Genomic DNA, 57,671 nt, shown 5'->3' on the forward strand with positions numbered 1-57,671 from the left:
GAGTGTCAGCCAATCCAGTTTTCGCTGACCCACCGCTATCGGGAGCAAGCCCCCTCCCACTTTTAGCTGGTGTTCACTTCGGTCTACACGCTGCCCTCGACAGCGCATAGCGTCCCCACGCGGCGATGCGTTCTAAAGCCCGACATCAATCCAGTGTGGGAGGGGGGTTGCTCCCGATGACGGTGTGCCAGCCAATCCAAATTTCGCTGACCCACCGCTATGGGGAGCAAGCCCCCTTCCACTTTTAGAATGGTGTTCTCGGTTTACATGCTGCCCTCGACATCCTCCAGGCTGAACGTCTCGGTGTGGTCGTCGTAGGAGAAAATCTCTGCATAGCGTCCCCACGCAACCACGGTTTCCAGGGTTTTTTCCACGAACGCTTCGGTCATCGAATCTTCCAGCTCTTGCTCGAAGCGCACCCGAGGGGCGCGGTGCCCGCTGCGTTCAAGCAATACCTGATGAATGCGCGCGGCCAGCGGTACGTGCTGGATCAAATGTTCGGCGAACAGGGTCTTGCGTTCCTGGGTGCCGTAGTCGGCGAACAGCTTGCCGGCGTCGGTGAGGGTGATGTCGGCGCCCTTGAGTTCGGCAAAGCCCAGGTGCTCCAGCATCTCCGCGACCGGGAACAGGTCGTCGACTTCCAACAGGCCCCGTTCGGCCACGTTGGGCAGGCCGGCGTGGCCGTTGTAGGGCTCGGCGGCCAGGGTTTCGATCAGGCCGGCCATGAGGTTGGTGGACACTTCCGGCAGCAGGCTGCTCATCTTCAGTTCGGGCTTGCCGACGCTCGCATCGGCGCTGCGTCGGTCGGTCATCAGGGCATAGATGTCGTCGACCATTTGCCGGAAAGTCGGGTCCAGCCGGTTACGCGGGTGCGCAAACGGCACCTTGATCTCGGCGACCACGCGCCCGGGGTTGGACGACAGCACCAGGATGCGGTCGCACATCAGCACCGCTTCCTCGATGTTGTGGGTCACGATCAGGATCGACTTGATCGGCAGTTGCTTGCCGCTCCACAAATCCAGCAAGTCGGTGCGCAGGGTTTCGGCGGTGAGCACATCGAGGGCCGAGAACGGTTCGTCCATCAGCAACAGGGTCGGGTTGACCACCAGGCCACGCGCAAAACCTACGCGTTGGCGCATGCCGCCGGACAATTCACGGGGGTAAGCGTTTTCGAAACCGTCCAGGCCGATCAGGTCGATGGCGGCCAAGGCGCGCTTGCGGGCTTCCTTGCGCTCGACTTGCAGGGCTTGCAGGCCGGCTTCCACGTTTTCCAGGACAGTCAGCCAGGGAAACAGCGCAAACGTCTGGAATACCATGGCGACGCCTTCGGCCGGGCCGGTCAGCGGTTTGCCGTGGTATTTCACGTCCCCCGACGACGGTTGGATCAGGCCGGCAATAATGCGCAGCAGCGTCGATTTACCTGAGCCGGAGCGGCCGAGCATGCCCACGATCTCGCCTTCGTGCAGGCTCAGGTCTACGCCGCTGAGCACTTGCAGCTCTTCCTTGCCTTTGCCGAAGACCCGGTTCACGTTCTTCAGCGAGTAAATTTCTGGGGTGTCGGCAGTGTGTTCGGTATAGGTATTCATCACAGCGAATCCCATTAATTCAGACGAAGTTTGTTTTCGGCAATGGCGTACATCGGTCGCCAGACCGCGCGGTTGAACGCCACCACGAAGATCGACATCACCACCACGCCCAGGGCGATCTTGGGGAAGTCCCCGGCGGCTGTGGTTTGTGCAATATAGGCACCCAGCCCGTGGGCGACCACATTGTCCTGGCCCCAGGACACGTACTCGGACACGATGCTGGCGTTCCAGGCACCGCCCGAGGCGGTAATCGCGCCGGTGACGTAGTACGGGAAAATCCCCGGCAGCATCACCTTGCGCCACCACAGCCAGCCGCGAATGCGGAAGTTGGCGGCGGCTTCCTTGAAGTCATTGGGGAAGGCGCTGGCGCCGGCAATCACGTTGAACAGGATGTACCACTGGGTGCCCAACACGATCAGCGGGCTCAGCCAGATGTCCGGGTTGAGATGGAAATGCAGGATCACGATCACGAACACCGGGAACAGCAGGTTCGCCGGAAACGCCGCAAGGAACTGTGCCAGCGGTTGGATTTTCTCCGCCAGGCTCGGACGCAGGCCGATCATCACGCCCAGGGGCACCCAGATCAACGAGGCAATCAGGATCAGCCCGGCCACCCGCAGCAAGGTAATCAGGCCCAGCACCACCACGTGGCCGACTTCGGCGAGGGTCACTTCGGTGCCGACGTACTGCACGATGTGGTACAGCGCATACGCGGCCATCAGCGCGATCAGTGTGCCCCAGGCCCAGTCGATGAGCTTCGACGCGGCAGGCGTCTCGGTCGGCAATGCCTTGAATGCACTCCCCGCCAGGCTGAAACGCTTGTTGCCCAGGCGGCTGAAGGTACGGGTGATCGGGCGCAGTATGCGTTGCACGACGCGGGTGCGCTGGATCAGGTTCAGCACCCAGGATTGCGGCGCGCTGCCTTGGGAGGCGGTGGTTTCCATGCGGAATTTGTCGGCCCAGGCTACCAGCGGGCGGAACAGGAACTGGTCGTAGATCAGGATCACCGCGATCATCGCCAGGATCACATAACCCACGGCGTGCAGGTCTTTCTGGGCGATGGCCAGGGCCAGGTATGAACCTACGCCCGGCAGGGTGATGGTTTTGTCGCCGACGGTGATGGCTTCGGAAGCCACCACGAAAAACCAGCCGCCGGACATGCTCATCATCATGTTCCACACCAGCCCCGGCATGGCGAAAGGAACGTCGAGCTTCCAGAATTTCTGCCAGCCGGAGAGGCGCAGGCTGGTGGACACTTCCACCAGGTCATGGGGCAACATGCGCAGCGACTGATAGAAGCTAAACGTCATGTTCCAGGCCTGGCTGGTGAAGATCGCAAAGATGGCGGCGAACTCCGCGCCGAGCACGCGCCCGGGAAACAGCAACAGGAAGAACGTCACGGTAAACGAGATGTAACCGAGTACTGGCACCGATTGCAGAATATCGAGCACCGGCACCAGCAGTTTCTCGGCGCGCCGGCTTTTGGCGGCCAGGGTGCCGTACAGCAGGGTGAAAATCAGCGCGGCCACCATCGCCGCGAGCATGCGCAGTGTGGTGCGCATCGCGTATTCCGGCAGGTTGGCCGGGTCCAGGGAGATGACTTCGCTTTGCAGGGTTGCGATGGGAGCCCAGGTCTCCCGGGCGGTGATGGAGAAAAACAGCAGAAAACCGATCACCAACGGCAGGGCGACCAGGTCCCAGCGGTTGGGCAGCAGGCGCAGAGAGGACGCCGGAATGTAATGACGGAACACTTTGTTCATATGCAGTTGCTCATAGGCAGACGTTCCTGCAGCGTTCAGGTTCAGAAGGGCGTGGTGGGTTTGAGCTTAGCTTCTCTACAAGCACCCACGGAGAAGGCTGGGGGCTCTCTCTCCATGAGTCAGGACGGCGCACCTGGGGAAGATGCGCTGCTGGGGGAATTGTACGTTTCTGAATGTTACAAACGCGTAAATTTGCTGTCAGTTTCCTGTACGAACTATCAGTTGGGCCTTATTCAAACCGCAGGATGACCCGGCGGTTGTGCTTGCTCTTCTTCTCGATTTTCTCGCAGAACACCTTGCCGATTTCCTCGGTGTTGATCACATGGGTGCCGCCGCAGGGCTGGATGTCGATGCCGGCAATCTCGATGACCCGCACCGAACCCTGGATCACTGGGGGGGCTACCGCCTGGGTGCGGGTGATCTGAAGCAAGGTCGAGTATTCCGAGGCGGGCATCGACAGGGTTTTCACCGGGTGGGCTGCCTCGATCAGCGCGTTGAGGTCGCGGGTGAGGCTGTCTTTGTCGAGGGTCATTTCCGGCAGGTCGAAATCCAGGCGGCCTTTGTCGGCGCTGATACTGCAGCCGGTCACGGGCGCATCGATGAGCGAGCACAACAGATGCAGGCAGGTGTGCATCTTCATGTGCTGGTAGCGCCGTTCCCAATCGAGGCTGGCGTCTACCTGCACGCTGGCAGTCAATTGCTCGGGGCAGTGCTCCACCTGGTGCCAGATAATCGAGCGCAGCACCGGGTCGCGCACGGTGCCCACCACGTCGACCCGCGTGCCGTCGGCCAGGGTGAGGTGCCCAGTGTCGCCCGGCTGCCCGCCGCCTGTGGGGTAGAACAGCGTGTGCTCCAGGGCGATGCCCTGTTCGCTGACGGCAATCACCCGGGCGCTGAAGGCGTTCTGGTAGGGCGCGCTGTCGAACAGCGCCAGGGTTTCCATGGTGTGTACAGACATGTTCATCCTCCAACGATCAATGGGCTGGCTTGCAACAGGTGACGCACCATTGCGCTCAAGCCAGGGGGGGAGAGCAGGGTGATTTCAAATTCCGACCCGCAGATTTTCAGGTTCAGTGGCAGGCGCGGCAGTTGTTCGCCGATGTCGGTGCGGCGCAGGCGAAATTGCAGGTGGTGGCGCTCTTTTACCGTGGGCTCCAGCATCACGCCCCGCAACGGATGAAAGTCGGCATCCAGCACCGTCACGTTGTGGCTGGCGTTGACCTCGCCGACCACGTGCAGGCGTTCATCCAGCGCGAAGGCGCCGAGATAGTGGGTGTGGTCCGTTTCGACGTTTTTTTGCAGTTGCACCTGGTTGACCACCCTGACCCGGGTGCCTGCGGGAACGTCCTGGGTGATCACGCACGAGGGGCTGATAAACACGTTGTCGCCGATCAAGACATAGCCCAGCACCCGGGCGCCGGAGCCGACTTCGACGTTGTTGCCCAGGCGTGGGTGGCGTTTGCCATCCGGGTTGTTGGCGATACCCCGAGCGCCCAGCGTGACGCCGCAAAGGATGTAGCAGTCATTGCCGATCTCGCAGGTTTCGCCGATCACCGTGCCGTAGCCGTGGTCCAGCACAAAGCGCCGACCGATACGCGCCGCCGGATGAATCTCGGCACCGGAGAGGATCTTGCCCTGGTTGCTGAGCTTGAGGGCTATGCGCGAAAACACGCCGTTGGGGTTGTCGGGGAAGTGCCATACCAAATGCGCGAGCCGGTAGAACAGCACCGCCTTGAACGAGGCATAGGACTCCAGGATCAACTCGCCGCGCCCACGCGAAGCCGGGTCGCGATAGGCGTAGGCGATCAGGTCTTCGGCAACCGATTGGGCGGCATTCTGGATCAAGGGTGCCAGATGCGGTTCCAGTTGCTTCATCTGCGCAGGCGTCAGGGTCTTGATGAGATGGGTGAGCAACTCATCGTGCAACTGTTGCATGTCGATAAAGCCCCCCATGGAGGTCCCCCCGCATTCTGGTTGGTTGGGTAACCGGTTATTCGAAACTGGGCAGGTAGCTGTCAGCATTGTCGTAGACCATGGTCAACACCACCGTTTCGGGTGGTAATTCAGGAGCGAGTTGGGCGATGGCGACCATGTTGGCGGCCGACGACAAACCCAGGCTGATGGCATCGGTGCGCATGATGCGTTTGATCATGTCGACGCAGGCCTGGTGCGACACCTTGAGCATGCCGTCCAGTACCTCCAGGTTGAGAATGCTCGGGATCAGCCCGATCGACAGGCCCTGGATACCGTGCGGCGCGTGGCGGTCCTTGAGCAGGTCGCATTCTTCAGGTTCCACCCCCATGACACGGATATGCGGCCAGGCCGCCTTGAGGGTTTCGCCGATACCGGTGATATGGCCGCCGGTGCCGATGCCGCTGACGAAGTAATCCACGCGCTGTTCACCGAAGGCGCGGAGGATTTCCGGCGCGGTGGTGTCGCGGTGGGTTTGCGGGTTGGCGCCGTTGCGTTGCTGGTTGAGCATCACGTAGCTGGGATTCTCCAGCTGCAGCTCCATGCATTTTTCGCCGTGGGAGTTGTTACCCAGGCGGCTGTCCGACAGCACCACCTTGGCCCCGTACAAGCGCAGCAGCTTTTGCTTTTCGGGGCTGTAGTTGTCGGGGATCACCAGCACGACTTTGTAGCCCAGCACATTGCCGGCCATCACCAGGCCAATGCCGGTATTGCCGCCGCTGGGCTCGATGATGGTTTGCCCGGAGTCGCGGATCAGCACGCCCCGGCGTTCGGCGTCGAGGATCATGCCCAGGGCGATGCGCGCCTTGTGGCTGCCGCCCGGGTTGAGGGATTCGAGCTTGGCGTAGACCTCGATGCCGAGGTCTTCGGAAAACTGCGCCAGGCGCACGATTGGCGTCTGGCCGATGACGTCGAGAATGGAGTTATGCAACATCAGTCGATCCCCGGATCAATACAACGGCATGTCGGGTTCGACGTCGCGCACCCAGTGTTTCATACCGCCCTGCAGGACCTTGGTATTGGCAAAACCTGCCGCCAGCAAGGTGCTTGCCGCTTGCTCGGCACGGGTGCCGGCGTAGCAGATCAGGTAGTGGGTGTTGTCGCGGCTGAGGCTGTCGAGCTGCCCATCCAGTTCGGCCAGGGGGATGTGCACCACGCCCGGCAGTTTGCACACCTCCAGTTCACTGGCATCGCGCACATCCAGCAGGACGTCGGCGCTGCGGTGGTGGTCGAGCACTTGTTTGAGTACGCGTGGCTTGATGTAGCGTTCTTCGGCCAGGGAGGGGCGGCTCGGCATGGCGTCGGCGCAGACGGCCGGCGCGACGCTTTCGCTGTAGCGCAGGTCCGAACAGCAGGGGCAGTCGGCGCGACGTTTGAAGCGGATTTCGCTGAACTTCATCGCCAGCGCGTCGAAGCGCATCAAGCGGCCGGACAAGGGCTCACCGATACCGATCAACAACTTGATCGCCTCGGTGGCCTGGATCATCCCCACCACCCCCGGCAATACGCCGATCACACCGCCGGCGCTGCAATTGGGCGCCAGCTCTGCGGGAGGGGCCGAGGGAAACAGGCAGCGGTAGCACGGCCCGCCTTGATAGTTGAGCACGCTGATTTGACCGTCGAAACGGTAGATGGCGCCGTACACCAGGGGTTTGCCCAACTGCACGCAGGCATCGTTGACCAGGTAGCGCGTGTCGAAATTGTCGGTGCCGTCGATCACCAGGTCGTAGGCGCCCACCAACTCGAGGGCGTTGTCGGCATTCAGGGCAGTGTCGTGGGCGTTGACCTGGATGTGGCGGTTGAGGTCCAGCAAGCGTTGCCTGGCGGACTCGACCTTGGGCATGCCCAGCGTGCTGTTGCCGTGGACGATCTGGCGTTGCAGGTTGCTGCTTTCCACCACATCGAAGTCGACCAGCCCCAGGGTACCGACGCCGGCCGCCGCCAGGTACAGGCTGATGGGCGAGCCCAGGCCGCCGGTGCCGATGATCAGCACCTTGGCGTTTTTCAACTTCAGCTGGCCCTCGCGGCCGACGCCGGGCAGGGTGATGTGGCGCACGTAGCGCTGCACTTCCTCGTTGCTCAGGGCATCGATATCCATGCCGCCGGAGGTGGCCAACAGCACTTCGATCCTGGCCTGTTCCGGCAGGGGCTCATCGGCACCGATCAGTTCTTCTTCGGCGGTGAACAGGAAGTGCTCCTTGAGCTGGTTGTTTTTTTCATGAAACAGATGCGCGCGTAACTGCGGGTAGTGGCTGCAAAGGTTTTCAATGACTTCGCGCAATGTCGATCCGGCGCCCTCAAGGGTCGATTCCGGCAGCTTGGCCACGCGAACCAGAATGTCGGGGAAAGAGACAGCGTTCATGGACAACTCCGTGTGCAGGTCGTTGAAAGGGTTAAGGGCGAAATGCTTGCCATCCCAGGCAAACAGCTTTGATCCCAGGGCCTGGCCCTGGCGAACGTCCACCACCAGATAACTGACGGGGTAGATCGGCTCGCCCAGGAACAGCGCCTTGTCCTGGTCTTCGTCACTGAAATAGGCGCCCACATCCGGGTGGGAGTGGTAGATCACCACCACCGGGTTATCACTGCGAAACGCCTTGTTCATCAGCAGGGTGTCGGCTACGGAAAAGGTGTAGCCGTTGGCCGCGCTGCGTGGGTACATCTCTGGGTTCTTGCGGTGCAGCTCGTTCTGGATATTGCTGCCCAGGTACACACTGCCGTCGGCGAAGACAAAACCACAGCATTCTTCGGGGTAGCTGCGGCTGGCGTGGGCGTAGATCTGTTCCAGGGCGGTTGGGCGCAGGACGTCCATGTTTCTCTCGCGTGGCTGATATTGAGGGGCCGGGGGGACGTTCAAGGTTTCTTGGCCAGGAGTTTTTCAATCGGCAACTTGGTGATTGCAAAGCCGGCCAGCAGGATGGCCGAGTACAGCATCAGGTCCCGGGAAATCGCCACGCCCTCGTACCACGCGCCGATGATCACCGCGAACACCGGAAAGATAATGAACACGAACGATAGGATGATCGGGCTCAAACGCTTGAGCAGCATGAAGTACACGATGAACCCGCCCACCGACGCGACCAGCCCCAGGTAGAACAGGGCTCCCCAGGAACGCAGGGTGATCTGGTCAAACGTGGGCGTCTCAAACCACAGGCCGGCGACGAACAGCATCAGCCCGGCGATGCCGATGGGCAGGGTGTTGTAGGTGATCACGCTGATGGCACTGCCTTTTTGCTTGGTGATGACATAGCACAGCGCATGCATGATCGCCGCGCTCAGGATCGCCAGCACGCCGAGGAATTCAGCGTGGTCCAGGTGCAGGCCCTGGCTCTTGATGATCATGTACAGGCTGGCGAAGCCGATGCCGATGCCGACCACCTGGGAGAAGTAGATGCGCTCACGCAGGAACAGCCCGGAGAAAATCAGGATAAACACCGGCATGCAGCTGAACAGCAGAGCGGTGAGGCCGGACGAGACGTGCATCTCGCCATAGTTGAGCAAGTAATAAGGAACGCTGAAATAGGACAGGGTCACAAACACGAAGAACCAGCGGCTCTCCCGGGGAAACAGGATCGGCTCGCGACGTACCAGCGCAAAGCACAGGAACAACGGGAAGGCGATCAGAAAGCGCAGGCCGGCGGAGGTCAGCGGTGGCACGCTTTCCACGGCGATCTTGATGCCCAGCCACGTGGTGCCCCAGCTCAGGCACACGATCAGGAACATCACACTGGTGATCAACCCGGCCAGCCACTGTTTTTGAGTTTTGGTCTTGGCGGTGTTTTCGAGAACGGCGGACATTGGCATCGTTTATTGCTTCCCTGAGCCGGAATTGAACTCTATATTGAGCTTGTAATGAGTTGTAAAATTCGGCGATTGAACCCGTAAAAGCACACTATTAGGGCGAAAGATGGCTGTCAAAACAAATATTGACATGGTGTCAATTATGCGTGAGGGGTTGTCCAACGGGCAGGGCGTGAAGTACAAGCGCCTGTCCGATGTCATGGAACGGGGCATCCTCGAAGGCTTGATTGAACCGGGAAGAAAACTGCCGCCCCATCGGGTGCTTTCCGACAACCTGGGTGTGACGATCGGCACCATCAGCCGGGCCTACGGCGAACTGGAACGCCTGGGGTTGGTTGTGGCGCGGGTCGGTGACGGCACTTTCGTGCGCAAGCGTGGGATGGAGCGCCAGCGCGATGAAGGTTTTCGCAACTTCAGCGAGGAGCCGCGCCAGTACTTCGACATGAGCCGCAACATGCACATCCCCGGGCAGGAGACGGTGTTCCTGGCCCAGAGCTTCCAAACCCTGTCGACCAACGCCAAGTTCCTCCAGGACATCAGTGCCTACACGCCGGACGCCGGCCTGCCACGCTATCGCGAGGCCGGCGCGCAATGGCTGGTGCAGCGCGATTTCCACCCGATTCCCGAGCAGGTCATTTGCGTCAATGGCGGCCAGCATGGCTTGCTGTGCTCGATGATGGCGCTGTTACGGGCCGGCGATACAGTGGTCACCGAACAGCTGACTTATCCGGGGCTCATTACCGCCGCGCGCATGCTGGGCATCCGCCTCATCGGCCTGGAAATGGACGAGGAGGGGGTGCTGCCGAGCGCGCTGGACGAAGTCTGTCGTAATCACCGGGTTTCGGCGCTGTACTGCACGCCGACCATCCAGAACCCCACCACTGCGGTGCTCTCGGTGGCGCGTCGAGAAGCGTTGGCCAAAGTGTGCCGTGAACACAATCTGCTGATTCTTGAAGATGAAGCCCACGGTGTGCTGGTGGAAGACCGGCCGCCGCCCCTCAGCTATTTCGCCCCTGAGCGTACGATTCTGATCAGCAGCCTGAGCAAGGCTGTGTCTGCCGGGCTGCGTGTGGGTTATGTGCATGCGCCGCCGGCCCTGGTCAGCCGTATCTCGGCGGCGCTGCGTTCTACCTGCTGGATGGCCACGCCGGTGACCCTGGAACTGGCCACCCAGTGGATTGAAAACGGCACGGCGGAATACCTGCTGCGCCAGCAGATCAATGAGATCAGCCGCCGCAAGGCGCTGGTGCAAGGTTTGTTGGCTGGCCTGCAATATCGCACCCACCCCAACAGCCCACACTTCTGGATCGAGGTGCCGGAGCCGTGGCGTGCATCGGAAATCGAAGCGGAGCTCAAGCAGAACAACTACCTGATCGCCACGGCCGAGGCATTTGCGGTGGGGCAAACCGCAGTGCCGCAGTTCATTCGGGCGAGCATCTGCAATACGTCAGGGGATGATCAGTTGTTGCGAGAGGGGTTTGACGCGTTGGCCACCGCATTGGGCCAGGGCGGCGGTCGTTTTCACCTGTAGGCATTGATTGTAGTGAGCGGGCTTGCACCGCGCTGGGTGGCGAAGCCGCCCCAACAAGGACGCCGCGGTATTTCAGGAAAACCGCGGCGCCTGGTTTTGGGGCGGCTTCGCCGCCCAGCGCGGGGCAAGCCCGCTCACTACAAGCATCAGCGGGGTTATTTGAAGCGGCGTTCTACGCCTTTTTCTACCAGAATCTTTGCCGAGATCTCTTCCACTGAGAAATGTGTGGAATTGATGTGCGCAATGTTCTCCCGACGGAACAGATTTTCCACTTCGCGCACTTCGAACTCACACTGGGCATAGCTGGAGTAGCGGCTGTTAGGCTTGCGCTCGTTACGAATGGCGGTGAGACGGTCCGGGTCGATGGTCAGGCCGAACAGCTTGTGCGAGTGCGCACGCAAGGCTGCCGGGAGCGTCAGGTGTTCCATGTCGTCCTCGGTCAGCGGGTAGTTGGCGGCGCGGATACCGAATTGCATGGCCATGTACAGACAGGTAGGCGTTTTGCCGCAGCGCGACACGCCCACCAGGATCAGGTCGGCCTTGTCGTAGTAGTGAGTGCGGGCGCCGTCGTCGTTGTCGAGGGCGAAGTTCACCGCCTCGATACGCTCCATATAGTTGGAGTTGTGCCCAATGGAATGGGATTTGCCCACGGAGTATGAGGAATGTTCACTCAGCTCTTGTTCCAGAGGGGCCAGGAAGGTCGAGAAAATATCGATCATGAAACCATTCGAAGTCGCCAGGATCTCACGAATATCCTGATTCACGATGGTGTCGAAAATGATCGGACGGAAACCGTCTTTTTCAGCCGCCAGATTGATTTGTTGTACCATGGCCCGCGCTTTATCCACGCTGTCGATATAGGGCCGCGTGAATTTGGCGAAGGTAACGTTTTCGAACTGCGCGAGCAGGCTCTGACCCAATGTCTCGGCGGTGATGCCCGTGCCGTCGGAAATAAAGAAAGCAGATCGTTTCATTTGAGCCCTGGGCCTTAAGCTGATGGCGAATCTTGGATATGATAGGCGCGATTTTGCTGTCCCGCAGTGGGCCGCATTCTCACTTATTTTCCAGGTCCAGGCCACAAGCGCAGGCGTTTGCTCCTCTATGAGCCGCCAGCGTCCTGAGCTTTTCCAACACAGTTAGTGGAGAGATCACCTTGGTAGAGTACGTAGTTTCCCTCGATAAGCTCGGCGTCCATGATGTAGAGCACGTGGGGGGCAAGAACGCATCCCTCGGCGAGATGATCAGTAATCTTGCAGGCGCTGGTGTGTCGGTGCCCGGTGGTTTCGCCACCACGGCCCAGGCTTACCGCGATTTCCTCGAACTGAGCGGCCTCAACGCTCAGATCCACGCCGCGCTGGATGCCCTGGACGTTGATGACGTCAATGCGCTGGCCAAGACCGGTGCCCAGATCCGCCAGTGGATCATGGAAGCCGAGTTCCCCGAGAAACTTAACGAAGAAATTCGTGCCGCCTTCGCCGCCCTGTCGGCCGGCAACCCGGACATGGCGGTCGCCGTGCGTTCCTCGGCTACCGCCGAAGACTTGCCCGACGCCTCGTTCGCCGGCCAGCAGGAAACCTTCCTGAATATCCGTGGCGTGGAAAACGTCATTCGGGCCGCCAAGGAAGTGTTTGCTTCATTGTTCAACGATCGCGCGATTTCCTACCGCGTACACCAGGGTTTCGACCACAAATTGGTGGCCTTGTCTGCCGGCGTGCAGCGCATGGTGCGTTCTGAAACCGGTACCGCCGGCGTGATGTTCACCCTGGACACCGAATCGGGCTTCCGTGACGTGGTGTTCATCACCGGCGCCTACGGCCTGGGTGAAACCGTCGTACAGGGTGCGGTCAACCCGGACGAGTTCTACGTACACAAGGGTACCCTCGAAGCAGGCCGCCCGGCCATCCTGCGCCGTAACCTGGGCAGCAAGGCCATCAAGATGATCTACGGCGACGAGGCCAAGGCCGGTCGTTCGGTGAAAACCGTTGAAGTCGACAAGGCCGAGCGTGCGCGCTTCTGCCTGACCGACCAGGAGGTCAGCGAACTGGCCAAGCAAGCGATGATCATCGAAAAGCACTACAAGTGCCCGATGGACATCGAATGGGCCAAGGACGGTGACGATGGCAAGCTGTACATCGTGCAAGCCCGTCCGGAAACCGTGAAAAGCCGCACGTCGGCCAATGTCATGGAGCGCTACCTGCTCAAGGAAACCGGCACTGTGCTGGTTGAAGGCCGTGCGATTGGCCAGCGCATCGGCGCAGGCAAGGTACGGATCATCAAGGACGTGTCCGAAATGGACAAAGTCCAGCCAGGCGACGTGTTGGTTTCCGACATGACCGACCCGGACTGGGAACCGGTCATGAAGCGCGCCAGCGCCATCGTGACCAACCGTGGCGGGCGTACCTGCCACGCGGCGATCATCGCCCGTGAACTGGGGATCCCTGCTGTGGTGGGTTGCGGCAACGCCACCCAGTTGCTCAAGGACGGCCAGGGCGTGACCGTGTCCTGCGCCGAAGGCGACACCGGCTTTATCTTTGAAGGCGAGCTGGGCTTCGACATCAAGCAAAACTCCATCGACGCCATGCCCGACCTGCCGTTCAAGATCATGATGAACGTCGGCAACCCCGATCGCGCCTTCGATTTTGCACAGCTGCCGAACGCCGGCGTGGGCCTGGCCCGCCTGGAGTTCATCATCAACCGCATGATCGGCGTGCACCCCAAGGCGCTGCTGAACTACGACGGCCTGCCGTTGGAGATCAAGGAAAGCGTCGACAAGCGCATCGCCGGCTACAACGATCCGGTGGGCTTCTACGTCGAGAAGCTGGTGGAAGGCATCAGCACCCTGGCGGCGGCGTTCTACCCGAAAAAGGTCATCGTGCGCCTGTCGGACTTCAAGTCCAACGAATATGCCAACCTGATCGGCGGCAAGCTCTACGAGCCGGAAGAAGAAAACCCGATGCTGGGCTTCCGTGGCGCCTCGCGTTACATCAGCGAAACCTTCCGTGACTGTTTCGAACTCGAATGCCGTGCCCTCAAGCGCGTGCGCAACGAGATGGGCCTGACCAACGTCGAGATCATGGTGCCGTTCGTGCGCACCCTGGGCGAGGCGAGCCAGGTCGTCGACCTGCTGGCTGAAAACGGTCTGTCCCGTGGCGAAAACGGCCTGCGCGTGATCATGATGTGCGAGCTGCCGTCCAACGCCATCCTGGCCGAAGAGTTCCTGGAGTTCTTCGATGGGTTCTCCATCGGCTCCAACGACCTGACCCAGCTGACACTGGGCCTGGACCGTGACTCCGGGATCATCGCCCACCTGTTCGATGAGCGTAACCCGGCGGTCAAGAAGCTGCTGGCCAACGCTATCCAGGCCTGCAACAAGGCCGGCAAGTACATCGGTATCTGCGGCCAGGGGCCTTCCGACCACCCGGACCTGGCCAAGTGGCTGATGGAACAGGGCATCGAAAGTGTCTCGCTGAACCCCGACTCCGTACTGGAAACCTGGTTCTTCCTGGCTGAAGGCCAAGCGTCCGCCTAAGGTCGACACGTCAAAAGTGCCGGTCACTCGTTGCGGGTGACCGGCATTCTTATCTGTACAGGGCGGGAATCCTTGCGGACGCCGCCCTTTTTTGTGCAAGAGCATTATGCAAAGCAGCAGCAACCTGTTTCCCGTCGCCCTGATCAGCGCTGAACGTCGCGGCGACCTGAGTGAAGATGTGTATCGCCTCAAGCCCGGCAACAGCCCGGACGGAACTGTCGAGCTGGCCGTGACCCGCTTGGGCCTGGCTGATGTCCCGGAAAACCGGGGCACGCCGATTATTTTGCTGCACGGCAGTTTTTCCAATCGGCGCTTCTGGTACTCGCCCAAAGGTATCGGCCTGGGTGCCTATCTGGCACGCCAGGGGTTTGATGTATGGATCCCGGAAATGCGTGGCCATGGCCTGTCCAAGCGCAATCACGACTACGCCAAAAACCGCGTCGCCGATTATGCGCGCTACGACGTGCCGGCCATTGGCGCGTTCGTGCGTGAGCAGAGTGGGCAGATTCCCCACTGGATCGGGCATTCCCTGGGCGCTACGACTCTGGCGGCGGCCCTGGGTGGCCAGCACTTGGGTGCACCTGCAGCGGCTTCCGTGGCATTGTTTGGTTGCCAGGTCAGCCGCACCTACTGGCCACTGAAAATCCCTGCGGTGGAGTGGGGCGCGCGCTTGATCTTGAAGCGCCTGGGCCAGTTGTCCGGCCCAAGGCTCAAGCGCGGCCCGGAAGACGAGCCTATCGGTATCATGCTTGAAACCATGCGCTGGCATGGCCTGTTCGGGCGCTTTGGCGATGCCGAGCGCGACTGGTGGAAAGGCTTGGCCGAGGTTGATGTGCCATTGCTGGCAGTGAGCGCTGCGGGTGATCGGCAAGACCCGGACTGGGCCTGCCGCAAGCTGTTCGAGCAGGTCGGCTCTGAACATCGCCAGTACCTCTGCCTGGGGCGTCAGCAAGGGTTTAGCGGTGATTTCGGGCATGTGCAGATGCTGGTCAGCAAGCCTGCGCAGGCCGAGGTCTGGCCATTGGTGGCCCGCTGGTTGAGAGACCCGCTGACACCTTTGTCCGGCGCACAGTCCGAAGTGGACGCAGCGGTTTGACGAAGCGCTCTGCCAAGGGCGTTTCACTTGTGAGTGGTTGCGGCTAAGATATGACGCGTTAAACGCTTCTGGTCATATTCAGTCGCGCAACGGGTATTGCGTTGCGGCCAAGCGGGTCTGATCATGGCCGCCGTCTACGGCGCAGTCTTTAAAGAAAGCCTGTCGTGGCGCGTTTTCCTGATGTACACCATGGGATGTTGAACCTCTACTTTGATGACAGGAGTTTCTCGATGAACCATTACGTGACCCCCGACCTGTGCGACGCCTACCCGGAACTGGTGCAGGTGGTTGAGCCGATGTTCAGCAACTTCGGCGGGCGAGACTCCTTTGGCGGCGAAATCGTCACCATCAAATGCTTCGAAGACAACTCCCTGGTCAAGGAACAGGCCGACCAGCCAGGCGCCGGCAAGGTGCTGGTGGTCGATGGTGGCGGTTCGCTGCGCCGGGCGTTGCTGGGCGACATGATCGCCGAGAAAGCCGCGAAAAACGGTTGGGAAGGGCTGGTGATCTACGGTTGCATCCGTGACGTCGACGTTATCGCCCAGACCGACCTGGGGGTGCAGGCGCTGGCGTCGCATCCGATGAAGACCGACAAGCGCGGCATCGGCGACCTGAACGTGGTGGTGACCTTTGCGGGTGTGACATTCCGCCCGGGTGAGTACATCTACGCCGACAACAACGGCGTGATTGTGTCGCCCAGCCCGCTGAAAATGCCTGAATAAACCGCAGTAGCCATAGGGGTCAGGATGTTCGAGGAAGAAAACGCGCAGTGGGGTTTGGTACATGCCCTGGTGCTGGACGGTAAAGGCGGTGCGCGTTCGATTGCCCGGACTGAGCTCGATGATTTGCACTTGCAGCCCCAGGAAAGCCTGTGGCTGCATTGGGATCGCAGTCACCCCCAGACCCAGACCTGGTTGCGTAAATCCAGTGGTCTGAGCGAGTTTGCCTGTGACCTGCTGCTGGAGGAGAACACTCGTCCGCGCCTGTTGCCGTTGCCGGATGCCGAATTGCTGCTGTTCCTGCGGGGGGTCAACCTCAATCCAGGTGCCGAGCCTGAAGACATGGTCTCGGTGCGTATTTTTGCGGCGGCCGACCGGGTCATTTCCCTGCGTCTGCGGCCGTTGCGCGCCACCGATGAGTTGCTGGTGCAATTGGCGGAGGGCAATGGGCCGAAAACGGCGTCCGAGCTCATCCTTTATATGGCGCAGTACCTGACCAATAAAGTGCAGGATCTGGTCACGGACCTGTCTGAAATCGTCGATTCCGAGGAAGAAAAACTCGATGCCGACGAACGGTATACTCCTGAGCATGGCAGCGTCTTGCAGATTCGCCGACGCGCAGCCGGGCTGAAGCGTTTTCTGGCGCCACAACGGGATATTTTTGCGCAACTGACGCGCATCAAATTGCCGTGGTTTTGTGATGACGACGCCGACTACTGGAATGAATTACACAACAGCCTGACCCGTTACCTGGAAGAGCTCGAATTGGCTCGGGAGCGCGTGGGGCTTGTGCTTGAGACCGAGGACCGGCGTTTGAGCGTGCGTATGAACCGCACCATGTACCGCTTCGGAATCATCACCGGAATCTTTCTGCCGATGAGTTTTTTGACCGGCCTGCTGGGAATCAATGTGGGCGGAATACCCTTTGCGGGAAACCCCTACGGATTCTTGATTGCCTGCCTGATGATGGTGGCCGTTGCACTGGGGCAATGGTGGCTTTTTCGACGATTACGCTGGGTTTGACCTGAATATGACCTGAACGCAGCAAGGGTCTTATGTGACCCCAAGAATTTAACCCTCGTCTTTTAAAACACTTGCGAGAGGTCTATATGCACGATCCGTTCGAACAGTCTTTGCGTGACATGCTCAATGCATCGCCATCCAACCGTGATGACGATGCCTGCCTGGGCCGCGTTTTGAAAACCGCCAACCGCCAGGTAGGGGCGGGCGACCTGTTCGGTCTGTTGGGTCGCTGGTTGCCGGCGCTGATGATGGCCCTGAACAATGGTTCGGCCCATGTGTCGCCGGTTTCCCGCCGTGAACCTCTTGCTCGCACTGCTGATAAGGCTGATTGAATATGGAACTTGATCTCTGGACCCAGAGCCTGGTCACCGCGATGACCGCACTATGGACCAAGGTGGCGAATTTCATTCCCAACCTGTTTGGTGCCCTGGTTCTGGTGTTGCTGGGCTTTGTCGTGGCCAAGCTGCTCGACACCCTGCTGTCCAAATTGCTCGCCAAATTGGGGCTCGACCGCTTGATGGCAGGCACCGGCCTGACCAAACTGCTGGGGCGCGCAGGGCTGCAAGTGCCGATCTCCACGTTGATCGGCAAGATCGTTTATTGGTTTGTTTTGCTGATTTTCCTGGTTTCTGCAGCGCAATCCCTTGGACTTGAGCGAGTTTCAGCTACGCTCGACATGCTGGCGCTGTATTTGCCGAAGGTTTTTGGCGGCGCGCTGGTGCTGCTGGTAGGGGTTCTGCTGGCGCAACTGGCCAATGGGCTGGTGCGTGGAGCGGCTGAAGGCGTGGGCCTGGACTACGCGGCGGGCCTGGGGCGAATCGCCCAGGGGCTGGTGATCATCATCAGTATTTCCGTCGCGATCAGCCAGTTGGAGGTCAAGACTGACCTGCTCAACCATGTGATTGTGATTGTTTTGATTACCGTTGGTCTGGCCGTTGCGCTGGCAATGGGGTTGGGAAGCCGGGAAATTGCCGGGCAGATTCTTGCGGGAATCTATGTGCGTGAGCTGTATCAGGTTGGGCAACACGTGCGTGTTGGCGAGGTTGAAGGGCAAATCGAGGAGATCGGCACGGTCAAGACGACGGTGCTGACCGATGACGGCGACCTGGTGTCGCTGTCCAATCGGATTCTCCTGGAACAGCAGGTCAATAGCCGCTAATACGGCAAATCCTGCTAATGTACGCCGCCGCAAACCCGGCTGACCGGATTGTGGCGGACATTGACCTGACTGTCGGCACGACTTGTTTTGAATAAAGCCCAAACGCTGTCTACGCGCTACGACCCCCGTGAGCTCTCTGATGAGGAGTTGGTCGCGCGCTCGCACACGGAGCTGTTTCACGTAACACGTGCGTACGAAGAATTGATGCGCAGGTATCAACGCACTCTGTTCAACGTTTGTTCAAGGTATTTAGGGAACGATAGAGATGCGGATGATGTCTGTCAGGAAGTGATGCTCAAGGTGCTGTATGGCCTGAAGAACTTCGAGGGCAAATCGAAGTTCAAGACATGGCTCTACAGCATCACGTACAACGAGTGCATCACGCAGTATCGTAAGGAGCGGCGAAAGCGTCGGTTGATGGACGCTTTGAGTCTTGACCCCCTTGAGGAGGCGTCTGAAGAGAAGGCGCCGGCACCCGAGGAGAAGGGCGGACTTGATCGCTGGTTGGTGCATGTGAACCCGATTGACCGTGAAATTCTGGTGCTACGATTTGTCGCAGAGCTGGAGTTTCAGGAAATCGCTGACATCATGCATATGGGTTTGAGTGCTACAAAAATGCGTTACAAGCGTGCTCTTGATAAATTACGTGAGAAATTTGCGGGCGAGACTGAAACTTAGTGCGTGGCAAATATCTCTTACGTGTAGGCAAGTTCTGTTAGACTTGTCGCCGAGTTGTCCCCCGGTTTGTGGGACTGCTTTACAATCACCAGATGGGGATTTAACGGATGAAACTGAAAAACACCTTGGGCTTGGCCATTGGTACTCTTATTGCCGCTTCTTCTTTCGGCGCACTGGCACAAGGCCAAGGCGCAGTTGAAGGCGAGCTGTTCTACAAGAAGCAGTACAACGATAGCGTCAAGCACATCGAAGACGGCTTCAACCCTGGCGCTCGCATCGGTTACTTCCTGACCGACGACCTGTCCTTGAACCTGTCCTACGACACTACCAACCACACCCGTTCGAACGACGGTACTGGTAACCAGAAGATCAAAGGCGATACCGGCAGCCTGGTTGCCCAGTATCACTTCGGTCAAGCTGGCGTAGACAGCCTGCGTCCATACGTAGAAGGCGGTTTCGGTCACCAGAGCCGTACCAACGTCAAAGCTGACGGCCACAGCGGTCGCGACCAGTCCACCCTGGCTATCGCTGGCGCTGGCGTGAAGTACTACTTCACCAACAACCTGTACGCTCGTGCCGGTGTTGAAGCTGACTACGCACTGGACAACGGCAAGTGGGACTACTCCGCACTGGTCGGCCTGGGCGTGAACTTCGGCGGTAACGCTGGCGCAGTCGCTCCAGCTCCTACCCCAGCACCAGCTCCAGAGCCAACTCCAGAGCCAGAAGCTCCAGTTGCTCAGGTTGTTCGTGTTGAGCTGGACGTTAAGTTCGACTTCGACAAGTCCGTTGTTAAGCCTAACAGCTACGCTGACGTGAAAAACCTGGCTGACTTCATGAAGCAGTACCCTAACACCACCACCGTGGTTGAAGGTCACACTGACTCCGTAGGTCCAGACGCTTACAACCAGAAGCTGTCCCAGCGTCGTGCTGACGCTGTTAAGCAAGTTCTGGTCAAAGACGGTATTGCTCCTAACCGTGTAAGCTCGGTTGGTTACGGCAAATCCCGCCCAGTTGCTGACAACGCAACTGAAGCTGGTCGTGCTATCAACCGTCGCGTAGAAGCCTCGGTAGAAGCTCAAGCTGCTCAGTAATTACTGAGCAGTAGAAAAAACCCGGCTCAGGCCGGGTTTTTTTTCGCCTGCAATATATGCCTCAGGCGCTGGCTGGCACGGCAATGCACGCCGCCTGCGCAGCCGCGGCAACGCTGCCGATCACCAGAATCGCCGGGCTCTTCAAGGCAAATGCCTGTGCGTCCCAATGCATGCGCGCTAGCGTGCTGCGGCATTCGCGCTGCTGGGGCAGGGAGGCATTTTCGATCATCGCCACCGGCATATCGGCGACCATGCCAGCGTTGAGCAATTGCTGGCGAATCTCCTCCAGCTTCGCCACCCCCATGTACACCACCAACGTCGTCCCGCCCTCGGCCAGTGCCCGCCAATTCAGGCTGCTGTCGTCCTGGGTATGCGCCGTGACCAGCGTTACGCCACGGCTCACACCGCGCAAGGTCAACGGGATATCGCAATTCGTCGCACCCGCCAGCCCTGCCGTGATCCCGTTGACTAGCTCCACATCGACACCGCGCTCGCGCAACCACAGCGCTTCTTCACCGCCCCGGCCAAAAATGCACGGATCGCCGCCTTTGAGCCGCACCACGCATTTTCCCTGGCGCGTATAACGCAGCATCAGGCGATGAATAAAATCCTGTGGCGTCGAACGGCAGCCGCCGCGCTTGCCGACGGTGATCACCCGCACATCCAGGCAATGCTCCAGCACCTGTGGGTTGACCAGATCATCGATCAGCACCACATCCGCCTCACGCAAGGCCCGCACCGCCTTGAGGGTCAACAGTTCCGGATCGCCAGGCCCTGCGCCCACCAGCCAGACTTTTGCGTTCATGTTCTTCTCCTCACACATTAATGGCGAATGGCTGCGGGTTGCCGGCCAAAAGACGTTTGATTTCCGGTACACAGGAACCACATTGGGTGCCGCAGCCCAGCGCTTGTTTGAGCCCTTCCAGGCCCAGGCCGCGGGCGATGCCGGCACACACCGCGCTTTCGCTGACGTTCTTGCAGTTGCACAGGGTCTTGAGGCTGGCCGCCGCACCACCCGGCGGTGCGCTTAATGGGGCCAGCAGCCAGCGTCGCAATTGATCATCGGCGCGACCTTCCAGCCACAGGCTTTGCAACCAGTGCCGCGCCAGGGTTTCCCCTGCCAGGCGCAGGGCGGTGATGCGGCCTTGCTCGATCTTCACGCGTTTGCCGATCGAGCGACGTGGGTCGTCATAAGCCATGACAGGGCCGTCATTGAGGCCGAGGAGGGCGTCGATACGGGTCAGCAGTGACAAGTCGGGCGCCTCGCCATGTGCGGCGCGCACCAGCAATGCCGGGCGTTCACGTCCGACCAGAGTCAAACTGACGTAGGCAAAGTCCTCGCACAGCGGGCGCAGCGCCTCAAAGTGCTGTTGCACATTGCCTTCGATCAGCGCGAACAACTGCCACGGCAGTTGTACGGCCTCCAGGCGCACGCCACTGTGCTTGAGTTCCGGTTGTTTCGATAACGGATCAAACGCCGGCTGCGTAAGGGTGTTGACGCCACCCTTGAGAAAGCGGTCGCCCCAATGCATGGGCAGGAACGCCTGGCCTGGGCGCACGCTGTCATCGCTGCTGACCGCGACGATCACACTGCCGCGGCGGCTTTTCAGGCTGACCAGATCACCGTCCTTCAAGCGATGGCGACGTAATTCATCGGGATGCAGGCCCAACAACGCTTCGCTGACATGCCCAAACAACTGGGCCGCCGTGCCGGTGCGGCTCATGCCGTGCCACTGGTCGCGCAGGCGGCCGGTGATCAGGGTCAGCGGGAAGCGGGCGTCGCGTTGCTCCTTGGCCGCGCGGTAAGGATCAGCGACAAACTGCGCGCGCCCGCTATCGGTTGGGAACACGCCATCGCTGTACAGGCGCGTTGTTCCGGCATGCGCGCCCGTCGGAAACGGCCACTGCTGCGGCCCGATCCGGTCGAGCAGGGCATGGCTGACACCCGACAGGTCAAGGTCACGATGGCGCGTCAGCCCTTTGTATTCATCAAAGATCTGCGCCGGTTGTTCGAACGCAAACAGGCTGGCCAAGCCCGGCCGCAAGCGCTTTTCCAGGCGCTGTGCGAAATCCAGCGTAATGGCCCAATCGGGCCGTGCTTCTCCCGGTGGGACGATGGCTTGGCGGACGTGGGAAATACGTCGCTCGGAGTTGGTCACGGTGCCTTCCTTTTCTCCCCAACTGGCGGCAGGCAGCAGTAGGTCGGCATAAGCGGCCGTTTCCGTGGTGCGAAAAGCTTCCTGCAGAACCACGAACGGGCAAGCGGCCAAGGCTGCGCGTACGCGGTTCTGGTCCGGCAGCGATTGTGCGGGGTTGGTACAGGCAACCCACAGCGCCTTGATCTTGCCGGCCTGGATCTGCTCGAACAGTTCGATCGCGGTCAGCCCGTTTGGCTGCGGCAATGAATCAACCCCCCAATACGCGGCGACTTCGGCCCGATGCTGCGGGTTGGCCGCTTCACGATGGCCCGGCAACAGATTCGCCAGGCTGCCGGTCTCGCGGCCACCCATGGCGTTGGGTTGGCCGGTCAGGGAAAACGGGCCGCAGCCCGGCCGGCCAATGGTCCCGGTGGCCAGGTGCAGGTTGATCAAGGCGCTGTTTTTCGCACTGCCGGCGGTGGATTGATTCAGCCCCATGCACCACAACGACAGGAAACTGCTGGAGGTACCCACCCATTGCGCGCACAGGCGCAGTTGTTCAACGCTGATCCCGCACAACTGCGTGACCATCTGCGGTGTGTAGTCATGCACCAGCCGCTTCAGCGGTGCCAACCCCTCGGTATGGGCCTGGATAAAGTCGCGGTCGATCCAGTCTTCCCACAGCAACAGATGCAAGATCCCATGGAATAACGCCACATCCGTACCCGGTAAAATCGCCAGGTGCAGGTCAGCCAGGTCGCAGGTGTCTGTGCGCCGTGGGTCGATCACCAGCACTTTCATCTGTGGGCGCCGCGCCTTGGCTTCTTCCAAGCGTCGGAACAGCACCGGATGCGCGTAGGCCATATTGCTGCCGACGATCATGACGCAGTCGCTGTTTTCCAGGTCCTCATAGCTGCACGGCGGGGCGTCGGCACCCAGGCTGCGCTTGTAGCCGACCACTGCCGAAGACATGCACAGCCGCGAGTTGCTATCGATGTTGTGGGTGCCCACCAGCGCCCGTGCCAGTTTGTTGAAGCTGTAGTAATCCTCGGTCAACAATTGCCCGGAAATGTAGAACGCCACGCTGTCCGGCCCGTGTTCGGCGATCGTGTCGGCGAATACGTTGGCGGCGTGTTCCAGGGCCGTGTCCCAATCGGTGCGCGCACGGGCCAGGTTTTTGCCCAGGCGCAGTTCGGGGTACAAGGCGCGGGCAGCCAGGTCACCGGTCAGGTGCAGGCTGGCGCCCTTGCTGCATAACTTGCCAAAGTTGGCCGGGTGGCTCGGGTCGCCTTGCACGCCGAGGATCTGTACGCCGTCATGCTCGATCAACACGCCGCAACCCACCCCGCAATAACAGCAGGTAGACGCGGTAACCTGGCGGTTCATCAACCTGCGTCCCGCAGGGCCAGCATCACCCGGCCGTTTTCCACGCGGGCGAGGTGATGGTGGGCGCAGCCGATATCCGGCGCCTGGGCTTCGCCGGACGCCAGGTCGATCTGCCAGTTGTGCAACGGGCAGGCCACGCGTTTGCCGTAGATCAAGCCCTGGGACAGCGGCCCGCCCTTGTGCGGGCAACGGTCGTCGAGGGCGAAGACTTCATCGTCACTGGTACGGAAAATCGCAATATCGCCTTTAGGCCCCTGGATGATGCGCGAGCCCAGGGCGTTGATTTCATCGAGGGCGCAGATATCCAGCCAGTTCATGCCGACACCTCCAGCTGTTTGACGGGGATGACCTCGAACTCCTTTTTCAATTGGGGCTGCTCCAGGCGCTCCTTCCACGGGTCCTGTTCGAACGACAGCGAAAATTGCAGGCGCTCATTCAACGCTCGGCGTCGGGCCGGGTCTTCCAGTACGGCTTTTTTGATGTGCTCCATGCCGACCCGTTGCAGGTAGTGCACGGTGCGCTCCAGGTAGAAGGCTTCTTCGCGATACAACTGCAGGAACGCGCCGTTGTACTCGCGCACTTCTTCGGCGGTTTTCAGCTTGACGAAGAACTCCGCGACTTCTGTCTTGATCCCGCCATTGCCGCCGATATACATCTCCCACCCGGAGTCGACACCGATGATGCCGACGTCCTTGATGCCTGCTTCCGAGCAATTGCGTGGGCAACCGGAGACCGCCAACTTGACCTTGTGCGGCGACCACATATTGAACAGGTCGTGCTCCAACTCGATGCCCAGCTGTGTGGAATTCTGCGTGCCGAAGCGGCAGAACTCGCTGCCGACACAGGTCTTCACGGTGCGGATGGATTTGCCATAGGCGTGGCCCGACGGCATGTCGAGGTCTTTCCACACGCCAGGCAGGTCCTGTTTCTTGATGCCGAGCAAGTCGATGCGTTGGCCGCCGGTGACCTTGACCATCGGCACGTTGTACTTGTCGGCCACGTCGGCGATACGGCGCAGCTCCGACGGATTGGTCACGCCGCCCCACATCCGGGGGACGACGGAGTAGGTGCCATCTTTCTGGATGTTGGCGTGGGCACGTTCGTTGATCAGGCGCGATTGCGGATCGTCCTTGGCCTCGCCGGGCCAGGTCGAGATCAGGTAGTAGTTCAACGCCGGCCGGCAGGTGGCGCAACCGTTGGGCGTGCGCCAGTTCAGGTAGCTCATCGTGCCGGCGATGGTCAGCAGGTGCTGGTCGCGGATGGCCTGGCGGATCTGTCCGTGGTTGAGGTCGCTGCAACCGCAGATGGCTTTTTCGCTTTTGGGTTTGACGTCGGCGGCGCCGCCCACGGTGTTGATCAGGATCTGTTCCACCAGCCCGGCGCAGGAGCCGCAGGAGCTGGCGGCCTTGGTGTGTTTTTTGACGTCGTCGACGCTGAACAGCCCGTGTTCCTGAATCGCCTTGACGATGGTGCCCTTGCACACGCCGTTGCAGCCGCAGACCTCGGCGTTGTCGGCCATGTTCATGGCCTTGTCCTGGCCTTGATGGCCGACGTCTCCCAGCGCGTTTTCGCCAAACATCAGGTGATCGCGGATCTCGCCGATGGCGTGGTTCTCACGGATCTGCCGGAAATACCAACCCCCGTCGGCGGTGTCGCCGTACAGGCAGGCGCCGACCAGGATGTCGTCCTTGATCACCAGTTTTTTGTACACGCCGCCAATCGGGTCGGAGAGGGTGATGGTCTCGGTGCCTTCGCCGCCCATGAAGTCGCCGGCGGAGAACAGGTCGATACCGGTGACTTTCAACTTGGTCGACGTGACCGAGCCTTTGTAAGTGGCAAAGCCGAGTTGGGCCAGGTGATTGGCGCAGACCTTGGCCTGTTCGAACAGCGGCGCGACCAGGCCGTAAGCGGTACCCCGATGGTTGGCGCATTCGCCGATGGCGTAGATGCGCGGGTCATAGGTTTGCAGGGTATCGTTGACCAGAATCCCACGGTTGCAGGGGATGCCGGATTTTTCCGCGAGTTCGGTGTTGGGGCGGATGCCGGCCGCCATCACCACCAGGTCGGCCGGGATGATGTCGCCGTTCTTGAACTGCACCGAGCCGACGCGACCATTGCCGGCATCGTGCAGGGCCTGGGTCTGTTCGCACAGGCGAAACTCCAGGCCACGGCTTTCCAGTTCGGTTTGCAACAACTGGCCGCTGGTCTTGTCCAGTTGCCGCTCCAGCAGCCATTCGCCGATATGCACCACGGTCACCTGCATGCCGCGCAGCATCAGGCCGTTGGCGGCTTCCAGGCCGAGCAGGCCGCCGCCGATGACCACCGCGTGCTTGTGGGTCTTGGCGGTGTCGATCATGGCTTGGGTGTCGGCAATGTCGCGATAGCCGATCACGCCCTGCAAGGTGTTGCCGGGAATCGGCAGGATAAATGGCGTGGAACCGGTAGCGATCAGCAGGCGATCGTACTCGGCCTCGGTACCGTCCTCGGCGATGACGATGCGTTTGACGCGATCGATCTGCACCACTTTGCGGTTGAGCAGCAGCTTGATGTCGTTGTCCAGGTACCAGCTCAAGTCGTTGAGTACGATCTCTTCGAAGGTCTGTTCACCGGCGAGCACCGGCGATAGCAGGATGCGGTTGTAATTGGGATGTGGCTCGGCGCCGAATACGGTGATGTCGTACAGCTCGCTGCTCAGCTTGAGTAATTCTTCCAGGGTGCGAACCCCGGCCATGCCGTTGCCGATCATGACCAATTTGAGTTTTTTCATGTCGTTCTCCGCAATGGCTCGACAAATCGTGCGCAAACAAAAAAGGCGCCCCCGCCAGTGATCTAGCGAGGACGCCTTTGTCCGGTCCCGTTCTCTCGGGAAGCTCGCCCTTCAACGTTGAAGGACGGGCTATATGTATGTTCTTGAATCAGTTAATGCAGTGGCTGTGCCAAGTTGGCCCACCCCCGGTTTTATTGGGTTTACTGTCGATCGACGAGGCAGAATCGCCCTCTAGTGGTGCAGCAGCCAGTAGCCCAGCACCAGATTGATCAGTAGTGAGAGCATCGCCAGGGTTTGCCAGACTTTCAGCGGTTCACGCTCCAGCAGCGGGCGTGGCCGCACGCTCAACTCGCGGCGCTCGGCCTGTTCCAGCATTAGCAACCATTCTTCGGCGGTTTCATAACGCTGCGCGGGTGAGGCCGCCACGGCTCGCTCCAGGCTGAGCGGCAGCCAGTCCGGCAGGTCAGGGCGATAGCGGCTGGCGCTGATGGCCTGGGTGAATCGGGGGTGTTGGAAGGCTTCGATCTCGCCGTAGGGGTAGTGCCCCGTCAGCAGGTAATACAGGCTGACGCCAACGCTATACAAATCCTGCTGGGCGGTAGGGCGTTCGCCGTTAAACGCCTCGGGCGCGATAAAGCTTGGCGTGCCGGGCAGCAGGTGGGCGCGGTCTTCCGAGAGCCCCGGGCAGTAGGCCAAGCCGAAATCCAGCACACGCAGCTCACCATCGTCGCCTAGCAACAGGTTTTCCGGTTTGATGTCGCGGTGCAGGATCTGCCGCCGGTGCAACAGGCCCACCGCGCGCAGCAAACGCTCGGCAATGGATTGCCATTGGGCCAGGGGCAGAGGGCCCTGGCGCCGGAACAGCTCGGCCAGGGTCTGCCCCGGATATTCACGCATCACATAGTACAAATGCTGACGGTCGCCGGCTGCGTGTACTTCAGGAAAGGCGCGCCCGGCCACCCGGCGCAAAAACCATTCTTCCGACAGCAGAGCCTGGCCCGCGTCGCTGTCATCGTCGCAGTCCAGCGGCAGGGTTTTGAGTAACCACGGCTGCTGCTGGGCGTCGTGCACCCGGTACAGCAAGGACTGTCGACTTTGTGCCAGCACCCCTTCAACCTGCCAGCCTTCAAACCGTTGCCCGGCTTTCAGCAGCGGCGGCAACGGCCATTGCTGCAACTGCACCAACGCATCGCCGAGCGTGGCGCCGCCGAGTTTGTCGACACGCACCAGCAGGGCGCTGGCATTGTCCAGGCTGCCGGCCAGGTGCGCGGCGTTGACCAGGGTGTTGACTGCCGTATCGAGATCGCTTTGCTCACGCAGGATGGCACGGATGCTGTGGTCGCCCAGGGTGGCCCAGACGCCATCGCTGAGCAGCAGGAAGCATTCGCCCGCACGCAGTTCGCCGTCGAGAAAATCCAGCACCAGGTGTTGGTCCAGGCCGAGGGCACGCTTGAGCACATGCTGCATGCCCGGTTGTTCCCACACGTGATCTTCGCTGATGCGCAACAATTGGTCGTCGAGCCAGCGATACACCCGGCAGTCTCCCACATGGGCCAGGGTGAAACGTTGCCCACGAAACACCAGGGCGCTGAGGGTGGTCAGCAACGGCTGGCCGCCGCCGTTGGCTTGCAGCCAGCGATTCTGGGCGAGCAGTAACCGTTCGAGCGCCTGGGCCACGCCCCAGGTTTGCGGCGTGGCGTAATAGTCCAGGGCCAGAGCCTGCAAGGTCGAGCGTGCGGCCAGGCCGCCGTCGGCACATTGGCTGACGCCATCGGCTATGGCGCATAAAAAGCCTTTGCTCGCGGCCAACTCCGCCACGGGCGTGACCACCCGCAGCGCGTCCTGGTTTTCCGCCCGCGGGCCGATGGCGCTGGCCTGGGCGACGCTCAGTTGCAGGCTCATCAGACGCGCGCGGCGGTCACGGCAGCCGAGCCCCAGGTGGTTCTCCAGCGCCGTTTGACGCCGTACAGGCCGAACCAGGCCAATACGCCAAGGCTGGCGAACAACCACAGCGCCATCTGATAACTGCCGGTGCTTTGCTTGATCGCACCCATGCCCGCCGCCAGGGCGAAACCACCGATGCCGCCGGCCATGCCGATCAGGCCGGTCATCACGCCGATCTCACGGCGAAAGCGCTGGGGCACCAATTGGAACACCGCACCGTTACCGGCACCGAGGCCGAGCATGGTGCACACGAAAAGCGCCAATGCAGCGTAGGAACTGGGCAGGTTGAAGCCCACCGCAGCGATGCAGATCGCGGCCACGCTGTACATGCCGAGCAGGGTGCGAATCCCGCCGAAACGGTCAGCCAGGGCGCCGCCCAGCGGGCGCATCAGGCTGCCGCCGAAGACACAGGCGGCGGTGTAGTAGCCGGCGGTCACCGGGCTCAGGCCGTACTGGTCGTTGAAGTAGCCGGGCAGGGCGCTGGCCAGGCCGATAAAACCGCCGAAGGTCACGCTGTAAAAGAACATGAACCACCAACTGTCACGATCGCCCAGCGCCTTGAAGTAGTCGGCCATGGCTTTGGGTTTCGGACGTTCGGGGGCGTTGCGGGCGAGCCAGGCGAAGACGATCAGGGTCAGCACCAACGGAATCAGCGCAAAGCCGAACACGTTGCTCCAGCCGAACGCCGCCGCGAGGACCGGTGCCAGCAAGGCGGCGAACACCGTGCCGGAGTTACCTGCGCCAGCGATGCCCATGGCCTTGCCCTGGTGTTCCGCAGGGTACCATTGGGACGCCAAGGGCAGCGCCACTGCAAACGACGCACCGGCCATGCCCAGGAATACGCCCAGCAACAAGGCTTGTTCGTAGCTGTGGATCCCCAGTTTCCAGGCACCGAACAAGGCACTGATCACAATCACCTGGCCAATCAGCCCGGCGGTCTTGGGCGACAGCCTGTCGGCCAGCATGCCCATGACAAAGCGCAGCACCGCGCCCGCCAGGATCGGCGTGGCCACCACCAGGCCGCGTTGTTGGGTGGTCAGGTGCAGGTCGGCGGCGATTTGCACCGCCAGCGGGCCGAGCAGGTACCACACCATGAAACTCAGGTCGAAATACAGGAACGCGGCGAACAGGGTCGGGGTGTGCCCGGATTTCCAGAAGCTTGATTTCATCACGCACCTCAACGGTTGGGAGTCTGTAAGAAGGCCGAGTGATGGAGCTGCCGACCGTGGCCGCCCCATCCGCCCCATGCGCTGGGGCCAAAACGAAAAAACGCCGCCACCGGGTTTGCGCGGGCAAACCGGGTGGGCGACGTCTTTGTCGTGGAGGGGCAACCGCCGTTGGTTACCGGTGATGAATGCTTAGCAAGAGCTGCGCCAGTTCAGCCAAGCAACTCGCTCATGGCGATGATCTGTTCCGCCACCTGAATCAGTTTTTGCTGGCGGCTCATGGCTTGGCGGCGCATCAGGGTGTAGGCCTCTTCTTCATTACAGTGCTTCATTTTCATCAGCATGCCCTTGGCCAGTTCGATGCGCTTGCGCTCTGCCAACTGCTGGTCACGCGCCTGGAGCTGGGCGCGCAGGGCCTGGTCGCTCTCAAAGCGCGCCATGGCCACGTCGAGGATCGGTTGCAGGCGCTGGGCCTGGATACCTTCGACGATATAGGCGCTGACGCCGGACTTGATCGCCTGGCGCATCACGCTCGGATCATGCTCGTCGGTGAACATCACGATCGGCCGTGGCTGATCGCGGCTTAACAACACCACTTGCTCCATCACATCGCGGCCGGGCGACTCGGTATCGATCAGGATCACATCCGGGCGCACCGTTTCGACGCGCGCGGGCAGGTCGATGGTCAGGCCGGACTCATCGATTACCTCGAAACCGGCCTCGGTCAGTGCGGCCTTGAGCCGGCCGACCTTGCTCGGGGTGTCGTTGATCAACAGGATTCGCAACATCGGGCACCTCCTGTCAGCGCAGAGCCTGGCGGTTCGCAGGTTCGGCCATGGCGTGCAGGCGGAAGCTGCGAGCGTAAGCGGCGGGATCGGAGCCGTCCCAGACCTTGCCGTCGATCAACTGGCTGCTGCGCAAGTCTTCGTTGTTCGCGTGCACGCCCACCGCCCGGGCGGCTTGGCGATACAGCTCCAGTTGCTGTACCTGGCGCGCCGTGCCGAGGTAGTCGGGGTCTTCCCGCAACAGGCCCCAGCGGCGGAATTGGGTCATGAACCACATGCCGTCGGACAGGTACGGCAGGTTCACCTCGCCCTCGGCGAAAAAGCGCAACCCGTGGGGATCTTGCCAACGGTTGCCCAGGCCATCGTCATACACACCGAGCAGGCGCGGCTCTATGCAATCGAGCGGTGCGTCGAGGTAGTCGCGGGCGCTGAGCAGCTGCGCGGTGGAGCGCCGGTTTTCCTGGCTGTTTTCGATGAAGCGGCTGGCTTCCAGGATGGCCATCACCAGCACGCGCGCCGTGTTGGGGTACTGGTCGACGAAGGCCTGGGTGCAGCCGAGCACTTTTTCCGGGTGGTCCGGCCAGATCGCCTGGGTCGTAGCCAGCGTAAAGCCCTGGCGCTGTTGTACCGCGCTGGCGCACCAGGGTTCGCCGACACAAAAACCATCGATTCGCCCGGCTTGCAGGTGCGCGACCATCTGCGGCGGCGGTACGACCACGCTGTCGACATCCTTAAGGGGGTGAATGCCCTGGCTCGCCAGCCAGTAATACAGCCACATGGCGTGGGTGCCTGTGGGAAAGGTCTGGGCGAAGGTCAGTTTTGTTCGGCTTTGGTGCACGTGGCGTTCCAATGCCTCAGGAGTGACCACGCCTTGCTGCTGCAAACCGTGGGACAGGTTGATGCTCTGACCGTTCTGGTTGAGCCCCATCAGCACGGCCATCTCGGTAGGCGTTACGCCGCCGATGCCCAGGTGTACCGCATAGATCAGCCCGTACAGGCTATGGGCGGCGTCCAGTTCGCCGCTGACCAGTTTGTCGCGCAGAGTGGCCCAGGATGCCTGGCGCTTGAGGTTGAGTGTGAGCCCATACGGCTGGGCAAACCCCTGAGTGGCCGCGACCACCAGGGAGGCGCAATCGGTCAAGGCCATGAAGCCCAGGTCGAGGCTGCTTTTTTCCGGAGCGTCGCTGCCGTTGACCCAGGCCAGCGGATCTGAACTCTTCATCAACACCTACCTTTTTCTCTCACAAAAAAGCGCCGTTCCTACAGATGGCCGCGCAGGCCATTGCAGGGTAACGACGCCTTTGTCCGTAAGCCCGCTCCGTCGTTGGTGCGCGCTCAGATACAGAGTGCATAGCAAGGCACATGCCACGGGCTGCCGTCAGTTTTTCATCAAGATTGAGCGCTGCCTGCCTTTCAGTATGGCCACCTCTTAACGTCGCACTGCCGAGGAAAACCCAAGGTGCATGCTGATTCCCCTGCAACGAGGCTCCGCCTCCGGTTGCGCAACGGGCTGTTGTGCGCGGTGCTGTTGCTGGGCAGTTTCGCGGCCTGGGCCGAGGCTTATCAGGCCAGGGATGAAAGCCTCCACGCGCTGTTGGGCGAGCTGTCGGTGGCACTGGGCATGCCTGTCGTGACCAGCCGGGAAGCGGCTGGCAGACGGGTGAGCGGGACGTTCGATTTCAGCGCGCCGCAACAGGCCCTGGAGGCGCTGGCCCGGCAGGAAGACTTGATCTGGCATAGCGATGGGCAAGGGCTGTACGTCTACGCTGCCGCAGAGGCGAGAAGCCTGGCGGTAGGGCTGCGCCATATTGCTGTCGACGCGATGCGTCGGGCAATGCGGCGTACGGGGTTGGATGAGTCGCGCTATCCCCTGCGTGAGAACGGGGCGCGCACGTTTTATGTGTCGGGGCCGCCGAACTATGTCGAGCAAGTCTTGCGGCTGGCCCAATTGATGGACCGGCCACGCCGAGATGTGCGCCTGGGTAAGTTCTCATTGGCAGTGGTGCAGGTGTTCAACACGCATGTGGAGGATCGCCAATACGGGGCCGGCGCCAACCCGGTGCGTTCGCCGGGGATGGCATCAATGATTCTGTCGCTGTTGTCCAGCGAACAGAAAAGATTACTGGCCGACGGGAGCCTTGCCCTGACCGCCTACCCGGATACCAACAGCCTGTTGATCAAGGGCACGCCTGCCCAGGTGCGGCTGATCGAAAAGCTGGTTGCCGAACTGGATGTCCCCAAGCGGCCGAATGAGATTTCGGTCTGGCGAGTGGGCATGGCTCAAGAAGAGCCCACGCCGGCGTCCGGGCCGCCGCCCCTGACTGCGGCGCAGTATGAGCGCGTGCAGCGTGCGTTTGTCCGACCCGGGCGCGAGCCGCCTCCGTGAACCAGCGTGGTTTATTCGCTCGGCAGCGAATTGTCTTACCTGGAGTGGCCAAAAAGCGCCGTTCGAATGGGTTTTTTCCTAACGCGGGCCGTAAGACAGGTTTTTATAGTCGTGAGGTTGGCGGCGAGCCGGTACAGGAAATAAGGATTGGAATGTCAGTAGTCGGATGCAGAGGTGCGCATGCCCGTGATGATTGAGCACGCGACGCAGACCCTCGTCTTTGCCCACTGGACCCTGCACCCTGATGGCCGGTTGACAGGCGGGGAGGCGGATATTCAGTTGCCACCCAAGGAGGGGCAGGTGCTGCGATTGCTGCTGGCCTCGGCCGGCACGCTGGTGACCAAGGACCGTTTGCTGGAGCGGGTATGGCCCCGGGGGGAAGTGGCTGAGGAGTCACTCACGCGCTGCATCTATGCCTTGCGCAAGCATTTGCGCGGCGACAAGGCGTTTATCAAGACGATCTACGGCCGAGGCTATCGTTTTACCTGTCCGGTGCAGGTTGAAGGGTCTGAGCGTGGGCGGTTGACTCACGTGTGTCCGGGCTGTGGGCAGTTGAGCCATGTATAAGCGGTGGGGCCAAGCCGTGTTGTTGAGCCTGTTGATGGGCAGCCAGACGGCGTTGGCTTATTGCTGGGAGGAGGTTGCCGGTCGCTATGACCTCGAACCGGAGTTGCTGCAGGCCATTGCTGCCGTCGAGTCGGGTTATCGTGCCGGGGCGATGAACTACGCCAACCGTAATGGCACGCGTGATATCGGCTTGATGCAGATCAACAGCATTCATTTGCCGCGCTTGCGCAAGCTGGGCATCACCGAAGAGCGGCTGCTGAATGAGCCTTGCCTGTCTGTCGAGGTCGGCGCCTCGATACTCGCCGAGTTTATCCAACGCTTCGGCTACAACTGGACGGCCGTCGGCTCCTACAACGTGGGCGCGGGGGCAGGGCCCAAGCGCGATGCATTGCGCCTGCAATACGCGCAGAAGATCTGGGCGCGCTATGAGGCGTTGGTCGCCAATCGCTACTGACGATTGGGCCGCACGCCTCGCATGCGGCCTATGACCCCGGCTATAATCGCCGCCACCTTTCGCCGCCATCCGAGTCTAGCCCGCCCATGTATACCCTGGCCCGCCAGCTGTTGTTCAAACTTTCCCCGGAAACCTCCCATGATCTGTCCCTGGACTTGATCGGTGCCGGTGGCCGCCTGGGTCTCAATGGCCTGGTATGCAAGGCTGCGGCGAAAGTGCCGGTGTCGGTGATGGGGCTCGAGTTCCCTAACCCGGTCGGCTTGGCTGCGGGCCTGGACAAGAACGGCGCGGCCATCGACGGTTTCGCGCAGTTGGGTTTCGGCTTTGTCGAAATCGGCACCGTGACCCCGCGCCCGCAGCCGGGTAACCCCAAGCCACGCATCTTCCGCCTGCCGGAAGCCGAGGCGATCATCAACCGCATGGGCTTCAATAACCTGGGGGTCGATCACCTGCTGTCGCGGGTGCAGGCGGCGAAGTACAAGGGCGTCCTGGGGATCAATATCGGCAAGAACTTCGACACGCCCGTGGAGCGTGCGGTGGATGACTACCTGATCTGCCTGGACAAGGTCTACGCCCATGCCAGCTATGTCACCGTCAACGTCAGTTCGCCGAATACCCCGGGCCTGCGCAGCCTGCAGTTCGGTGACTCCCTCAAGCAATTGCTCGAAGCCTTGCGCCAGCGCCAGGAAGACCTGGCGGTGCGTCATGGCAAGCGCGTGCCTTTGGCAATCAAGATTGCCCCGGACATGAGTGATGAAGAAACCGTGCTGGTGGCTCAGGCCCTGATGGATTCGGGCATGGACGCGGTGATCGCGACCAACACGACCCTCAGCCGCGTCGGTGTTGAAGGTCTGGCGCATGGGGATGAGGCGGGTGGCCTGTCGGGTGCGCCGGTACGGGACAAGAGCACGCATATCGTCAAGGTGCTGGCGGCTGAGCTGGCCGGGCGTTTGCCGATCATTGCCGTGGGCGGTATCACCGAAGGCAAGCATGCTGCCGAGAAGATCGCGGCCGGCGCCAGCCTGGTGCAGTTGTACTCAGGTTTCATCTACAAAGGGCCGGCGCTGATTCGCGAGGCGGTGGATGCGATCGCGGCGAGCGGGCTTGCGTCGCGCTGAGCTCACTGCGCTCTTTGTCGTGAGCGGGCTCGCCCTAATGCCAGTCAGTTAAGTCTTAACGCTGTCACTGTGGGAGGGGGCTTGCTCCCGATAGCGGTGGATCAGTCGATAAACTGCTGGCTGGCACACCCTCATCGGGAGCAAGCCCCCTCCCACAAGTTATTCATCGTCCGTTCTATTGCTTAACTGACTGGCATTAGGGCTTGCCCCGCGCGGCGGTGTGTCAGGCGGCCCAAACTTACCTGACACACCTCAGCGCGGGGCAAGCCCGCTCACTACAAGAGCAGCAATAAAAAGGGCTCCATAAGGAGCCCCTGGGCCGAAGCCCGCCGCCCGAATGGGGCGTGCGTGGTTAATTCATTACAGCTTCAAAAGTGTCGTGTCGGAGTTAAGTGCCCTGATTAGCCGACGGCGTGAAGTTCGTTGAGTCTGTGGATGCCCGCAGTGCCAGTCATACCGTCCCAGTTGTCGCCGCGTCCTTCTCGCCAGCCGTTGATCCAGGCTTGGCGTACCGACGGTAGAGTAAAAGGGCAAAGCTCACGGGATTTTCCATGAACGCCATATTGATATCCGCGTAAAAATGCTCTTTCCAACGGATCACGCTTAAGTCTTCTCATAGGGTGTTTCCCTCACTTGTTGACTGTCTTGATATCCTTCAGCCTCATCCGAGGCCGGGCAGAGTTTTTCTGCCGTTGGTGGGCTCGCTGCCGGCGTGGCGAGCCAATGTGTCGGCGTCGTTACGGCGCCAACCTGTGTTGAGTTCTAACCAATAGGTCACATGGATTCAATGATCGTTTTGTCATAAGCACGTAACGATAACGATGCTATAGCCATAAGCTGGGATGGCTTTTCGCCCCATTTATCGGGCAAAGCCAGCTATGATGTGCCTTGCGAAGCGGATAGGTTTAATCCTTTAGTGAGAATGTCCGCCCGTTGCAGTCGGTTATTATTCGACGAAGGGTCGGAATATTACTTTCTGTTACAGCCAATTGTTTATCTGCCCCGTCAATTCAAGGCCCAAAAGCCCGGCAGCCGGGGTGGAACGGCACATTCGTGCCACGCGAGCACTCTTCGAGAAAAGTGCTTGATTGAAAACCGAGCCGGCGATGCGTCGCCCGTTCACTGATTGCTGAAAAGCCTGGAATGCCCATGTCGGACCGTTTTGAACTCTTCCTCACCTGCCCCAAGGGCCTTGAAGGCCTGCTGATCGAGGAAGCCGTCGGGCTTGGCCTTGAGGACGCCCGCGAGCACACCTCGGCCGTGCGCGGCATGGCCGATATGGAAACCGCCTACCGCCTGTGTCTCTGGTCGCGCCTGGCCAACCGTGTGCTGCTGGTACTCAAGCGCTTCCCGATGAAGGACGCCGAAGACCTCTACCACGGCGTGCTGGATATCGAATGGGCTGACCACATGGTCCCGGATGGCACCCTGGCGGTGGAATTCAGTGGCCATGGTTCCGGTATCGACAACACCCACTTCGGCGCGCTGAAGGTCAAGGATGCGATCGTCGACAAACTGCGCACCCCGACCGGCGAACGCCCGTCCATCGACAAGATCAACCCGGACCTGCGTATTCACCTGCGCCTGGACCGTGGCGAGGCGATCCTGTCCCTCGACCTGTCCGGCCACAGCCTGCACCAGCGCGGTTACCGCCTGCAGCAGGGCGCCGCACCGTTGAAGGAAAACCTGGCGGCCGCGATCCTGATCCGTGCCGGCTGGCCGCGCATTGCCGCCGAGGGCGGCGCGCTGACCGACCCGATGTGCGGTGTGGGCACCTTCCTGGTGGAAGGCGCGATGATCGCTGCCGACATGGCGCCCAACCTCAATCGCGAACTGTGGGGCTTCACCACCTGGCTGGGTCACGTCCCGGCGTTGTGGAAGAAACTGCATGCCGAGGCCGCTGAACGTGCCGCCGTCGGCATGAACAAAACCCCGCTGTGGATTCGGGGCTACGAGGCTGATCCGCGTCTTATCCAGCCGGCACGCAATAACATCGAACGCGCAGGCCTTAGCCATTGGATCAAGGTGTACCAGGGCGAAGTCGGCACCTTCGAGCCGCGCCCGGACCAGAACCAGAAAGGCCTGGTGATCTGCAACCCACCCTACGGTGAGCGTCTGGGTGATGAAGCAAGCCTGTTGTACCTCTACCAGAACCTCGGCGAGCGCCTGCGCCAGGCCTGCATGGGCTGGGAAGCGGCGGTGTTTACCGGCGCGCCGGACCTGGGCAAGCGCATGGGGATCCGCAGCCACAAGCAGTATTCGTTCTGGAACGGTGCCTTGCCGTGCAAATTGCTGCTGATCAAGGTCAATCCGGACCAATTCGTCACGGGCGAGCGCCGCACGCCCGAGCAGCGTCAGGCCGAACGTGAGCAAGCCGCCTACGATCAAGCCCCGGCCGAGCCGCAAGAGCGCCAGTACAACAAGAACGGTAACCCGATCAAGCCGGCCCCGGCTCCTGTGGTCGAGCAGGCACGCTTGAGTGAAGGCGGGCAGATGTTCGCCAACCGCCTGCAGAAAAACCTCAAGCTGCTGGGCAAGTGGGCCAAGCGCGAAGGCGTGGATTGCTACCGCGTGTACGACGCCGATATGCCGGAATACTCCATGGCCATCGACCTGTACCACGACTGGGTGCACGTGCAGGAATACGCCGCGCCGAAATCCATCGACCCGGAAAAAGCCTCCGCGCGCATGTTCGATGCGCTGGCGGCCATTCCCCAGGCGCTGAACATCGACAAGAGCCGCGTCGTGGTCAAGCGTCGCGAGCGTCAGAGCGGCACCAAGCAGTACGAACGTCAGAGCGCCCAGGGCAAGTTCACCGAAGTCAGCGAAGGCGGCGTGAAGTTGCTGGTCAACCTCACGGATTACCTGGACACCGGTCTGTTCCTCGACCACCGTCCGATGCGCCTGCGCATCCAGAAAGAGGCCGCCGGCAAGCGCTTCCTCAACCTGTATTGCTACACCGCCACCGCCAGTGTGCACGCGGCCAAGGGCGGCGCGCGCAGCACCACCAGCGTCGACCTGTCCAAGACCTACCTGGACTGGGCGCGTCGCAACTTCTCCCTCAACGGTTTCTCCGACAAGAACCGCCTGGAGCAGGGTGATGTGATGGCCTGGCTGGAAGCCAGCCGCGATGAGTTCGACCTGATCTTCATCGACCCGCCGACCTTTTCCAACTCCAAGCGCATGGAAGGCATCTTCGACGTGCAGCGTGACCACGTGCAGCTGCTTGACCTGGCCATGGCCCGCCTGGCACCGGGCGGCGTGCTGTACTTCTCCAACAACTTCCGCAAGTTCCAGTTGGAGGACAACCTCAGCGAACGCTATGCGGTCGAGGAAATCAGCGACAAGACCATCGACCCGGATTTCGCACGTAACGCGAAGATCCACCGGGCCTGGAAAATCACCGCGCGCTGATTGCCGCAGCGCAGTGCACCTGAAAGCCGCAAACCTGAATTTTCCAGGTTTGCGGCTTTTTTACGCTGGTCAAATTCCGGACCGATGGCTATAACTTAATCCCTAGCCAAAGTGACACCCCCGCACGCTGGCGTTGTGAGTGTTGCCTATGCCTTTACCCGCTGCCCGCCCGAAAATCCTAGGCTTTATCAGTGAGCAGGCGTCGGCTTGGCTGGTGGCATTGGTGGTATTACTGGCAGGCTGCGCGCTGACGGCGGTTGTCGCGTGGGCGGCTGCCGACCTTTATCAGCAACAGGTGCGCCAGCGTTTCCAGTTGCTGGTCAATGAACGTTCTACACGCATTCAGGAACGTTTCGAGGACCAGGAGCAACGCCTGGGCAGCCTGCGGCGTTTCTTCATCAACTCCGCTGATGTCTCTCGCGAAGAGTTCGACGGCTTCGCCCAGCCCTTGCTGTTGCATACCCGCGCCTATGCGTGGGCGCCCCGGATATTTCGCGAGCAACGCGCTCCGTTTGAGCAAGAGATCTCCCGACAGCGCGGCAGCCCTTTTGTGATCCGTGAACTCAATGCGGCGGGCAATTTGGCCGCGGCACCCGAGCGCGATGAGTACGTCCCGGTGCTGTACAGCCAGACCCAGAGCCTGCTGGGCTCACCCCTGGGGTTTGACCTGCTGGCCCAGCCCCTGCGCCGATCGGTCCTTGAGCGTGCGCAAAAAAGTCGCAAACCGGCAGTGTCCCAGCCGATGCAACTGGTCGGGGTGGAGCCCGCCTACGCAGCCGGCGTGTTGTTGGTGTCGCCGGTGAGCAAAACCCCGGACGCCGAGCCCTACGGGTTTGTGATGGCGGTGATCAGCATGCGTCAGCTGGTGGCCGAGGGGCTGCCCAAGTCGACACGCGACAACCTGGTGATGCAGATCGTCGACACCTCCGACGATCAGGAGCGTGTGCTGTATGCCTCCAGTAATTCGGTGGGCGACAGCGGCCTGGCCGCTGCGCGCCGGATCACCCTGGGCGACCATGTCTACATCCTGAGCCTGCGTGCCAGTAAGGTATTCGACCAGGCCAACCACTCTTCGATGAGCATGATCCTGACCATGGGCGTGCTGCTCAGTCTCTTGCTCAGTGCCTTGCTTTACGTACTGGTCAGCCAACGCCAGCGCGCCTTGAAACTGGTGGAGCAGCGCACCGTGCAGTTGCGCCTGCGCGAGCAAGAATTGCGCGGCGCCCATGGCCAATTGCGCAGTGTGCTGAATGCGGCGACCCAGGTCGCGATCATCGCCACCGACTTGCGTGGCGTGATCAACACCTTCAATGCTGGTGCCGAGCAAATGCTGGGGTTCAAGGCCGAACAGGTGTTGGGGCAACTGAGCCTGGACAGCCTGCACCTGCCTTCGGAACTGGAAGCCCGGGCCGTGCACTTGAGCGCGGCGTTGGGCAAGCGTATCGCACCCTGCCAGGCGATGCTGGTGGAAAGCCCGGACAGCCAGCATGAAGCCCGTGAGTGGACCTTGAGGCGCGAGGACGGCAGCCACTTGACGGCCAATATGCTGCCGACGGTGTTGCTCGATGAGCACGGTCTGTGGATCGGGCACCTGGCGATCTACCGCGATGTCACTGAGCAAAAACGTGCCTACGAGGCCCTGGCGGCACGCGACCGTTTGCTGAAAAAACTCAGCGCCCATGTGCCCGGTGGAATCTTCCAGTTCACCGTGGAGCCTCAGGACCGCTGGCGCTTCATCTATGCCAGTGACGGCATGCGCGATATCTATGAAATCGAACCGGGCGTGTTGCAGCAGGATGCGAGCAGCGTTCTCGAGCGTATCCATCCGTTGGACGTGGAGCGGGTGCGCAACTCGATTCGTCTGTCGGCGTTGCAGTTGAGCCATTGGCGCGAAGAGTATCGGGTGCAACTGCCGCACCGGGGCCTGCGCTGGATTCGCGGTGAGGCCACGCCGGAAGAGTTACCGGGAGGCGGTACGTTGTGGCATGGCTATGTGTCGGATATTTCCGATCTGAAGCGGGTCGAGGAAGAGCTGCGCACGCTGTCGATTACCGACGCGCTGACGGGTATCCATAACCGGCGCTATTTCCAGGATCGCGTCAAGGCGGAGATGATCCGGCTTAACCGGACCTGCGGCGCATTGTCATTGATCATGTTCGATATCGACCATTTCAAGCGGATCAACGATCAGTACGGGCATGGCGTAGGCGACGGGGTTCTGCAGGAACTGTGCAAACGCGTACTTCAGCGTCTGCGTCGCAGCGATGTGTTTTGCCGTCTGGGTGGCGAAGAGTTTGTGGTGTTGTGCCCCAATACCGATGGCGACCAGGCCTACAGCCTTGCGATGGCGCTGTGGGAGTCGCTGCGCTGTACGCCGATGGAGACGGTGGGCATCGTGACCGCCAGCTTTGGTGTGGCCAACTGGCGGGTCGACGAAGGGGTTGATGGGTTGTTGCTGCGTGCGGACTCGGCGGTGTATGTGGCCAAGCAGGCGGGCAGGGACCGGGTAGAAATGTGTGGCAGGGGCGGTGCGCCGAGTCGATTGAATCGCGAATCCGGTGAGTCAGCCAAAATCTGGGGTGACTGACCGCCCGAATTCGCGAGTCTCCTGCCGGGTCAGAGCACCGGCGCTGCAGCGCTCAGTTTCGGCTGGCGATACAGGTCCAGCAATACCTGATCCAGCACCGACGAAGCGCCCCACGGCTTCGAGTCGTTGAGAATGGCCACCACGACCCAGGTATTGCCATTGTTGTCCCGGCTGAACCCGGCGATAGCGCGCACGGTGTTCAAGGTGCCGGTTTTGACATGGGCTTCGCCGCGCAAAGCCGTGGTCTTCAGGCGTTTACGCATGGTGCCGTCGGTACCGGCAATCGGCAGTGAGCTGATGTATTCGGCCGCGTAAGGGCTTTTCCAGGCGGCTTGCAGCATGGCCGCCATTTCGCGGGCACTGACCCGTTCGGCGCGGGACAGGCCGGAGCCGTTTTCCATCACCAGGTGAGGGGCGGTGATGCCTTTCTTCGCCAGCCATTGGCGTACTACGCGTTGCGCCGCCTTGGCATCGTCGCCATCGGCATCGTTGCGAAACTGTGCACCCAGGCTCAGGAACAACTGCTGGGCCATGGTGTTGTTACTGTATTTGTTGATGTCGCGGATGATTTCCGCCAGGTCCGGCGAGAACGCACGGGCCAGCACCTTCGCATCCTTGGGCACCGGTGCCTGGATATCGCGGCCTTGGATCGTGCCGCCCAACTCCTGCCAGATCGCGCGTACGGCGCCGGCAGTGTAGGTGGCGTGGTCCAACAGCGACAGGTAAGTCTGCGAACTGCAGCCATCACCCAACTGGCCACTGACCGTAACGGTCACGCTGCCATCGGCCGCAGTCGTGGGGTTGTAGCGTACGTCGCCGGTGCATTGCTTGGCATTGTTCGCCTTGACCTGATTGTCGATGCGGATGCTCGCGATCGGTGGTTCGACCGACACGATCACCCGGCCTGAGTCGTTGCGGGTGACAAAGCGCAGGGCCTTGAGGTTGACCAGCAAGGCATCGGGCTTGACCAGGAACGGTTTGTTTTCGTCGTTGCCGTCGTCATTGAATTCCGGCAGTTGTGGCTGGTTGAAGAAACTGCGGTCCAGCACCAGGTCGCCGGTCACTTGCTGTACGCCGTTGGCACGCAGATCGCGCATCAGCAGCCAGAGTTTTTCCATGTTCAGCTTGGGGTCGCCACCCCCCTTGAGGTACAGGTTGCCACGCAACACGCCACCGTTGAGGGTGCCGTCGGTGTAGAACTCGGTCTTCCACTGATGATTGGGGCCGAGCATTTCCAGGGCCGCATAGGTGGTGATCAGCTTCATGGTCGAGGCCGGGTTCACCGAGACGTCAGCGTTGAAAATGGTCGGCGTGCCTGGACCGTTCAACGGCAGCATCACCAGAGACAGCGAGGTGTTCTGGATTTTGGCTTTCTGGAGGGCCTGCTGAACATTCGGGGGCAGGGTGTTATTGACGGGGGCAGCGGAGACGGAAAAGGCCAGTGGGAGGAAAAAACCGGCAATGAGCACTGAACGTAAAGATTTGATCATAAGGAATAAAACCCTGCTGCTGAGGAGGGTGAAAAGGTGAGGGGTAAATAAGAAAAATCCCTCAATGGTCATGAAAGTGTCGGCATTATGCCCCAAGGTGCATGCCGTTGTAGCTGAACGATAGCGGGTAATTGGCGTTTTTTTCAGGCACGGGACCGCTCTGCCGGCGAATTCGGCTGGTGAGCGCTTTGGATATCAAGGATTGAAGGCTTTGGAAGGGCAGCCCTGCGGCGTGCGGCTTGTAGCGAGGGGTGAGGCTTAAACAAACAGGGCCATCACGAAGGATGGCCCTGATGGCGATCAAGCAACAGGGTTGATCGGCTTTTCCGGGTACCACACGTCCAGCAATGGGCTGACTTCGGCTTTGGTCAGTTCATCTCGGGACTTGAGCCAGGCTTCAACCTTGGCACGCTGCTCTTCGCTGACCGAGCCACGCTTCTGCAGGCAGACCAGACCGTAGTCGTCACCGCCGACGTAGCCCAGGCCGTTGGCTTCCATGGCTTCTTTCAGGAACGCGTCGAGAAATGCATCGATTTTATCGTCAGCCAGATTTTCCTTGAATTCCAGGTTCAGCTCGAACCCCAATTCCTGGAACTCGTCCACACACAGTTTTTTGCGCAGACGCTGGGAGCGGTTAGTGGCCATGAAAACATTCCTCTTAATAAATATCGGTGCGCACTCTACCAGTTAATAGGCCTGACTGCCCCATTTGCGTGCTATCACCGTCTGCCGCCGGGCAGAAAACCGATGTTTGCCGGGGCGGTAAAGTCTGCCGGGGTGGGCTTGATAAACAGTGGTTTGTACCACTCGGCGGGTCTTTTTAACCGTTTATGCATGGCTTCATGGTGGTGTAATAAATCCATGCTGCCGCGATGCCATGACTGACCCTTGACGGATACCCACTTATGCCAGCTCCCTTGATTGCTGTAGAAACTTCTCCCGACTTGCCGACGGATGCTGATGTCGTGGTGATTGGCGGTGGAATCATCGGTTCCTTTACTGCTTATTACCTGGCCAAGCGCGGCATGAAGGTCGCCCTGGTTGAAAAGGGCCGCATAGGCGCCGAGCAATCGAGCCGTAACTGGGGCTGGTGCCGTCAGCAAAATCGCGATGCGCGCGAGCTGCCGATGTCTACCAAGAGCCTGGAGCTGTGGGAGCAGTTCGCCGCCGAGACCGGCGAGCAAACCGGCTTTAACCGTTGTGGCCTGCTTTACCTGAGCAACGACGAAAAGGAGCTCGATATTTGGGCACGTTGGGGCGAGTTCGCCCGTTCGGTCAACGTCGAGACCTATATGCTGACGGCACAGCAAGCCGCTGACCGCGGGCGGGTGACCGGCAAACCGTGGAAAGGCGGGGTCTACTCACCCACCGACGGCATCGCCGATCCCTCCCGCGCCGCCCCGGCGGTCGCCCGCGCGATCATGGCGCTGGGCAGCACGGTGCATCAGGACTGCGCGGTCCGGGGCGTGGAAACCGAAGGCGGTCGACTGTCTGCGGTGGTCACCGAAAAAGGCACCATCCGCACCCGGCTTGCCGTGCTCGCCGCAGGCGCCTGGGCTTCCTCGTTCTGCCGCCAATACGGCATTCGTTTTCCCCAGGCGACCATTCGCCAGACCGTGCTTCGCGTGTCGCCTCCAAGCCTGGAGCTGCCGAGTGCGCTGCACACTACCTATGCCTCGATGACACGCCGTTTCGATGGCAGCTACACCCTGGCGATCAGTGGGCGCGGGCGTGTCGACCCCACTCCGCAGTTGCTCAGCTTTGCACCGCAGTTCCTACCGATGTTTCAACGCCGCTGGCGCAACCTCGCCGTGGGTGGCTTCGAGGGCGCGAAGGCGGGCCATGAGGGCTGGAAGCGTTGGCGCCTGGATGCGCCGACGCCGATGGAGAAGATGCGGATTCTGGATCCGACTCCGGACGCCTCGGCGGTCAAACTGACCTACCAGCGCGGCACGCAATTGATACCGGCGCTTAAAGACTCAACGGTGACTGCCGCCTGGGCGGGGTATGTGGACAGCACGCCGGACGGCGTCCCCGGCATCGGTGAAATGGCCAACCTGCCCGGGCTGATATTAGCGGCAGGGTTCAGTGGGCATGGGTTTGGTATCGGGCCGGGGGCGGGGCATCTGATTGCGGACATTGTCAGTGGCGCGCAGCCTATCGTGGACCCGACGCCTTATCATCCGGACCGGTTCAAATCATCGGCGTGGGGCAAAGTCGCGGATTTCTGAAATCGTGGATATCTGAAGTGAATATCTGAAAAGGGGGCTTGCTCCCGATAGCGGTGGGTCAGTTGACCCTCTGCTATCGGGAGCAAGCCCCCTCTTGTTTACAGTGGATATCAGGCACCGAATCCGACAATGGCCTTGGTCTCCAGGTACTCCTCAAAACCCTGCACGCCATACTCCCGGCCATTCCCCGAACGTTTGTAACCGCCAAAGGGCGCCATCGGGTCCCAGGCCGGATGGTTCAGGTGCACCTGCCCGGCGCGAATGCGCGACGCCACGGCACGCGCAAGCTGGATGTCCTGCCCCTGCACATGCGCGCCCAACCCGTACACCGTGTCATTGGCGATGGCGACGGCTTCATCGAGGCTGTCATACGCGATGATGCAGAGCACCGGGCCGAAAATTTCTTCCTGGGCAATGCGCATGCTGCTCGCGACTTCGGAAAACACGGTCGGGCGGGCATAGAAGCCTTTGTCAAAGCCCGGTACGCGCCCGGGGCCACCGCAGACCCGTTTCGCGCCTTCGGCGATGCCGGCTTCGATCATGCTCTGGACACGCTCGAACTGTGCCTGGTTGGCAATCGGGCCGAGTACGGTGTCCTCCGACTGCGGGTTACCGACGACGATGCCATTGGCGGTGGCCGCTGCCAGCGCTTCGACTTCCGCCAGCCTGCTCCGGGGCACGATCATCCGCGTCGGGGCGCTGCAGGATTGCCCCACGTTGCGAAATGCCGACATCACACCCAGCGGCACAGCCTTGGCAAAGTCCGCGTCGGGCAGCAGCACATTCGGCGATTTACCGCCCAACTCCTGGGTCACGCGTTTCACCGTCGGCGCGGCCGCTTGCGCCACCAGCGCGCCGGCGCGGTTGGAGCCGGTGATGGAAATCATATCGATGTCAGCGTGCGCCGCCATGGCAGCACCTACCTCGTGGCCACTGCCATTGACCAGGTTGAACACCCCAGGCGGCAGGCCGGCATCGTGCACCAACTGGGCGAACAGCAACGCGCTCAGCGGCGACAGCTCGCTGGGTTTGAGCACCACGGTGCAGCCGGCGGCAATCGCCGGGGCAACCTTGGCGGTGATCTGGTAAAGCGGCCAGTTCCACGGGGTGATGAGCCCGCATACGCCGATGGGTTCGCGCTCGATCGCGGTGCTGCCTTCCAGCGTCTGGAAGCGATAGTCGGCCAGCAGATCACGTGCGACGCGCACGTGTTCGGCCGCCAGTGGCACCTGCATGGCCCGTGCGAAACCTATCGCCGCGCCCATCTCCAGGCACAGTGCCTGGGCCAGCTCTTCCTTGCGTTCCAGGATCAGCGTATGGATCTTGCCCAGTACGCGGGCGCGCTCCGCAGGGGCGCAAGCCGCCCAACCGGGAAACGCCTCACGCGCCGCTGCAACGGCGCGATCGACATCTTCGGCGGTGCCGCGCGCCACCTGCGCCACCTCCTGTTCGGTGGCCGGGTTGATCACCCCGAGGCTGGCCGGAACAGCCGGCGAAACCCACTGGCCATTGATGTAGAACCTGGCCAATACGTGGGCATCGACGCTGGGGTGGTTCGAAGAGTGTGTAGTCATGTTCAACGGGCTCCCTGGAGCGATAACGGGCGTTGCAAACTTATTTCACCGCGTAAACCTTGCGCACATACACCGAGCCGCGCCAGGCACAGGGCGCGCCTTTGGCGACGAACACGGTGTCTCCGGTGTTGACCGTCAGATCGACACCCTCAGCGTCCTGAAGCGTCATGTTGCCTTCGATCAGGTACATCAATTCGTGCAGCTTGTGCGGGCGGCCGTGGCGGGCATAGGGCGTCGAGTCCCAGATGCCGACGCGCAGTTCGGTGCTGGCGTCGTCGAACAGGTTGTTGGCGCGGCATTGCGGCGCAGGGCCGATCAGGATGTGTGTGTCGGGTGCGGCTGACGGGTTGAGCTGGGCACGCGGATCGAGCCAGGTCAGGCCGGGGCGCAACGGGGCGTCGGCAAGGTCCACGGCGCAGAAGGCCCAGCAGGTGCCTGGAGTCGCCTGCAGGGTGAGGCGGGTGCCACGGCCGATGACCGCGCTGTCGCCGACGCCCAGTTCCAAAGTCTGCTCGGCGCTGTGCAGCAGGACTGAGCCTGCGTGAACCACCAGCGTTTCGCTGTGGGGGAAGTCTTCGATCACCGCTTCGCCGCTGAACGCGACCAGGCCGGCAGACACGCCGTCGTCGCTCAGCCAGGCCAGCCGGCGGGTGTTGCCGAAGGGGTCGAGCGTGCTCAGGGCCGCGTTGCGCAAGGGCGTGTCGACAGGGCTGCCGTCAGCGCGAGCGAGCATGAGGATACGGGGGGGGAACATGGGCAATACTCCAGGAGAAATCAGCCGACGGCTTGGGTGATCAGGGCAAATGCATGTATGCCTGCGCGGGCTTTGGGCGGTTCACCCTTCGCCATGCGTGCAACCTTGTCGACGCACTTCAAACCGGCCTGCTCGAGCCAGTCGTTGAGGCCGCATTCGGCCGGGATATCGATGCGCACAAAGGCGTCCGGTACCTCGGCCAGCAGCGTGCCGATCAGGTGCTTGGCCTGCTCGAGCGTCTCGGCCACTACCGGGCCGATGCAGCGCCCGCGACCAAAGGGGTACAGCAGTGCAATCGCGCGCAACTGGCCGTCGCGTTCGATGCCTACCGCGTGCTCCACTTGCAGGTCGCGCAGGATCTCGCGGCGGTCCAGGCCGCTACCGGCGCTGGCCAGGTCGATCAGGGCGGCATGATCATCGGCATTCAGCGTGCGGCAGGTTTCGCCTGCGGCCAGAGCGGTCAGTTCGGGAACCTGCACCTGACCTTGATGCTGCTGCACATAGCCAAATTCGACAAACCCCTGGCTGGCATAAAGCGGTGCACCGGCCAGGGTCGCGTTGAGCAGTGGCGTGCTGGTTCGGCAGGCCTTCAGGGCCATTTCCATCAAGCGTCGGCCGATGCCCTTGCCCTGATAGTCGTCGCTGACGATCACCAGGCCGATCGTTGTGTAATCACCCTGGGGGCAGGCGAACGCCGAGCCGATCAGGCGCTCACCGTCGAGTACCACAAAACCATCGCTGACCCGTTGCAACATCGCCCAATCTTCCAGGCGGTGTGGCCATTTGAGTTGCACCGACAGGTCATGGGCGGCTGGGAGGTCGGCGACCGTCATTGAGCGATAGAGGTAATCAGGGTGTGGCAGGGCAGCCATGGCGGGCCTCCGTTGAGCACGGGTTGAGGGTCGTTGAAACGCCTGTATCCCACCTGCTTTGCGGGCTGGCAAGAGGGTGCGCAGCATTCGGTAGATTTGCCGTGCGGGAGGGTAACGCCACCATAGTTACTACCAAATCGGAGGGGGTGCTCAGCAGCAAATGCCTCACGGCTGATGGACCTGTCCAGCGCTGTGCACGCAGTGCTTCTTTATAGAAAGGTTGTCCACCACACATTCTGCCGCTGATCGCCCCCAGCCTTGAGCCTTCGTGCCCAAAAAGGCCCATTAAAGCGCATGAATACGGGCTTCGCCCAAGCCTGGAGCGCGCCGCAAACTCTGCTGGCGCCGGCGGCAAAAACGGTGCTTTGTATTGAGGCGGGCGCTTTTTTGACGCCATCTGCTGATTTCACAGTGGTGTAATGAAGCTGTGCTGCAACGAGGCCGACGCGCCGTCAGAGCCGCGAATGCTTGCCACCTTCCACTGACTCCAGGACCGCACCCCCATGAGCTTTCTTCGTCCCAAATTCATTACGTTTGACTGCTACGGTACGCTGACCAACTTCCAGATGGGCCCGCTGACCCGCGAGCTGTTCGCGGACCGCATCGCGCCTGAGCAGATGGATCAGTTCGTCAAGGATTTTGCCGCCTACCGCCTGGATCAGGTGATGGGCGACTGGCGGCCGTACGACGAAATTCTCAAGACCGCCCTGGCACGTACCTGCAAGCGCTGGGGCATCGACTATCGTGAAGAAGGTCAGCTGTATTACGACGCCGTGCCGACTTGGGGTCCCCATGCGGACGTGCCGGCCGGCCTGTCGAAGATCGCCGACAAGATTCCCCTGGTGATTCTCTCCAACGCCATGGACAGTCAGATCATGTCCAACGTCGAAAAGCTCGGTGCGCCGTTTCACAAGGTGTACACCGCCCAGCAGGCCCAAGCCTACAAGCCACGCTTGCAAGCGTTCGAATTCATGTTCGACAACCTCGGCTGCGGGCCGGAAGACATCTTGCATGTGTCGTCCAGCTTCCGTTACGACCTGATGTCGGCCCACGACATGAAGATCAAGCACAAGGCGTTTGTTGCCCGCGGACATGAAGCCGCAGGCAATGCCGCCTATGGCTACCAGCAGATCACCGATATCGGTGGCTTGCCGGGCCTGGTCGGTCTGTAAACACCAACGTCATCGGCGTACGAGGTTAAACATGGGCAGTGAATCCTATTGGCTCGACACCGCACCCGCCTTCACCGGCGCGCAGTTGGGTGACCTGCCCAGGCAGGTCGACGTGGCGGTGGTCGGTGGCGGGTTTACCGGCCTGTCGGCGGCCAGGGCGTTGGCCATGCGCGGCGCCAGTGTGGTGGTGCTGGATGCCGGGCGGGTGGTCGGCGAAGCCTCGGGGCGCAACGGTGGGCAATGCAACACCGGGGTGGCCCAGGATTATGCCGGGCTGCATGCCAGCCTCGGAGCCGCCAAGGCGCGGGACTATTACCAGGCTTATGAAAGCGCAGTGCAGACCGTGGTGTCGTTGGTGGACCAGGAGCAGATCGCCTGCGACATGGTGCGCAACGGCAAGCTCAAGCTGGCGGCCAAGCCCCTGCATTACGAAGGGTTGGCGCGCACCTGCGAGTTGATCCGCCGTGAAGTCGACGCTGATGTCGAGTTGCTCGATGCCGGCCAGACCCGAGCCGAAGTCCATTCGGCGCAGTTTCACGGCGGCTTGCTGCAACGCAATGGCGTGCAAATGCACATCGGGCGTTTTGGTGTGGGCCTGGCCGAGGCGGCGGCGCGACGCGGCGCGATGATCCATGAGCACACGCTGGTCAATGACTGGAAAGCGCAGGCCGGTGGTTATCAAGTCAACACCGCGCGCGGCTCGCTGCACGCCGGTCAAGTGTTGCTGGCCAGCGGTGCCTGCCAGCACGGTGGGCTTGGCTGGTATCGCCGACGCATCGTACCGGTGGGCAGTTTTGTCATCGTTACCGAAGTGTTGCCCCAGGCGCTCATCGATCAGCTATTGCCGCAGCACCGCGCCTATGTGACCAGCCGCATGATCGGCAATTACTTTCGCCTGACCCCGGATAACCGTCTGCTGTTCGGTGGGCGTGCACGCTTTGCGATGTCCAACAGCGTGTCGGATGCCAAGAGCGGCAAGGTACTGCAGGCCGCGATGCTGAACATGTTTCCGCAGTTGGCCCAGGTGAAGATCGATTACTGCTGGGGCGGCCTGGTGGACATGACCTCCGACCGCCTGCCACGTGCCGGGCAACATGGCGGCGTGTTTCATTCCATGGGCTATAGCGGCCATGGGGTGCAGATGTCGGTGCACATGGGCCAGGTGATGGCCGAGGTGATGGCCGGCAATGCCGCGGCGAACCCGTGGCGTGAACTCGAGTGGCCGGCGATCCCCGGGCATTTCGGCAAACCCTGGTTCCTGCCGTTCGTGGGCGCCTATTACCGCTTTCAGGACTACTTACACTGAGTTGCCGCTGTTGCCTCACCGTCGTGTGTGTTTCCAGAACGCTCCGGATAACCGTGAGCACTCGAACCTTTTAATTTTCGACAGGTAGCCTTGCCATGACAGACAACAAGACCACGCCCTCGCTCATCTCCGGTGAAGAGAGCCTGCGGGTATTCGAAAGCCTCAATCGCGGCATGTCGCGGCGCAATGCCCTGCAAATGCTCGGCCTCGCCGGTGTAGCGGCGGCCGGTGCGGGCAGCTTGTTCGGTACGGCCGGCAAATTGTGGGCCGATGAAGCACCGGCCGAAGGCAAGGGCAAGCCGGGCGGCAAGATCCGCGTGGCCGGTATGTCCACGTCTACCGCCGACACCCTCGACCCGGCCAAGGGCGCGTTGTCTACCGACTACGCGCGCCAATACATGTTCTACAACGGCCTGACGCGCTTCGATAGCCACATGACCCCGCACCTGGAGCTGGCCGAACGCATCGACAATGTCGACGCCACGCTGTGGACCATCACGCTGCGCAAGGACGTGACCTTTCACAACGGCAAACCGCTGACTGCCGCCGACGTGGTGTTCTCCCTGAGCCGGCATAAGGACCCGTTGACGGGTTCCAAAGTCATGGCGCTGGTGGAGCAGTTCACCGAGATCAAGGCCACCGGGCCGAATGAAGTGCAGATCCGCCTCAGCGCGCCCAACGCCGAGCTGCCGTCGATCCTCGCGGTGTCGCACCTCTTGATCGTCCCGGAGGGCACCACCGATTTCAACAAAGGCATTGGCACCGGGCCGTTCACCGTCGGCGAATTCAAGCCCGGTGTGCGTTCGATTGCCGTGCGTAACAAGAACTACTGGAAGCCGGGCCTGCCTTACCTCGATGAGATCGAGTTCATTGCCATCGCCGATGAGCCATCGCGGATCAACGCGCTGCTGTCGGGTGACGTGCACATGATCAACGAAGTCAACCCGCGTTCGACCACGCGCATCAGCGCCAGCCCCAAGCACCGGGTCGTCGATGCGCCGTCGGGCAACTACACCGACTTGATCATCCGTCAGGACCAGATGCCCGGCAAAAGCCCGGAATTCACCCAGGCCATGAAGCTGCTGCTGGACCGCGAACAGGTCAAGTCCGCCGTGTTCCGCGGCTATGCGGTTGTCGGCAACGACCACCCGATTTCGCCGGGCGCGCGCTACTACAACAGCGACCTGCCGCAAACCGTATACGACCCGGAAAAGGCCAAGTTCCTGCTCAAGAAAGCCGGCATGGAGAGCATCACCATGCCGCTGGTGGCTTCGCCGGCCGCGACCGGTTCGGTGGACATCGCCGTGTTGTTGCAACAATCGGCCAAACAGGCCGGGCTCAAGCTTGACGTCAACCGCCTGCCCACCGATGGCTACTGGTCCAACCACTGGATGAAGCACCCGTTGAGTTTCGGCAACATCAACCCACGGCCGAACGCCGACGTGATGTTCTCGCAGTTCTTCCAGTCCAAGGCGCCCTGGAACGAGTCGGGCTGGCAGAACGATCAGTTCGACCAGTTGCTGTTGCTGGCCCGTGCCGAAACCGATGACACCAAGCGCACCCAGATGTACCACGACATGCAGGCACTGGTGCACGACCATTGCGGTATCGGGGTGCCCGTGTTCATCAGCAACATCGATGGCGTGGACAAGCGTGTGAAGGGCTACGTGGCCAATCCGCTCGGTGGTTTCATGGGCTACATGTTTGCCGAGCAAGTCTGGCTGGACGCTTGAGCACCGCGAGGGCAGGACGATGAATAGCACTACACTGTGGTTGATCGGGCGGCGCATCGGCGCCGGGGCCGTGACGTTGTTGATCGTGTCCATGGTCGTGTTCGCGATCACGGCGGTACTGCCGGGGGATGCGGCGCAACAGTCCCTGGGCCAGTTCGCCACCCCGGAACAGGTGGCGGCATTGCGCCTGAAACTGGGGCTCGACCAGCCCGGTGTGCTGCGCTACCTGCACTGGTTGATGAGCCTGCTCAGCGGTGACTTGGGCATGTCGACCTCCAGTGCCATGCCCGTCAGCGAATTGATGGGCGGCCGGGCCCCCAACACCTTGATGCTGGCGAGTGCCACGGCTTTGGTGTCGGTGCCGGTGGCCATGGTGCTGGGTATCGGTTCGGCCATGGCGCGGGGCGGGCGCATCGACAACATCCTGAGCTTTATCACCCTGGCCATGGTCGCGGTGCCGGAGTTTCTGGTGGCGACCCTGGCGGTGCTGATTTTTGCGGTGAACCTGGGGTGGCTGTCGTCGCTGTCTTATGCGAGTGATATCAGCTCCCCCTGGCAGTTCATGCGCACCTATGCCTTGCCGGTGATGACGCTGTGCTGCGTGATCGTCGCGCAAATGGCGCGCATGACCCGCGCGGCAGTCATCGACCAGCTCGACAGTCCTTATGTGGAAATGGCGCGTCTCAAAGGCGTCGGGCCGATCCGTATTGTGCTGCGCCATGCGCTGCCCAATGCGATCGGCCCGATTGCCAATGCCATCGCCCTGAGCCTCTCGTATCTGCTGGGCGGCGTGGTGATCGTCGAAACCATCTTCAACTATCCCGGCATCGCCAGCTTGATGGTCGATGCCGTGACCAACCGCGACATGGCGTTGGTGCAGGCGTGCAGCATGCTGTTCTGCGCGGCCTATCTGGGCCTGGTGTTGATCGCCGACCTGTGCGCCATCCTGTCCAATCCGAGGCTGAGAAACCAATGAATATGCTCATTGCGAAAGGCAAGCCTGCGTCCTCGGCCCTGGCGTTGGCCAAAGCATCCAGCGGCCCGTCCTGGCTGGGGCTGATGGGTGGCGTGGTGTGCCTGGCCTGGTTACTGCTGGCGCTGGTCGGCCCCTGGCTGGCGCCGCACCCGGTGGGTGAAGTGGTGTCTGATAACGTCTTCGACGGCTTCAGCCTGGCTCATCCGTTCGGCACCGACTACCTGGGCCGCGACATGCTCAGCCGCGTGATGGTCGGCGCCCGCTTCACCGTCGGCCTGGCGCTGGTAGCGGCGGTGCTGGCCAGTACCTTGGGCACCTTGTGTGCGCTGGTGTCGGTGGTGTCGCCCAAGTGGCTGGACGAAATCCTCAGCCGCATCATGGATGCCTTCATTTCCATCCCGAGCAAAATGTTCGCACTGATCATGGTCTCGGCATTCGGCTCGTCGGTGACGCTGCTGATCTGCACGGCGGTGATCAGTTACATCCCCGGCTCGTTCCGCGTGGCGCGCAGCATGGCGGTGAACATCGAGACCCTGGAATACGTGCAGGTTGCGCGCACCCGCGGCGAGGGCCGCCTGTATGTGGCGTGCCGGGAGATTCTGCCGAACATGCTCAACCCGGTATTGACCGACCTGGGGCTGCGTTTCGGCTACATCGTGCTATTGCTTGCCGGCATGAGCTTCCTGGGCCTGGGCGTGCAGCCACCGGACGCCGACCTCGGCTCGCTGGTGCGCGAAAACATCGGCGGCCTCAGCCAGGGTGCGTTGGCTATCGTCATTCCGGCGCTGGCCATTGGCACCTTGACCATCGGCGTGAATCTGTTGATCGACTATCTGTCTTCCCGACGCAGTCGACGTGCGGGAGGCCATTGAAATGACGGAATTGATTCGTGTCGAAGACTTGCGTGTCGTCGCCTGTGGCGAGCACGGCGAAGTGGAAATCGTCAAAGGCGTGAGCTTCGCGCTGGAGCAGGGCCAGGTGCTGGCGTTGATCGGCGAGTCCGGCTCCGGCAAGACCACCATTGCCCTGTCGCTGCTCGGCTACGCGCGACGTGGGTGTCGGTTGTCCGGCGGGGTGGTGCGTGTCGGTGAGCACGACATGCTGGCCGCGAGCGAAAGCCAGTTGCAGAAGCTGCGCGGCAACCGCGTGTCGTATATCGCGCAGAGTGCGGCCGCCGCGTTCAACCCGGCGAAAAAGCTCATCGACCAGGTGGTAGAAGGCGCACTGATCCACGGGCTGGGTAGCCGCGTCGAGTTGGAGGCCAAGGCGATCGGTCTGTTCCGTGACCTGGCCTTGCCCAACCCGGAGCGCATCGGCCAACGCTACCCGCACCAGGTCTCCGGCGGGCAGTTGCAACGGGTGATGGCGGCGATGGCGCTGATCAGCGACCCCTTGCTGGTGGTGCTCGACGAGCCGACCACGGCGCTGGATGTGACCACGCAGATCGACGTGCTGCGGGCATTCAAGCGCGTGGTACGCGAACGCGGCGCGACGGCGGTGTATGTGTCCCATGACCTGGCGGTCGTGGCGCAAATGGCCGACCGTATCGTGGTGCTCAACAATGGCCAGATTCTCGAACAGAGCGCCACCGCGCCGCTGCTCGAAGCCCCGGCGCATGACTACACGCGCAGCCTGCTGGCGGCCGCGCAGCCGGACGCGACGATCCGTCCGCCGTCCGGCATCGCCGAAGACACGCCACTGCTGACCATCAGCGGCCTGACGGCCGGCTACGGCAACAAAAATGCGCAGGGCCTGCCGCTGATCCGTGTGCTCGAAGGCATCGACCTCACCGTGCGCAGGGGCCAGGCGATCGGTGTGATCGGCGAATCCGGCTCGGGTAAGTCGACCCTGGCGCGGGTGGTCGCGGGGTTGTTACCGCCCGCCCTGGGTGGCCTCACGTTCGACGGCCAGCCGCTCGGAGGCTGCCTTTCCGAGCGCACGCCGGAACAGTTCCGACGCATCCAGATGGTGTTCCAGAACGCCGACACCGCGCTCAACCCGATGCACAGCGTGGACGCCATCATCGGCCGGCCGTTGAAAATGTACTTCGGCCTCAAGGGCAAGGCGTTGCGCGAGCGCACCGAGCAATTGCTTGACCTGGTGCGCCTGCCACGCACCTTGGCCGGCCGGCGCCCCAGCGAGTTGTCCGGTGGGCAGAAGCAGCGGGTCAACCTGGCCCGGGCGCTGGCCGCCGAGCCGGACCTGATCCTGTGCGATGAAGTCACCTCGGCCCTGGATACCGTGGTGGGGGCGGCGATCCTGGAACTGTTGCGCGACCTGCGCCAGGAACTGGGTGTGTCCTACCTGTTTATCAGCCACGACATCTCCACCGTGCGCGCGCTGTGCGATGACATTGTGGTGATGTACAGCGGCCGGAAGGTCCAGGCCGGCAGCCGCCAGACGTTTGCCGAGCCACCGTTCCATCCCTACACCGACCTGTTGATTCACTCGGTGCCGGAATTGCGCCAGGGCTGGCTGGAAACGTGCGGTGCGACCAGTGGCACGTTGCCGCCGGTGGGTGCAAACGCCGGCGGGCCGCAACTGTGCAGCTTCCTCAATCGCTGCCCGATGCGCGTTGACGGCCTGTGCAACAGCGTGCCGCCCAGCCGACGCGTGTTGGACAATGGCAGTGAAATTCTCTGCCACCATGACGCTGCCCAGTTGCTCAAGACCCAGCAAGGCCGGGTGATTGAAACCTCGGGAGCCTGCGCATGAGTCGGCGCCTTGCCCTTTTTGCCCCGCAACGGAGCCAGGTCTGATGAAACCTCGCGTACTGGATATCCTGAAAAAACTGCTGGCGTTCGACACCGTTTCATCGGAGTCGAACATGGCCTTGATCGAGTATGTGCGCGACCTGCTGCTGACCCGCGGCATCGAGTCGCTGATCGTCAAGGACCCCAGCGGGCGCAAGGCCAACCTGTTCGCCAGCACCGGCCCCGAGGGTCAGCCTGGCGTGTTGCTCTCCGGGCACACCGACGTGGTACCGGCGGCAGGGCAGGCCTGGACCTTTCCGGCGTTCGCCGCCACCGTCCAGGGCGGGCGGATCTATGGGCGTGGCAGTTGCGACATGAAGGGCTTTATCGCCCTGGCCATTGACGCGATGCTCGAGGCGGCCGATCACCCGTTGAGCCGCCCGTTGCAACTGGCCCTGTCCCACGATGAAGAGATTGGCTGCGTCGGCGTGCGACGTTTGCTGGATGTGCTGCATCTGGCGCCGGTACGGCCGTTTCTGTGCGTGGTGGGCGAGCCGACCAATATGCAATTTGTGCTGGGCCACAAGGGCAAGGGTTCCTACCGCACTTATTGCCGTGGCCTGGAGGCGCACTCGTCGCTGGCGCCGCGTTCGGTGAACGCCATCCATGTGGCTTGTGACTTTATCGCCGCGCTGCGTGAGAGCCAGCAGCAGTTGCAGCACCATGGCGCCCAGGACAGCGATTACGACGTGCCCTACAGCACCGTGCATGTCGGGCAGATTGTCGGGGGCAAGGCGCTGAATATCGTGCCGAACCTGTGCTCCCTGGATTTCGAGGTGCGCAACTTGCCGGCCGACGACCTGGAGCAGTTTCTGGAGCAACTGCGCGAGCGGGCCGAAGTGATCGTGCAGGAGGCGAAGAAACTGTCGAGCGTCGCTGCTATCGAGATCGAGACTCTCAACGTCTACCCGGGCCTGGATACCCATCCCAGCGTCGAAGCGGTGCGCTTTCTCAAACAGTTTGCCGCGCCGGACACGGGCACTTCCAAGGTATCTTTCGGCACCGAAGGCGGCCTGTTCAAGCAGCGCCTGGATGTTCCGGTGGTGGTGTGCGGGCCGGGCTCGATCGAACAGGCGCACAAGCCCGATGAGTTTATCGAGATCAGCCAGATGGAGGCTGGAGAGGTGTTCCTGCACGGCCTGCTCGGTTCATTGAAGGCCTAGCAGAGCCTGCCGTCCTGGGCGCAATTTCAGCAGGCCACGCTGCCCACGCGACGCTTTCGGCATCCTTGTTCGTGGCACCTCCCTAGACTGGAGCGTGTCTCGAACCAGGACCCGACCATGCTCACTACTCGCCTGCAAGACCCCAGCCTCCTTACTGAACTCGCCTATGTCGATGGCCAATGGATCGCCGCCGACAGCGGCGCCACTCTGGACGTCCTCGACCCTGCCACCGGCCAGGTGCTCGCCAGGGTACCGGCCATGGACGCGGTCGACACCCGCCGCGCCATCGAAGCCGCCGAGCGTGCCTGGCCCGCCTGGCGTGCACGCCCGGCCGCCGAACGCGCCGCGCTGCTGGAGCGCTGGTACCAGGCCATGCTCGATAACCTCGATGACCTGGCGCTGATCATGACTCGCGAGCAGGGCAAGCCGCTCAATGAAGCCAAGGGCGAGATCCGCTACGGCGCAGGCTTCGTCAAGTGGTTCGCCGAAGAGGCGCGCAGGGTCTACGGCGAAACCATGCCGGCACCCAGCGGCGACCGGCGTTTGCTGACGCTCAAGCAGCCGGTGGGCGTGTGTGCCGCTATCACGCCGTGGAATTTCCCCAATGCGATGATCACCCGTAAGTGCGCGCCGGCCTTGGCCGCCGGCTGCCCGATCATCGTCAAGCCATCGGAGCTCACCCCGTTGTCGGCCCTGGCCCTGGCGGTACTGGCCGAGCGCGTCGGCATCCCGGCCGGGGTGTTCAACGTGATCACCGGGCTGCCTGCCGGTATTGGCACGGAACTGACCGGCAACCCGAGCGTGCGCAAGATTTCCTTCACGGGTTCCACCGCCGTCGGCCGCCTGCTGATGCGCCAAAGCGCCGAGCACATCAAGCGGTTGAGCCTGGAACTGGGCGGCAATGCGCCGTTTGTGGTGTTCGACGATGCCGACCTCGAGCAGGCGGTCGCGGGGGTCATGCTCAGCAAGTTTCGTAATGCCGGGCAAACCT

General features: G+C 61.6%; 46 protein-coding genes (1 of these 46 running past the window's edge). 24 read left to right on the forward strand and 22 right to left on the reverse strand.

All coding sequences use genetic code 11. The features are described from left to right. Nucleotides 1–263: 263 nt before the first annotated feature. From C9383_RS27005 to C9383_RS27035, 7 genes are all read right to left on the reverse strand, one after another. A complete protein-coding gene (locus C9383_RS27005; protein ID WP_060756235.1) occupies nucleotides 264–1,586 on the reverse strand; it encodes an ABC transporter ATP-binding protein in 1,323 nt (440 codons plus the stop codon). A gap of 14 nt (nucleotides 1,587–1,600) precedes the next feature. Further along, complete coding sequence (locus C9383_RS27010) at nucleotides 1,601–3,346, reverse strand: ABC transporter permease (protein WP_060756234.1); 1,746 nt, start codon at nucleotides 3,344–3,346, stop codon at nucleotides 1,601–1,603. A gap of 229 nt (nucleotides 3,347–3,575) precedes the next feature. After that, nucleotides 3,576–4,304, reverse strand: a complete 729-nt coding sequence (locus tag C9383_RS27015) for an alanyl-tRNA editing protein (protein ID WP_090369275.1) — start codon at nucleotides 4,302–4,304, stop codon at nucleotides 3,576–3,578. A 2-nt stretch (nucleotides 4,305–4,306) separates the two neighbouring features. Continuing rightward, nucleotides 4,307–5,299, reverse strand: coding sequence for a serine O-acetyltransferase (locus tag C9383_RS27020; protein ID WP_090369277.1), 993 nt, complete (start codon nucleotides 5,297–5,299; stop codon nucleotides 4,307–4,309). A gap of 37 nt (nucleotides 5,300–5,336) precedes the next feature. Next, the gene (locus tag C9383_RS27025; protein ID WP_090369279.1) at nucleotides 5,337–6,251 is read right to left on the reverse strand and encodes a PLP-dependent cysteine synthase family protein; all 915 of its coding nucleotides are present in this window, start codon (nucleotides 6,249–6,251) and stop codon (nucleotides 5,337–5,339) included. Nucleotides 6,252–6,266: 15 nt separating this feature from the next. Next, nucleotides 6,267–8,129: a molybdopterin-synthase adenylyltransferase MoeB gene (gene moeB, locus C9383_RS27030; RefSeq protein WP_090369281.1), complete on the reverse strand. Its 1,863-nt coding sequence runs from the start codon at nucleotides 8,127–8,129 to the stop codon at nucleotides 6,267–6,269. Between the two features lie 41 nt (nucleotides 8,130–8,170). Then, nucleotides 8,171–9,064 (reverse strand): DMT family transporter, encoded by an 894-nt coding sequence (locus C9383_RS27035; protein ID WP_161549611.1) that lies wholly within the window; start codon nucleotides 9,062–9,064, stop codon nucleotides 8,171–8,173. Between the two features lie 160 nt (nucleotides 9,065–9,224). Here C9383_RS27035 and C9383_RS27040 point away from each other — a divergent pair, with 160 nt between their 5' ends. Further along, nucleotides 9,225–10,649, forward strand: a complete 1,425-nt coding sequence (locus C9383_RS27040; protein WP_060756228.1) for an aminotransferase-like domain-containing protein — start codon at nucleotides 9,225–9,227, stop codon at nucleotides 10,647–10,649. 155 nt (nucleotides 10,650–10,804) lie between these two features. On the opposite strand, the gene ppsR is transcribed toward C9383_RS27040, so the two are convergent. Continuing rightward, entirely contained in the window at nucleotides 10,805–11,623 is an 819-nt protein-coding gene (gene ppsR / locus C9383_RS27050) for a posphoenolpyruvate synthetase regulatory kinase/phosphorylase PpsR (protein WP_003175525.1), read from the reverse strand. Nucleotides 11,624–11,802: 179 nt separating this feature from the next. On the opposite strand from ppsR, the gene ppsA reads away from it, so the two are divergent. The 8 genes from ppsA (at nucleotide 11,803) to C9383_RS27090 (ending at nucleotide 19,944) form a co-directional block, all read left to right on the forward strand. Beyond that, nucleotides 11,803–14,178 carry a phosphoenolpyruvate synthase gene (gene ppsA, locus C9383_RS27055; protein ID WP_060756227.1) on the forward strand — a complete coding sequence of 792 codons (2,376 nt, stop codon included), beginning with the start codon at nucleotides 11,803–11,805 and terminating at the stop codon, nucleotides 14,176–14,178. 106 nt (nucleotides 14,179–14,284) lie between these two features. Further along, on the forward strand, nucleotides 14,285–15,274 hold the full coding sequence (locus tag C9383_RS27060) for an alpha/beta fold hydrolase (protein WP_090369285.1): 990 nt from the start codon (nucleotides 14,285–14,287) through the stop codon (nucleotides 15,272–15,274). Nucleotides 15,275–15,504: 230 nt separating this feature from the next. Continuing rightward, nucleotides 15,505–15,996: a ribonuclease E activity regulator RraA gene (gene rraA, locus C9383_RS27065; protein ID WP_017527456.1), complete on the forward strand. Its 492-nt coding sequence runs from the start codon at nucleotides 15,505–15,507 to the stop codon at nucleotides 15,994–15,996. A gap of 24 nt (nucleotides 15,997–16,020) precedes the next feature. Then, the gene (locus C9383_RS27070; RefSeq protein ID WP_090369287.1) at nucleotides 16,021–17,016 is read left to right on the forward strand and encodes a zinc transporter ZntB; all 996 of its coding nucleotides are present in this window, start codon (nucleotides 16,021–16,023) and stop codon (nucleotides 17,014–17,016) included. An 86-nt stretch (nucleotides 17,017–17,102) separates the two neighbouring features. After that, complete coding sequence (locus C9383_RS27075; RefSeq protein ID WP_060756224.1) at nucleotides 17,103–17,348, forward strand: hypothetical protein; 246 nt, start codon at nucleotides 17,103–17,105, stop codon at nucleotides 17,346–17,348. A 2-nt stretch (nucleotides 17,349–17,350) separates the two neighbouring features. Continuing rightward, entirely contained in the window at nucleotides 17,351–18,175 is an 825-nt protein-coding gene (locus tag C9383_RS27080) for a mechanosensitive ion channel family protein (RefSeq protein ID WP_017527459.1), read from the forward strand. Nucleotides 18,176–18,262: 87 nt separating this feature from the next. Further along, nucleotides 18,263–18,853, forward strand: coding sequence for an RNA polymerase sigma factor SigX (gene sigX / locus C9383_RS27085; protein ID WP_003193286.1), 591 nt, complete (start codon nucleotides 18,263–18,265; stop codon nucleotides 18,851–18,853). Nucleotides 18,854–18,960: 107 nt separating this feature from the next. After that, entirely contained in the window at nucleotides 18,961–19,944 is a 984-nt protein-coding gene (locus tag C9383_RS27090) for an OmpA family protein (RefSeq protein ID WP_090369289.1), read from the forward strand. Between the two features lie 61 nt (nucleotides 19,945–20,005). Here the strand turns inward: C9383_RS27090 and cobA are convergent, their stop codons facing one another. The 8 genes from cobA to C9383_RS27130 form a co-directional block, all read right to left on the reverse strand. Then, nucleotides 20,006–20,749 carry a uroporphyrinogen-III C-methyltransferase gene (gene cobA / locus C9383_RS27095; RefSeq protein ID WP_060756222.1) on the reverse strand — a complete coding sequence of 248 codons (744 nt, stop codon included), beginning with the start codon at nucleotides 20,747–20,749 and terminating at the stop codon, nucleotides 20,006–20,008. 10 nt (nucleotides 20,750–20,759) lie between these two features. After that, entirely contained in the window at nucleotides 20,760–23,468 is a 2,709-nt protein-coding gene (locus C9383_RS27100) for a nitrate reductase (protein ID WP_090369291.1), read from the reverse strand. Then, complete coding sequence (nirD, locus tag C9383_RS27105; RefSeq protein WP_090369293.1) at nucleotides 23,468–23,785, reverse strand: nitrite reductase small subunit NirD; 318 nt, start codon at nucleotides 23,783–23,785, stop codon at nucleotides 23,468–23,470. Before nirD ends, C9383_RS27100 begins: the two co-directional genes overlap by 1 nt. Further along, nucleotides 23,782–26,235: a nitrite reductase large subunit NirB gene (nirB, locus tag C9383_RS27110; RefSeq protein ID WP_090369295.1), complete on the reverse strand. Its 2,454-nt coding sequence runs from the start codon at nucleotides 26,233–26,235 to the stop codon at nucleotides 23,782–23,784. Before nirB ends, nirD begins: the two co-directional genes overlap by 4 nt. A 231-nt stretch (nucleotides 26,236–26,466) precedes the next feature. Further along, a complete protein-coding gene (locus tag C9383_RS27115; protein ID WP_090369297.1) occupies nucleotides 26,467–28,137 on the reverse strand; it encodes a bifunctional protein-serine/threonine kinase/phosphatase in 1,671 nt (556 codons plus the stop codon). Beyond that, nucleotides 28,137–29,348 carry a nitrate/nitrite transporter gene (locus C9383_RS27120; RefSeq protein ID WP_060756217.1) on the reverse strand — a complete coding sequence of 404 codons (1,212 nt, stop codon included), beginning with the start codon at nucleotides 29,346–29,348 and terminating at the stop codon, nucleotides 28,137–28,139. The genes C9383_RS27115 and C9383_RS27120 overlap by 1 nt, the downstream gene beginning before the upstream one ends. A gap of 209 nt (nucleotides 29,349–29,557) precedes the next feature. Then, the gene (locus tag C9383_RS27125) at nucleotides 29,558–30,133 is read right to left on the reverse strand and encodes an ANTAR domain-containing response regulator (protein WP_060756216.1); all 576 of its coding nucleotides are present in this window, start codon (nucleotides 30,131–30,133) and stop codon (nucleotides 29,558–29,560) included. 13 nt (nucleotides 30,134–30,146) lie between these two features. Then, nucleotides 30,147–31,352 (reverse strand): CmpA/NrtA family ABC transporter substrate-binding protein, encoded by a 1,206-nt coding sequence (locus C9383_RS27130; protein ID WP_090369299.1) that lies wholly within the window; start codon nucleotides 31,350–31,352, stop codon nucleotides 30,147–30,149. A gap of 276 nt (nucleotides 31,353–31,628) precedes the next feature. On the opposite strand from C9383_RS27130, the gene C9383_RS27135 reads away from it, so the two are divergent. From C9383_RS27135 to C9383_RS27150, 4 genes are all read left to right on the forward strand, one after another. Continuing rightward, the gene (locus C9383_RS27135; protein WP_235863223.1) at nucleotides 31,629–32,516 is read left to right on the forward strand and encodes a secretin N-terminal domain-containing protein; all 888 of its coding nucleotides are present in this window, start codon (nucleotides 31,629–31,631) and stop codon (nucleotides 32,514–32,516) included. 180 nt (nucleotides 32,517–32,696) lie between these two features. Continuing rightward, on the forward strand, nucleotides 32,697–33,083 hold the full coding sequence (locus tag C9383_RS27140) for a winged helix-turn-helix domain-containing protein (RefSeq protein WP_090369303.1): 387 nt from the start codon (nucleotides 32,697–32,699) through the stop codon (nucleotides 33,081–33,083). Continuing rightward, entirely contained in the window at nucleotides 33,076–33,537 is a 462-nt protein-coding gene (locus C9383_RS27145) for a transglycosylase SLT domain-containing protein (protein WP_162843523.1), read from the forward strand. The genes C9383_RS27140 and C9383_RS27145 overlap by 8 nt, the downstream gene beginning before the upstream one ends. 86 nt (nucleotides 33,538–33,623) lie before the next feature. Beyond that, complete coding sequence (locus C9383_RS27150) at nucleotides 33,624–34,655, forward strand: quinone-dependent dihydroorotate dehydrogenase (RefSeq protein ID WP_060756211.1); 1,032 nt, start codon at nucleotides 33,624–33,626, stop codon at nucleotides 34,653–34,655. A 401-nt stretch (nucleotides 34,656–35,056) separates the two neighbouring features. Here C9383_RS27150 and rmf read toward each other — a convergent pair whose 3' ends face one another. After that, nucleotides 35,057–35,272 carry a ribosome modulation factor gene (gene rmf, locus C9383_RS27155; RefSeq protein ID WP_002553055.1) on the reverse strand — a complete coding sequence of 72 codons (216 nt, stop codon included), beginning with the start codon at nucleotides 35,270–35,272 and terminating at the stop codon, nucleotides 35,057–35,059. Between the two features lie 532 nt (nucleotides 35,273–35,804). Here rmf and rlmKL point away from each other — a divergent pair. Both rlmKL and C9383_RS27165 read left to right on the forward strand, forming a co-directional pair. After that, nucleotides 35,805–38,069 (forward strand): bifunctional 23S rRNA (guanine(2069)-N(7))-methyltransferase RlmK/23S rRNA (guanine(2445)-N(2))-methyltransferase RlmL, encoded by a 2,265-nt coding sequence (gene rlmKL / locus C9383_RS27160; protein WP_090369306.1) that lies wholly within the window; start codon nucleotides 35,805–35,807, stop codon nucleotides 38,067–38,069. 148 nt (nucleotides 38,070–38,217) lie between these two features. Continuing rightward, nucleotides 38,218–40,656 carry a sensor domain-containing diguanylate cyclase gene (locus C9383_RS27165; protein ID WP_090369308.1) on the forward strand — a complete coding sequence of 813 codons (2,439 nt, stop codon included), beginning with the start codon at nucleotides 38,218–38,220 and terminating at the stop codon, nucleotides 40,654–40,656. 29 nt (nucleotides 40,657–40,685) lie between these two features. Here the strand turns inward: C9383_RS27165 and dacB are convergent, their stop codons facing one another. Both dacB and C9383_RS27175 read right to left on the reverse strand, forming a co-directional pair. Then, nucleotides 40,686–42,146, reverse strand: coding sequence for a D-alanyl-D-alanine carboxypeptidase/D-alanyl-D-alanine endopeptidase (gene dacB, locus C9383_RS27170; protein WP_060756209.1), 1,461 nt, complete (start codon nucleotides 42,144–42,146; stop codon nucleotides 40,686–40,688). A gap of 300 nt (nucleotides 42,147–42,446) precedes the next feature. Continuing rightward, nucleotides 42,447–42,791 carry a YggL family protein gene (locus C9383_RS27175; protein ID WP_060756208.1) on the reverse strand — a complete coding sequence of 115 codons (345 nt, stop codon included), beginning with the start codon at nucleotides 42,789–42,791 and terminating at the stop codon, nucleotides 42,447–42,449. A gap of 260 nt (nucleotides 42,792–43,051) precedes the next feature. Between C9383_RS27175 and C9383_RS27180 the strand changes: the two genes are divergently transcribed. Continuing rightward, entirely contained in the window at nucleotides 43,052–44,377 is a 1,326-nt protein-coding gene (locus C9383_RS27180; RefSeq protein ID WP_090369310.1) for an NAD(P)/FAD-dependent oxidoreductase, read from the forward strand. 110 nt (nucleotides 44,378–44,487) lie between these two features. On the opposite strand, the gene C9383_RS27185 is transcribed toward C9383_RS27180, so the two are convergent. Genes C9383_RS27185 through C9383_RS27195 form a run of 3 tightly spaced genes read right to left on the reverse strand, consistent with a single transcriptional unit; the run spans nucleotide 44,488 to nucleotide 47,577 of the window. Next, nucleotides 44,488–45,951, reverse strand: coding sequence for an aldehyde dehydrogenase family protein (locus C9383_RS27185; RefSeq protein ID WP_090369312.1), 1,464 nt, complete (start codon nucleotides 45,949–45,951; stop codon nucleotides 44,488–44,490). A 40-nt stretch (nucleotides 45,952–45,991) separates the two neighbouring features. Then, nucleotides 45,992–46,705, reverse strand: coding sequence for a cupin domain-containing protein (locus tag C9383_RS27190; protein ID WP_090369314.1), 714 nt, complete (start codon nucleotides 46,703–46,705; stop codon nucleotides 45,992–45,994). A gap of 20 nt (nucleotides 46,706–46,725) precedes the next feature. Next, on the reverse strand, nucleotides 46,726–47,577 hold the full coding sequence (locus C9383_RS27195; protein ID WP_090369316.1) for a GNAT family N-acetyltransferase: 852 nt from the start codon (nucleotides 47,575–47,577) through the stop codon (nucleotides 46,726–46,728). Between the two features lie 503 nt (nucleotides 47,578–48,080). Between C9383_RS27195 and C9383_RS27200 the strand changes: the two genes are divergently transcribed. The 8 genes from C9383_RS27200 to C9383_RS27235 form a co-directional block, all read left to right on the forward strand. Further along, nucleotides 48,081–48,749 (forward strand): haloacid dehalogenase type II, encoded by a 669-nt coding sequence (locus C9383_RS27200; protein WP_060756194.1) that lies wholly within the window; start codon nucleotides 48,081–48,083, stop codon nucleotides 48,747–48,749. A gap of 31 nt (nucleotides 48,750–48,780) precedes the next feature. Continuing rightward, nucleotides 48,781–50,055, forward strand: a complete 1,275-nt coding sequence (locus C9383_RS27205) for an NAD(P)/FAD-dependent oxidoreductase (RefSeq protein WP_090369318.1) — start codon at nucleotides 48,781–48,783, stop codon at nucleotides 50,053–50,055. A gap of 95 nt (nucleotides 50,056–50,150) precedes the next feature. Next, on the forward strand, nucleotides 50,151–51,788 hold the full coding sequence (locus tag C9383_RS27210) for an ABC transporter substrate-binding protein (RefSeq protein ID WP_060756192.1): 1,638 nt from the start codon (nucleotides 50,151–50,153) through the stop codon (nucleotides 51,786–51,788). 19 nt (nucleotides 51,789–51,807) lie between these two features. After that, entirely contained in the window at nucleotides 51,808–52,764 is a 957-nt protein-coding gene (locus C9383_RS27215) for an ABC transporter permease (RefSeq protein ID WP_090369320.1), read from the forward strand. Then, nucleotides 52,761–53,636, forward strand: coding sequence for an ABC transporter permease (locus C9383_RS27220; protein WP_090369322.1), 876 nt, complete (start codon nucleotides 52,761–52,763; stop codon nucleotides 53,634–53,636). The genes C9383_RS27215 and C9383_RS27220 overlap by 4 nt, the downstream gene beginning before the upstream one ends. A 1-nt stretch (nucleotide 53,637) precedes the next feature. Further along, nucleotides 53,638–55,479 carry an ABC transporter ATP-binding protein gene (locus tag C9383_RS27225; RefSeq protein WP_090369324.1) on the forward strand — a complete coding sequence of 614 codons (1,842 nt, stop codon included), beginning with the start codon at nucleotides 53,638–53,640 and terminating at the stop codon, nucleotides 55,477–55,479. Nucleotides 55,480–55,522: 43 nt separating this feature from the next. Further along, nucleotides 55,523–56,680 (forward strand): acetylornithine deacetylase, encoded by a 1,158-nt coding sequence (gene argE / locus C9383_RS27230; protein ID WP_090369326.1) that lies wholly within the window; start codon nucleotides 55,523–55,525, stop codon nucleotides 56,678–56,680. A 117-nt stretch (nucleotides 56,681–56,797) separates the two neighbouring features. Then, a protein-coding gene (locus C9383_RS27235) for an NAD-dependent succinate-semialdehyde dehydrogenase (RefSeq protein WP_090369328.1) crosses the window boundary here: on the forward strand, nucleotides 56,798–57,671 show its 5' portion. 590 nt of this gene lie beyond the right edge of the window; only the first 874 of its 1,464 coding nucleotides appear in the window; its start codon is at nucleotides 56,798–56,800; its stop codon lies off the right edge, out of view.

The organism is Pseudomonas palleroniana (assembly GCF_003031675.1).
GTDB lineage: Bacteria > Pseudomonadota > Gammaproteobacteria > Pseudomonadales > Pseudomonadaceae > Aquipseudomonas > Aquipseudomonas palleroniana.

What these genes read in the sequence shown, in the direction of transcription:
- C9383_RS27005 (WP_060756235.1), bottom strand. Translation starts at nt 1,586, where the DNA reads ATGAATACCTATACCGAACACACTGCCGACACCCCAGAAATTTACTCG.
- C9383_RS27010 (WP_060756234.1), bottom strand. Translation starts at nt 3,346, where the DNA reads ATGAACAAAGTGTTCCGTCATTACATTCCGGCGTCCTCTCTGCGCCTG.
- C9383_RS27015 (WP_090369275.1), bottom strand. Translation starts at nt 4,304, where the DNA reads ATGTCTGTACACACCATGGAAACCCTGGCGCTGTTCGACAGCGCGCCC.
- C9383_RS27020 (WP_090369277.1), bottom strand. Translation starts at nt 5,299, where the DNA reads ATGGGGGGCTTTATCGACATGCAACAGTTGCACGATGAGTTGCTCACC.
- C9383_RS27025 (WP_090369279.1), bottom strand. Translation starts at nt 6,251, where the DNA reads ATGTTGCATAACTCCATTCTCGACGTCATCGGCCAGACGCCAATCGTG.
- moeB (WP_090369281.1), bottom strand. Translation starts at nt 8,129, where the DNA reads ATGGACGTCCTGCGCCCAACCGCCCTGGAACAGATCTACGCCCACGCC.
- C9383_RS27040 (WP_060756228.1), top strand. Translation starts at nt 9,225, where the DNA reads ATGGCTGTCAAAACAAATATTGACATGGTGTCAATTATGCGTGAGGGG.
- ppsR (WP_003175525.1), bottom strand. Translation starts at nt 11,623, where the DNA reads ATGAAACGATCTGCTTTCTTTATTTCCGACGGCACGGGCATCACCGCC.
- C9383_RS27060 (WP_090369285.1), top strand. Translation starts at nt 14,285, where the DNA reads ATGCAAAGCAGCAGCAACCTGTTTCCCGTCGCCCTGATCAGCGCTGAA.
- rraA (WP_017527456.1), top strand. Translation starts at nt 15,505, where the DNA reads ATGAACCATTACGTGACCCCCGACCTGTGCGACGCCTACCCGGAACTG.
- C9383_RS27070 (WP_090369287.1), top strand. Translation starts at nt 16,021, where the DNA reads ATGTTCGAGGAAGAAAACGCGCAGTGGGGTTTGGTACATGCCCTGGTG.
- C9383_RS27075 (WP_060756224.1), top strand. Translation starts at nt 17,103, where the DNA reads ATGCACGATCCGTTCGAACAGTCTTTGCGTGACATGCTCAATGCATCG.
- C9383_RS27080 (WP_017527459.1), top strand. Translation starts at nt 17,351, where the DNA reads ATGGAACTTGATCTCTGGACCCAGAGCCTGGTCACCGCGATGACCGCA.
- C9383_RS27090 (WP_090369289.1), top strand. Translation starts at nt 18,961, where the DNA reads ATGAAACTGAAAAACACCTTGGGCTTGGCCATTGGTACTCTTATTGCC.
- cobA (WP_060756222.1), bottom strand. Translation starts at nt 20,749, where the DNA reads ATGAACGCAAAAGTCTGGCTGGTGGGCGCAGGGCCTGGCGATCCGGAA.
- C9383_RS27100 (WP_090369291.1), bottom strand. Translation starts at nt 23,468, where the DNA reads ATGAACCGCCAGGTTACCGCGTCTACCTGCTGTTATTGCGGGGTGGGT.
- nirD (WP_090369293.1), bottom strand. Translation starts at nt 23,785, where the DNA reads ATGAACTGGCTGGATATCTGCGCCCTCGATGAAATCAACGCCCTGGGC.
- nirB (WP_090369295.1), bottom strand. Translation starts at nt 26,235, where the DNA reads ATGAAAAAACTCAAATTGGTCATGATCGGCAACGGCATGGCCGGGGTT.
- C9383_RS27115 (WP_090369297.1), bottom strand. Translation starts at nt 28,137, where the DNA reads ATGAGCCTGCAACTGAGCGTCGCCCAGGCCAGCGCCATCGGCCCGCGG.
- C9383_RS27120 (WP_060756217.1), bottom strand. Translation starts at nt 29,348, where the DNA reads ATGAAATCAAGCTTCTGGAAATCCGGGCACACCCCGACCCTGTTCGCC.
- C9383_RS27125 (WP_060756216.1), bottom strand. Translation starts at nt 30,133, where the DNA reads ATGTTGCGAATCCTGTTGATCAACGACACCCCGAGCAAGGTCGGCCGG.
- C9383_RS27130 (WP_090369299.1), bottom strand. Translation starts at nt 31,352, where the DNA reads ATGAAGAGTTCAGATCCGCTGGCCTGGGTCAACGGCAGCGACGCTCCG.
- C9383_RS27140 (WP_090369303.1), top strand. Translation starts at nt 32,697, where the DNA reads ATGCCCGTGATGATTGAGCACGCGACGCAGACCCTCGTCTTTGCCCAC.
- C9383_RS27145 (WP_162843523.1), top strand. Translation starts at nt 33,076, where the DNA reads ATGTATAAGCGGTGGGGCCAAGCCGTGTTGTTGAGCCTGTTGATGGGC.
- C9383_RS27150 (WP_060756211.1), top strand. Translation starts at nt 33,624, where the DNA reads ATGTATACCCTGGCCCGCCAGCTGTTGTTCAAACTTTCCCCGGAAACC.
- rmf (WP_002553055.1), bottom strand. Translation starts at nt 35,272, where the DNA reads ATGAGAAGACTTAAGCGTGATCCGTTGGAAAGAGCATTTTTACGCGGA.
- rlmKL (WP_090369306.1), top strand. Translation starts at nt 35,805, where the DNA reads ATGTCGGACCGTTTTGAACTCTTCCTCACCTGCCCCAAGGGCCTTGAA.
- C9383_RS27165 (WP_090369308.1), top strand. Translation starts at nt 38,218, where the DNA reads ATGCCTTTACCCGCTGCCCGCCCGAAAATCCTAGGCTTTATCAGTGAG.
- dacB (WP_060756209.1), bottom strand. Translation starts at nt 42,146, where the DNA reads ATGATCAAATCTTTACGTTCAGTGCTCATTGCCGGTTTTTTCCTCCCA.
- C9383_RS27175 (WP_060756208.1), bottom strand. Translation starts at nt 42,791, where the DNA reads ATGGCCACTAACCGCTCCCAGCGTCTGCGCAAAAAACTGTGTGTGGAC.
- C9383_RS27180 (WP_090369310.1), top strand. Translation starts at nt 43,052, where the DNA reads ATGCCAGCTCCCTTGATTGCTGTAGAAACTTCTCCCGACTTGCCGACG.
- C9383_RS27185 (WP_090369312.1), bottom strand. Translation starts at nt 45,951, where the DNA reads ATGACTACACACTCTTCGAACCACCCCAGCGTCGATGCCCACGTATTG.
- C9383_RS27190 (WP_090369314.1), bottom strand. Translation starts at nt 46,705, where the DNA reads ATGTTCCCCCCCCGTATCCTCATGCTCGCTCGCGCTGACGGCAGCCCT.
- C9383_RS27195 (WP_090369316.1), bottom strand. Translation starts at nt 47,577, where the DNA reads ATGGCTGCCCTGCCACACCCTGATTACCTCTATCGCTCAATGACGGTC.
- C9383_RS27200 (WP_060756194.1), top strand. Translation starts at nt 48,081, where the DNA reads ATGAGCTTTCTTCGTCCCAAATTCATTACGTTTGACTGCTACGGTACG.
- C9383_RS27205 (WP_090369318.1), top strand. Translation starts at nt 48,781, where the DNA reads ATGGGCAGTGAATCCTATTGGCTCGACACCGCACCCGCCTTCACCGGC.
- C9383_RS27210 (WP_060756192.1), top strand. Translation starts at nt 50,151, where the DNA reads ATGACAGACAACAAGACCACGCCCTCGCTCATCTCCGGTGAAGAGAGC.
- C9383_RS27215 (WP_090369320.1), top strand. Translation starts at nt 51,808, where the DNA reads ATGAATAGCACTACACTGTGGTTGATCGGGCGGCGCATCGGCGCCGGG.
- C9383_RS27220 (WP_090369322.1), top strand. Translation starts at nt 52,761, where the DNA reads ATGAATATGCTCATTGCGAAAGGCAAGCCTGCGTCCTCGGCCCTGGCG.
- C9383_RS27225 (WP_090369324.1), top strand. Translation starts at nt 53,638, where the DNA reads ATGACGGAATTGATTCGTGTCGAAGACTTGCGTGTCGTCGCCTGTGGC.
- argE (WP_090369326.1), top strand. Translation starts at nt 55,523, where the DNA reads ATGAAACCTCGCGTACTGGATATCCTGAAAAAACTGCTGGCGTTCGAC.